This window comes from Sphingomonas aestuarii, assembly GCF_054457155.1.
Genome location: NZ_JBTKVV010000004.1, coordinates 56,184 through 111,280, shown reverse-complemented (window position 1 = coordinate 111,280; position 55,097 = coordinate 56,184). Strand labels below are relative to the sequence as shown.

The window sequence follows — 55,097 nt, the reverse complement described above, 5'->3', positions numbered from 1 at the left end:
GATGCGAGCGCGGACGGATCGGGATCGCTCGGTTGCCAGTCCAGCGTCGGAAATCGCTCGGCGAAATAGGCGATATGCTCCCCCGTGCCGCTCGCGATTTCCAGCACCGTGCCGCTGTTCGGAAGCACATCCGCCAGCACCGCCGCGATCGCATCGCGGTTGCGTTCGGTCGCCGGGGCATGGCGGCGCGCGCCGTTATCGGCTTCCCAATTGGACGACGTCTCGGGTGTGCCAACCGGCGATGTCACCGGCCGCACGCCGAGCGATCACCCGCTTCGCAGGCGACGACGCGCGCCCGCCAGTCTGCCATACGCGCCTGTTCGCGTTCGGCATGATCGGCGTTGATGCGTTCGACCTCGGCGCGGTACTCGGCCAGGCGGCGGGCGTTTTCTGCCTCCACCCGTTCGCGGGCTTCGCGGTTGAGCGTTTCGGCGCGCTGCATTTCCATCCGGTGCCGCTCGGCCTGTTCGGCGTAGAGCCTTGCCGCGACGGCGCGCTGCTCTTCTTCCGATGGCCCCAGCAGCGTTTCCATGATCGCATCGACGCGTCCAGCCGCGCTTTCCTCGGCGTTCGGCACCGTCTCTGCGGCTGCCGCTGCTCGCGTATCGCCCACCGCTGCGGCGCCAGCGGCCAGCGCCGGTGTCACGGACGTCGTCGCTGCCGACACCTCGGCATCGGGATCGGCGGGAGCGTCCAAGGCGTCGGCGGCTGCTTCTGCATCATCGACGCGCGAGAAGGGATCGCTGCTGACCGACACCGACGGCGGCAGGTCGATGGTCTGGATCGGATTGCTGGTTTGGGCCGTCGCGGGCGTTGCGCCCAGCGCCAGCGCCAGCGCCACGCCGCTCATCAACAGGATACGCATCACAAAATCCTCGTCTTTTATCCTCAAAAGCTGTGGTCGACGCGACGCCAGGTCAACCCGTCGCGCGCCGAACGACATCGTTCCCGGTTCAGAACGATCAAAACGGCCTGGGGTTGCCCGGCTTGGGTCGAGACGCATTGTTGCGCAAATATCGCAGTTTGGCGACATATTCACAAATGCGTTACGCTTCGTCGCAACCTTTGTTGCAACGCAACAGCTTTCGTGATTCCTTGATGAACGAGCAAAGACCGGGTTGTTCAGCAGGTTGTTAACCATGCTCTGCAATACTTGGCTTGGTTATCCACGGGGGTGGGAGTGAATGAGATGGGCAGTCGCATGAAACCGGCCGAAGGCGCAATGACGCTGGCGGAAATGAAGGAATTTGCCAGCTTTCCGTCATCGACCCAGCGCTATGTTCGCCGGTCGCTCGACATCGGTCTCGACCGCGACGACGCGCTGACGCGCTGGTCGCGCGACGTGGTCGAGGCGGCGAGCATCCGGGCGCAGGCGCGCATTTACGACCGCCTGCCCGATCTTCGCGCGACGATCCCCGACGACAGCGCGCTGGACGCGATCGAGCCGTTCATGGCGCCGCTGATTACGGTGTCGGCTTTCGATCTGGGTCAGGGTCGGCTGACCAGCTTTTCCGCCTATCGCTTCCTGTACGAGCGACTGGTGGGTGCAGAGGTTCGCCCGTTCCTGCCCGCTGCATTCTGCGCGGCGGCGGCGATGCCGCATCTGCATCCCGACCTGCGCCGCAAGTTGCTCCAGTCGATTTCGGAAGCGGCAGCGACCGCATCCGGCTGGTCCTCGCGCCAACCCGCCTTCTACCCCGCCTGGGTGGAAAAGGTGGGCGCGCAGCCGATGGCGCATTGATCGCGACAAATCTCTAAACCGTTGGTGCTGAGCCTGTCGAAGCACCAACGGTTTTGGGGACAAACGCGGTTACCGACACGCCCCGCCCATGCCGCGCCTCGCATGGTCGAAATGGAAATGGTCGGCGTGCGCCGCGTTGTAATCGGGTGACAGGACCGTGGTAAACAGGTCGCACGCCCCGTCGCGCACCTCGCGCAGGAACGCGCCCTTTTCGGCATCGTCCCAGTCGCGGATCAGCGTGATCCGCTCGCCATTTTCCAGCACGAAGCCAGCCACGTCGAACGCATTGGCGGTCGCATGTTCGCTCCACGCCCCCTCGTCGCGGCCATAGAGGCGACGGCAGCTGTAACTGCCGAAATGCTCGATCCGGGCAACCGGGCTGCCGAAATGCGCCTGTGCGGCGGGCTGGACGACATTCCATTCCCACATGGCCAGCGACGCCGCGACCGGGCAGGATACTCCGACCCCGGCAGGCGAAAAGCCGATGTTGCGCGCCCCGCCAGCGGCAAAGCGCACCGCATTGTCATAGCCGCACTGGGCGCTCGGATTGACGGGATCGAGCGCGTCATATTCCACGCCTGCGCGGTCGAGCAACGCCCGACACTGGCCGAAATCGTCGCCCAGCCCGTTGAGCTTGCCGCGCGTGAACAGCCCCACCGGTTGCGCCAGGTCGAGTTCGGTCCAGGGCAAGTCCTGCGGCCGGTCGCGTGCGAAGGAATAAAGAAACAGCCCCGCCCCCGCGACGACCGACAGCGCCACCAGCCAGCCGATCGTTCGCCTGAACGCCTTCAATCCGCGCGCCTGCCGCCTGCCCCGGCTCATGCCCGGTCGGCGTCTTCCATCGGTATGGCGGTGACTGGGTAACCCAGGTCGTCGGGGATGCAGAGATGATCGGTGCCGCGCCGCGCCTCCACCCAGGGGACGATCTTGCGGACGGGATGGGCATTGGCGTGGGTCATGGCCTCATCGAAACTGCCGAACTGCGCCAGACGTTCCAGATTGCGCCGTGTCGGAAAGATCAGCCGCGCCTCGCCGCGATCGGCGCTCGCCAGCACCTCTGCGGCGCTCGCCCAGAAAATGCGCGTATTCTCGGTCCCGTCCACCTCGGGCGGGGGGTGATCCTCATCCCAGCGTGCGAGATAGAAACGCGTGTCGAACACCCTGACCAGCTTGTGATGCGGGCACCAGCGCGACCAGGGCACCAGCATTTCCGGCGCCAGCGTCGCATCGATCGTCGCCAGCGCCTCAAGGATCGCATCGCCGTCATGCAGACGCGCGCGCACGCGCCCCAGCGCGTATCCGCCCTCCAGTCCGCTCACGCCGACCGCGACGCCAGCCTCCTCGATCGTCTCGCGCACCGCGGCGATCCGCGCCGCCATGTCATCGGGGTCGCCGTCGAACCCCGCCCCGGCCACCCGATCGCCCGGATCGATGCGTCCGCCGGGAAACACCAGCGCACCGCCCGCAAATCGCATCGTGCGTGCGCGTTCGACCATCAGCAACTGCGGCGGCGCCGCGGCACGGTCGCGCATCACGATGACGGTGGCGGCGGGAATCGGATCGGGGGGCGTCTCTGTCATCGCCGATGGGTGTAGCCTAGCCACGGCCTGCGGCAATCAGTCGATCGCGATTTCCGGCCCGTCGTCGATGCCTTGCGCGCGCCGGATCAGCAGATTGCGGATCCAGTCGGTCAGCGGGTTTTCTTCTGCCGGCCTGGCGCCATTGCCCGCGCTGTGCGGCCAGCGGCGCTGCGCCGACAACCGCACCGCCGTTGGCGACACGCCGAACGTCGCCTGAAACGCGCGGGTAAAGCTGGTCGCATTTTCATAACCGCAGCGCAGTGCCACCGCCGCCACTCGGGCACCCGACCCGTCGGCGCGCGACAATTCGAACAACGCCCTGCGCATCCTGACCAGCCGGATATAGGCCGCGACGCCGCCCGACGGTTCGAACAGGCGATACAGTGATGCGCGCGACATGCCACATTCGCGCGCGATCCAATCGGCGTTGAGCGCGGGATCGGCCAGGTTCGCTTCGATTACGCTGCGCGCGCGGCCCAGCACCGAGTCGATCGCAACCCGCTCGCCCTGCTCCGGCGCATGGCGCAAACTGGCGACCAGCAGCGAGAATGCGACATCGGCCGCAGCCTCTCCGTCGGCGACCTGCATCGATCCCACAAGCTGGTCGAGCACGGCCAGATGATTGCCCAGCAACTGGGTAATCGGATTGTCGCGACGAAATACCAGGCCGTGAAGCGGTTCGACATCGATCCCGGCCTGCGCCAGCATCGCGCGCGGCACGATCAGGTTCAAATTATCGAACGCATCCGACGCCACCGTTTCAAAGGTTTCGGCCAGGTCGAGCACACTGATGTCGCCCGGCTCGACCAGGATCTCGCCAGCCGATGTCGCCCCGCGATACCCGCCCGTCACGTAAAGCTGGACCAGCAGGTGATCGACGCCGCTGCGCGCGATAACGCTGTGATCGCGGACGAAATGCTGGGCGACGCTCTCCGATCGCCCGAACAGCAGCGGGCCGATCGCATAGGATCGTATCGCGCCGGTAAAGTTCGGATCGTCGGGCACCACGGGTGCGCTATCGAACAGGGCAGCCGTGGCCGCACACCACGCGGCCAGTTGTTCGCGGGGCGGATGGGCGTCGCGTTCCAGCATGAATATGGCAAGCGGCGCGGCGGCGCCCTCACCCGATCCGACCCCCATCGAGACCTCTCCCCCCTTCAACTCTGCACGACTAACTCACGGATAAAGCGCGCGCAATCGACACGATCCGGACACCCCGCATTATCGTGACGGGAGCAGAACCGAAACTGCTGCGTTTGTGGGCGATGAGAGAGGCATTGCTCGCGGTCGATACGCTGGAAATCACGCTGCGGCTCGACCTTGCCACCTTGGCCGGTGCCGTGCTCAGGACCGATCGCAAACGCTGCAGGCATCAACCCGCCGACAAAATGGATCCCCGATGTTCGGGACGCCTGAGCGAGCGGCCTGGCGGGCTTCTACTCTGATTGACGGTGCTGCGTAATACGAGGAGGCCAGTCGGCGCGACCTAAAGCTCGGCGTTCCCGGTAACAAGCTGACCTTCATCGATCCGCACCGGCCACGGCGTCAGCGCCTGACCCACGCACGGCCCGCCGACGCAGCGCCCGTCCACGATCTCGAACAACGCACCATGCCAGTTGCACGCGATCAGCGATCCGTCCGGGGTCAGATAGTCGTCGAGCGTCTGGGTCAGCGGCACGCCCGCATGCGGGCAACGATCGACATAGCCGAACACCGCGTCCCCGCGCCGCACGACGAAGCCGTGAAAGCGTCCGGCACGCATCTGGAGCACGAAGTTGCGCGCCTTGCCGTCGGCGATCTGATCGAGCGGGCCGAGCGCAATGCCCGGCGGCGTCGCGAAGAGCCGCGTCGTGGCGGGTGGTGCGTCACTCACTCGGGCAGCTTGGCCTTGGCGAACCCCGTCCAGACATCGTCGTAATCGAGTTGCATGGTCGGGCTCTCACTTGCCCACCGGGTCGGGCGGATGACGGCCCGCGTTTCGAACATGAACGCCATCGTGCCGTCGATCTTGACCGGTTTCAGGTCGGCGGCGACCGCCTTGTCATAGCTTGCCTGGTCGGGGCCGTGGCCGTTCATCTGGTTGTGCAGACTCGCGCCGCCGGGGACGAAGCCGCCGCCTTCCTTCGCGTCATACTCGCCGTGGATCAGCCCCATGAATTCGCTCATGACGTTGCGGTGGAACCAGGGCGGCCGGAACGTATCCTCGGCCACCATCCAACGCGGCGGGAAGATCACGAAATCGCAATTTGCAGTGCCGGGCGTATCGCTGGGTGAGGTCAGCACGGTGAAGATCGACGGGTCGGGATGATCGAAGCTGACGCTGTTGATCGTGTTGAACCGCGTCAGATCGTAACGGCAGGGCGCAAGATTGCCGTGCCACGCCACCACATCGAACGGTGAATGGTCGAGTCTGGTCGTCCACAGCCCGCCCTGAAACTTCTGAATCACTTCGCAAGGCGTATCGCGGTCCTCGAACCACGCCACCGGCACTTCGAAATCGCGCGGATTGGCGAGGCCGTTCGACCCAATCGGTCCCAGATCAAGGAGCCGGAACGGCGCGCCGTAATTCTCGCAGACATAGCCGCGCGCCGCGCCGTCCGTCAGCCGCACCCGGAACCGCATCCCGCGCGGGATGAGCGCGATCTGAAGCGGTGCGACCTCTATCCGCCCCAATTCGGTGTCGATCGCGAGCGCCCCCCGTTCGGGCACGATCAGCAATTCGCCATCGGCGGAAAAGAAGGCGCGCTCCATGTCGCGGTTCGCGGCATAGACATGGATGCCGACGCCGCACTGGTCGGCGACGTTGCCGGTCCCGCCATAGGTGGTCAGCCCGTCCACCCAGTCGGTCGGCGCATCCGGCATCGGCAAGGGATCCCAACGCAGCCGGTTGGGGCTGGGCGGTGTTTCATCGAAGGGGGCGCTGCGGATCAGCCTGCCGCCGTCATAAGGCTTGAACGCACCATGCTGTGCGGTGGGGCGCAGGCGATAGAGCCACGAGCGCCGGTTTTCGTGCCGCGGCGCGGTGAAGGCGCTGCCCGAAAGTTGCTCGGCATAGAGGCCGAAGGGGGTTCGTTGCGGAGAATTGCGCCCGATCGGGAGTGCGCCGGGAACCGCCTCGGTCGAGACATGATTGCCGAAGCCGGGGATGTAGTTGGTCATTTTTTGTCCCACCTCGCCATACTCATACCGTGCTCCCGCGAAGGCGGGAGCCCAGGATGGCGGGCGAGCCATTCCTTGTCACCCGCCTCCGCGTCAGACGCGGCAGAGCCGCGCCTTATGCAGCGGCTCGCCGCGCTGGCCGGTCGCGGGGCCTCGCCTTCGCTCGGCATCCGGCCGACGCTTATGCGTCGACCGTAATAACCCCGCGACGGATCTGATCCAGTTCGATCGATTCATACAACGCCTGGAAATTCCCCGCTCCGAACCCTTCATTCCCCTTGCGCTGAATGATCTCGAAAAAGATCGGCCCGAACATATTCTCGGTAAAGATCTGGAGCAAAATACCCTCGTCGCCCACATCGCCGTCGATCAGGATGCGGTTCTTCTTCAGCCGCTCGACATCCTCGCCATGCCCCGGCACGCGCTTGTCGATCAGTTCGTAATAGGTCTCGATCGTGTCCTGCAACTTCACGCCGCGCGCGCGCAGTTTCTCGACCGTGTCGTAGATATCGTCGGTGGTGAAGGCGAGGTGCTGGATGCCTTCGCCATTATATTCGCGGATATATTCCTCGATCTGGCTTTTGTCGTCCTGGCTTTCGTTCAGCGGGATGCGGATCGCCTTGTCGGGCGCGATCATCGCCTGGCTGAACAGCCCCGTCGCCTTGCCCTTGATGTCGAAATATTTCTGTTCCTCGAACCCGAAGATCGAATTGTAGAATTCGCTCCATACCCGCATCTGCCCGCGCCGGACATTGTGGGTCAGGTGGTCGAGCAGATCGAGCCCGACCGAGTTTTCGCGTTCGGCCTCTTCGGCGCCGGGCACCGCGTTCCAGTCGTCGTAAAGGCTGCCCTTCGCGCCGTGCCGATCGACAAGATAGAGCATCGATCCGCCGATCCCCTCCAGCGCATAACCGTCACCCAGCGCGCCCGTCGCCGCGTCTGCGGCCTTGGCCCCGCGCGCGATCGCGGCGTCGAACGCTGCCTTCGCGTCGGCCACCCGGAACGCCATACCCGATGCGGAGGGGCCATGATCGGCGCGGAACTGCGCCGCGTGCCCGTCGGTCATGCGGTTGAGCAGGATGTTGATGCGCCCTTGCTTGTAGCGAACGACATCGCGCGTCGGATGCGTCGAGGCCGCGACAAAGCCCATCTGTTCGAGCTGCGCGGCCATTTTGTCGGGATCGACTGAAGTGAATTCGCAGAATTCGAAGCCATCGAGGCCCATCGGGTTGACGTCCATATGCTCCACGGCGGCGCACTCCATTTTGGTAACAATTGATACCAGTTTGCCGTTTCGACGGTCCTAAGTCAACCAATGCGATCCACCCCCTTGCGCTCGCCGCGCATTTTCGCGAGTGAAGACACGCGCCTCCCCAGGCCCCGATCACGACGCGCCCTTGCGGCGCATGACAACGGAGCACAGGTGGATGACCCTACGCGCAGGCCTCGACATCGCTGATCAGCTCGCCGAGTTTCTGGATGGCGAAGCGCTGCCCGGCACCGGCATCGATCCGACCGCTTTCTGGCAGGGCGTGGCCGACATCTTCGCTGCCTTCACCCCGGAAAATCGAGCGCTGCTCGCCCGCCGCGACGCACTGCAAGCCGCGATCGACGCCCGTTATCAGGCAGGCGAGCCGGTGGACGAGGCGTTTCTGCGCGACATCGGCTATCTCGTCCCCGAACCCGAGCCCTTCGCGGTCGACCCCCATAATGTCGATGCCGAGGTTGCTACCACCGCCGGGCCGCAACTGGTCGTGCCCATCCTCAACGCCCGCTTTCTGCTCAACGCTGCCAACGCACGCTGGGGCAGCCTCTACGACGCGCTCTACGGCACCGATGCGATGGGCGACCTGCCCACGCCCGGCGCTTACGATAAGGCGCGTGGGGCGCGAGTCGTTGCCTGGGCGAAGGAGTTTCTCGACCGAGCCATCCCGCTCGAACGCGGATCATGGGCCGACCTGACAGACCCCGACGCCATCGCCCTGCGCGACCCCGACCAATATGTCGGACAAAGCGAAAACGGTCGCCTCTTCCGCCACAACGGCCTCCACATCGAAATCGCGATCGACCGCGACCACCCGATCGGCCGCGACGATCCTGCGGGCATCGCCGACGTGATCCTCGAATCGGCGATCACCACCATCTGCGACCTCGAGGATTCGGTGGCGGCGGTCGATGCCGAGGACAAGGTCGCGGCCTACGCCAACTGGCTGGGCCTGATGCGCGGCGACCTGTCCGCGCAATTCCAAAAGGGCGGAGAGACGCTGACCCGGAGCCTCGAGTCCAACCGCCATTACACCGCGCCCGACGGCCGCGACATCACCTTGCCCGGACGCGCGTTGCTGTTCGTCCGCAATGTCGGCCACCTGATGACCACCCCTGCGGTGCACCTCTCCGACGGCAGCGAAGCGCCCGAAGGCATATTGGACGCGATCGTCACCAGCCTGATTGCGCTCCACGACCTGCGCGGCGCGCGCTCGAACAGCCGCACGGGCAGCATCTACATCGTCAAACCCAAGATGCACGGCCCCGACGAGTGCGCCTTCACCGACCGGTTGTTCGATGCGGTTGAGGATTTGCTCGGCCTGACGCGCCACACGATCAAGGTCGGGGTGATGGACGAGGAGCGCCGAACCTCCGCCAATCTCGCCGCCTGCATCCATGCGGTGCGCCACCGGATCGTGTTCATCAACACCGGCTTTCTCGACCGCACCGGCGACGAGATGCACACCGCGATGCGCGCCGGTCCGATGATCCGCAAGGGCGAGATGAAAACGTCCGACTGGATCAAGGCCTATGAGGACCGCAACGTCCAGATCGGCCTGGCCTGCGGCCTGTCTGGCAAGGCCCAGATCGGCAAAGGCATGTGGGCCGCGCCCGATCGCATGGCGGACATGATGGACCAGAAGATCGGCCACCCGATGAGCGGCGCGAATACCGCCTGGGTGCCCTCACCCACCGCAGCGACACTCCACGCGACGCATTATCACTCGGTGGATGTGTTCGCGCGCCAGGCGACACGCGCCAGCGAGCCGGTGGCGCCGCTGTCCGCCCTTCTCACCGTCCCCGTCGCGCAGGGGCGCAACTGGCAGCCCGACGAGATCGCTCAGGAACTCGACAACAATGCCCAAGGAATCCTCGGCTATGTCGTCCGCTGGATCGACCAAGGCGTCGGCTGTTCGAAAGTCCCCGACATCCACGACATCGGCCTGATGGAAGACCGCGCGACGCTGCGGATATCGTCGCAGCACATGGCCAACTGGCTGCTGCACGGCGTCGCCACGCGGGAAGAAGCCGATGCCGCGCTTCGCCGCATGGCTGCCAAGGTCGATGCCCAGAATGCGGGCGATCCCGCCTATCGCCCGATGGCGGGCAATGAAGATACCAGTCTGGCCTTTCAGGCCGCCTGCGCGCTGGTGTTCGAGGGCGTCGCCCAACCCAGCGGCTATACCGAACCCCTGCTTCACCGTTTCCGGGCGCAGGCGAAAGCGCGGGGATAGAATACCTAACGCCTTAACATCCGTTCGTTTCGAGCGAAGTCGAGAAACGCGATCTGAGCGCTTCGGTCGCGTTTCTCGACTTCGCTCGAAACGAACGGGATCTGGGGTGAATGCTGACACCGTGTCCCCACGGAGGCGGGAATCCAGGGCGATATAACGCAATGGCCGCCACTCTGGACTCGGCCTTCGCACGAGCACGGGATCGGAAAGCACCTCCTTAACCCGCACCTGCTATCCCGCGCGCAATGCTCCGCGTTCTGACCCTCTCGACGCTATACCCCGACGCCACGCGCCCCAATTTCGGCGTGTTCGTCGAACAGCAGACGCGTGGGCTGGCCGGTAAATCCGATGTCGATCTGACGGTTGTTGCCGGGATCGGCGTTCCGCCCTGGCCATTGTCCCGGCATGCCAATTATCGGCGATTTGACGATGTGCCCGAAACGGAACGCTGGAATGGCGTCGCCATCCATCGCCCGCGCTTCACGGTGCTGCCCGGCACTGGAGGGCGTTTCCATGCCGCCGCCCTGGTTCGCGCAGCCGCCCGCGTGATCGATCCGCTCCACGCGGCCAAGCCCTTCGATGTCATCGACGCGGAATTTTTCTTCCCCGACGGGCCTGCCGCGATCGCGCTCGGCAGGCGCTATGGCATCCCCGTTTCGATCAAGGCGCGCGGAGCCGACATCCATCACTGGGGCCGAAGCGCTGCAACCGCGAGCCGGGTTCGCGATGCCGCGCGGCAAGCGGACGGCATCCTCGCCGTATCCGAAGCATTGGCCGACGATATCGCCGCGCTCGGCGTCGATCGGGGCAAGGTGACGGTCCACCGCACCGGCATCGACCGCGATCTGTTCGTTGTTCGCGACCGGGCGGCGGCGAAGGCGGCGCTCGGCATCGCCGGGCCGCTGGTGGTCTCGCTCGGCGCGCTGATCCCGCGCAAGGGACACGCGATCGTCATCGATGCGGTCGCGCGGCTGCCCGGCGTGACGCTGGCCGTCATCGGACAGGGACCGGAACAGGCCGCGCTCGCGACGCGGATCGCGGCGTCGGGGGTGGCGAACCGCATCCGGTTGATCGGCAGCGTCCCGCACGCGCAGCTCCCGGACTGGATGAACGCCGCCGATGTCATGGCGCTTGCCTCGTGGAGCGAAGGGCTCGCCAATGCCTGGGTCGAAGCGCTCGCCAGCGGCACGCCGATCGTCATCCCGGACGCAGGCGGCGCGCGCGAGATCGTCCGATCGTCTGCGGGGGGCCGGATCGTGGCGCGGGATGCAGACGCCTTTGCGAGCGCGATCGGCGAACTGCTTGCCGATCCCCCTGCCCCAGCGGACACCGCCGCGACCGTCGCGGCCTATTCATGGGACGCGAACCGCGATCAACTCCACGCGCATCTTTCCCGGTTGGTGGGGAGATGATGGTTCGCGCGAAGACGCGAAGGCGCAAAGAAGAGCGGGTTCACGCGGAGGCGCGGAGACGCGGAGGAATTGCGCTCGCCGCGACAGCGGCTCTCAACCTCCGATGCTCAGCACGAAGCGAGCAAATCCCCTACGCGGCAAGATAAAATCTTTACGTTCTCTTCGCCTCTGTGCGAAAAACCTTCTTCTCCGCGCCTCCGCGTGAAAAACCTTCTTTGCGTCTTTGCGCGAACCCATTTCCGCACCCGCCAAATCGCTTCAGTCGAGCGGATAAAGCGCCCCGGCGATCGCCCGCAGTTCAGCGCGCAGCACGCCCCAGGCCCGCGCGGCTGCGCGGCTGTCCATTATCTCAACGCCCACGCCCTTGGCCTCGAGCGCGACGATGAAGGATTGCGGCGGTCGCACCAGCCGCGATCCGGTGCCCAGCAAAATGAATTCGGGCAACGGTGCGGAAGTCAGCAGCGGCGCGACATCGCCCTCTGCCAGCCTGTCGATCGGCGGCGGGCTCCACGCGTCCGCGCGGGTGGCGGAGATCAACAGTCCTTCATACACCCCGTCATCGACGCGAAAGCCGCGCCCGACGATGCCGGAAATCACCGGCCCCTCGCCGCGCGCATCGCGTTCGATCTTCATGGAACGATCCCCGTCAGACCTCGGCGTCGCGCGCCCGCACCCGCTCGGCGCCAGCCGCCGCCGCGCCTTCGCGCGGGGCGAAAGTGCCGGGTCCGACCTTGAACTGAATGAGGATGCCGTTGCCGACGAACATCGACGAATAGGTGCCGATCGCGATCCCCAGCAGCATCGCGAGCGAGAATCCGAAGATCACGTCCGGCCCCAGGAACACCAGCGCCGACAGCGCCAGCACTAGCGTCAGCGACGTCATCACGGTCCGCGCGAGCGTTTCGTTGATCGACAGGTTGAGCAACGGGATAATTTCCATCTTGCGGTATTTCCGCAGATTCTCGCGGACCCGGTCGAAAATGACGATCTTGTCGTTCAGCGAATAGCCGATGATCGTCAGCAGCGCGGCGATGGTGTTCAGGTTGAACTCCAATTGCGTCGCGGCAAAGAATCCCAGCGTGACGATGATGTCCTGCGCCAGCGCGAGCAACGCGCCCACCCCGAACTGCCATTCGAACCGGAACCAGATATAGATGGAAATCGCGATCATCGCGAAGAACAACGCCAGAGATCCCTTCTGGAACAGCTCGCCCGAGACCTTGCCCGACACCGCCTCGACCGACCCGACCTGAGCGCCGGGGTAGCTGGTTTCGATCAACTGACGGATTTCGGTCGCGCTTTCGCTGGCGGCCGCTTCGCTGCCCTCGGGCACCGGCAGGCGGATCGCGATGTCCTGTGCGCTGCCGAATTGCTGGATGGTCGATTCGCCCATCCCCAGCGTATCCACGCGGCTGCGCAATTCATCGAGCTGCACCGGCTGGGCGAAGCTGACGCGCACCACCTGGCCACCGACGAAATCGATGCCGAAATTGAGGCCGCGGACGCCCAGCAGGACGATCGAGGCGATGACCATCAGGATCGAAAAGACGGTCGCCACCCGCCGCCACGCCATCCAGTCGATGTTGGTGTTGTCGGGAACGAGCTTCAAGGGACGCATCATATTATCCTCAGATCACCAGCTGCTTGGGCCGGGTCTTGAGCCAACCCGCCACCATCAGGCGGGTAAAGGTAACCGCGGTGAACACCGAGGTGACGATGCCGATGGTCAGAACCACCGCAAAGCCGCGCACCGGCCCCGCGCCGAAAATGAACATGATGGCAGCCGCGATGACGTTGGTGATGTTCGCGTCGAAGATCGCCCGGCTCGCTTCCTTGTAGCCGAATTCGATCGCGGTGTTGATCGTGCGCCCTTTTCGCTGTTCCTCGCGGATGCGTTCGTTGATGAGCACGTTGGCGTCGACCGCCGCACCGATCGTCAGCACGAAACCCGCAATCCCCGGCAAGGTCAGCGTCGCGTTGAAGATCGCCATCACGCCGATGATCATCACCACGTTCACGACCAGCGCCAGATTGGCGTACACGCCGAAACGGACATAGGCGAACAGCATCAGCAACAGAATCGCGACCGTACCGACGACGCCGGCGATGATCCCGCTTTCGATCGAATCGGCGCCGAGCTCGGGGCTGATCGTCGATTCCTCGATCACCGTCAGCGCGACGGGCAGCTTGCCCGAGCGCAGGGCGATCGCCAGTTCATTGGCGCTTTCGACGGTGAAACCGCCCGAAATCTGGGCGCGACCGCCCAGAATCGGTTCGTTGATGTTTGGGGCGGAAATCACCTGATCGTCGACGATGATCGCGAAAGGACGTCCGGCATTTTCCTGCGTCGTGCGCGCAAAGCGGCGACCGCCCTCGGCATTGAAGGTGATCGACACGACCGGAGCGCCGGTCTGCGGATCGAATTCCTGCCGCGCATCAGACAATTGATCGCCCGAGATGATCGTCGACCGGTTGACCGCGATCACCGGCACGCCGCCGGGATTGGTCGGATAGGGCAGGATTTCGCTGCCGATCGGCGCGCGTCCGGCGGTGATTTCCGCCGGATCGGCGTTGAAATCGACCAGCTTGAATTCGAGGACGGCGGTGCGGCCGAGCAAGTCCTTCAACTGTTCGGGATCGGCGAGGCCCGGCACCTGCACGACGATGCGGTTCGAACCCTGACGGATGATGGTCGGTTCGCGCGTGCCCAGTTCGTCGATACGGCGGCGCACGACTTCGGTCGCATCGACCATCGCCCGGTCGAGCGCCTGGCTCAGCCCGGCTTCGGTCTGGGTCAGGACGAAGCGCGTTGAATCGACGACTTCGATGTTCCAGTCGCGCTGGCCGGTCAGCCCGGCACCCTGCGTCATCGGCAACAGCCGCTCGCGTACCGCATCGACCTGGCTCGCGTCGCGCACCATGAACGTCAGGCGACCGTCACGCGTCGAAATGTCGCCGATCTGGATGCGCGGATTGGTCCGCATCGCTTGCTCGACGCTGTCGCGCATCGACTCCAGCCGTGTGGTGCGGACATCCTCGGGCTGCGCTTCGAGCAGGATATAGCTCCCGCCCGCGAGATCGAGGCCGAGGTTGACCGTCGGCTTCGCCCAGCCGGGAAGCTGATCGCGGACGCTGCCCGGCAGGAAGCTGGGGACGGCGCACAGGCACAGGACGACGATGGTGATCCACGTCGCCCAGACCTTCCAGCGCGGAAAGTCGAGCATCAGTCGTTCGCCGGCTTACCGGAGCCGAGCGGCATGATCTCGGCCAGCGTCGCCTTGACCGCGCGAACCTTGACGCCCTGACCCAGTTCCAGCTCGACGAACTTGTCCTCGACCTTGGTCACCTTGCCCAGCAGACCGCCGGCGGTAACGACCTGATCGCCCTTCTTCACCGCCTCGATCGACTTTTGCAGCGTCTTCATGCGGCGTTGCTGGGGGCGAATCAGCAGAAAGTAGAATGCGACGAAGATCAGCAGCAGCGGCAGGAACGAAACCAGCGCACCGGCGGTCCCCCCGGATGCCGCGCCGTCGGCGGTCTGTGCGAATGCAGGGCTGATGAACATGATGTCCCGATACGTTCGTGAATGGGTGTTGCGGAGACGCAAGCCGCCGCACAAGCGCCGCGCGCTATCACGCACGAAGGTTCCGGGCAAGGATATGCCGCAGCCAACGCACGCCTCGCCGTTTGCCTGCGCGCGAACACCGTCTTGCCAGACCGTCCCCGAGCGCCTAGAGGCACGCGCTCGGTCGGGACGTAGCGCAGCCTGGTAGCGCATCACACTGGGGGTGTGGGGGTCGCAGGTTCGAATCCTGTCGTCCCGACCAATTTCACCAAGTCTCTCTCATACCGCCGGTTGCGACCCGCTACGCGTCGTTTCCGCGCGCGGGTTCATCCGGCCAGGAGGGCAGGCTTGCCCCGCCTCCTCTGGATTTAGCGATTGGGAAAAGTTCCCGGTGCCCGCCCTACGCCCGGGTCGCAAAGGCTGGGGCTGAGGCACCGGGTTGTCAGCGGCGTGCGCCATCCGACAAATTTGGCTTTGGATTGTAAGGCTTCACGGTCTCGACCGAACGGTCGCTTCGCCTCCGCGTTTCCCCCAAAGCATTGACCTGTTCGCCGGACGCAATCGAGTCTGGCGATGCCCGGAACCTGCACTGGTGACGCCGAAAAGGCGATGTCGCAAATTGTTGCATTCTGTTGCATATGATCGGATCAGGAAATGGAATCGTTCGCCATTTCGCGTGTTTGCGTTGGAAACAGCCACTTTCCCGTCGCCGCATAGGTCGCGACCCGATGTAAATGCATGGAAGAACCAACTTCGATGCCCGATGCACCTGCCGACAAGCGACTCGATGGATGGAAGGCCATCGCGCATTATTTTCGGCGGGATCGAACCACCGTCATGCGCTGGGCACGCGACCGCGCGCTGCCCGTTCACCGGATGCCGGGCGGGGTGCAAGGTTCGGTATTCGCGTTCGAACATGAACTGGCGAGCTGGGCGCTTCGCCAGGTCGATGTCGAGGATCCCTCTTCGGACATGCCCGATGCAGCCCCTCCGCCGACGGATACCGCTGCGCCGCCACCACCCACAGACGCACCACCCGATGCCGAGCCCGGATCGGCATTGCCAACATCTGCGGCGCATGCGCGCATATGGGGTGCGCGCTGGGCCTTGTTTGGCCTGGTTCCGCTCATCGGTATCGGCGCCATCGCCCTGCACGGTCGCGAACCGGTCGCACCCTCCGTCGATGGAGTCCGCGCTCCTTCGCCGCTCCCCACCGACCCCGTCGCCGCCGCGGACTATGCCGCGGCGCGCGACCTGTGGGCGCAGCGCACCGCCGAGTCCCTGCGCCAGTCGATCGCACTTTACGCACGCGTCATTGCTCGCGATCCCGAATTCGCCCCCGCGCATGTCGGATTGGCGGAAGCCTGGCTGATCAGCCGGGAGTATGGCGATGCGACCGAAGCGCAAGCCTATGGTCAGGCGCAGGATGCGGTCGATCGCGCATTGCGTCTGGATTCCGGCCTGGCCAGCGCGCACCGCGCGCGCGGTTTCATCCAATATTGGTGGCACGACCGCGCTCAGGAAGCAGACGCATCGTTCCGCCGCGCATTGTCGATCGATCCGAAAGACGGGCTGACGCACTTCTGGTATGCCAACATGCTCGCCGATCGCGGCGACCATGCCAATGCCGCGCGCGCCTATGACCGGGCACGCGTGCTCTTGCCCGGAACCCCCGCGATCGAAGTCGAACGCGCCTGCGCCGACTGGCAGGCCGGACGCGACGCCCGCGCGATCAACCGGCTGAACGCACTGAAGGATCGCTATCCCGACGATGCGACGATCCGCAACTGCCTGGCCTGGGCCTATATTTCGGGCGGCGACATTGCGGGATATGCGCGCGAGTTTCGCGAAGCCGCCCGACTGCGTGGCGAACGACGGATGCTGGCGCTGGCCGACCGGCTGGACCGGGCGGTCGCCCGCGATCCATCGACCGCGCACCGCATATTGATTGCCGATGCCCGCCGCGAATTCGCCGAGGGTGCGCGCCAGACCCGGATTTCGCCGGCCTTCTACGCCTCGGCGATGGGCGACCGGGAAGCGATGGAGCAATTGATGCGCGAAGCCGCCATCCTCGGCGAACGCTGGCATTCGATGAACCTGGTGCGCCGGATGGCGACGCGGTGGCGCGGCGATGCGGAGGTCATGGCCTTGCTCGCCCGGCTCGATGCGAGCGGCAGCACGCGCGCTTCGGAAGGGGTCGCCGATTCCGTGCGGAGCGATTAGGGTCCGGCCCGATGGATAAGGCAGACAGCGACGACACACGCAAACCGGGCCGATCGGCGCGGCTGATCTGGTCGCTCAGGGCCGCGGGCGTAATCGCCGCCTTGCTCGTCTGGCTGGTGAGCGGCGGCGGTTCGATGCCCGAGGATGCGCGGATCGTCGCGGCGATCGCCGTGCTGATGGCGGTATGGTGGATGAGCGAAGCGGTGCCGCTTGCCGCGACGTCGCTGCTTCCGATCGTTCTGGTCCCCGCGCTGACCGAGCGGTCGGTGGCGGAGACCACCGCACCCTATGCCAGTTCGATCGTGTTCCTGTTCCTCGGCGGCTTCCTGATCGCGATCGCGATGGAGAAATGGAATCTCCATCGCCGTATCGCGCTTCTGACGCTGCGACGGGTCGGCGTGTCGCCGCACCGGATCGTGCTGGGCATGATGCTGGCGACGGGGTTCCTGTCGATGTGGGTATCGAACACCGCGACCACGTTGATGATGCTGCCGATCGGCTTTTCGCTGCTGGCGCTGGTTGCCGAGCGCCGCGACGGCGGCATTGCCCCGGCGACCGCGCAGCCGCATCGCAAGGGACAGGTCGATTTCCTCGACGGCGACGAGAATGTCCGCCGGTTCGGCGTCTGCCTGATGCTGGCCATCGCCTGGGCGGCGAGCATCGGTGGTCTCGGCACCCTGCTCGGCAGTCCGCCCAATGCGATCGTCGCGGGTTATGCCGCTGACGAACTGGGGCGTCAGATCGGGTTTCTCGAATGGATGATGCTGGGGGTGCCGCTGGCGCTCGGCTTCATCCTGATCGCCTGGGTGCTGATGACGCAGCTGCTCTACCGGTTCGACCTTCCGGCGCTTCCCGGCGGTCGCGCGATGATCGATGAAGAGATCGCGAAACTCGGACCCGCGAGCCAGGGCGAGAAGATGGTCGCGCTGGTCTTTGCAGGCGCGGCATTCCTGTGGGTCGTGCCCGGCCTGCTCGCGACGATTCCCGGCGTCGCCGACCGGTTGGGCGGGTTCGGGCGGATGGACGATACCGCGATCGCGATCGGCGCGGGGCTTGCCATGTTCCTGATCCCCGGTCGCGGTCGGCGCGAAATGCTGCTCGACTGGAAGGACGCCGAGGAAGGACTGCCCTGGGGCGTGCTGCTGCTGTTCGGCGGCGGATTGAGCCTGGCGAGCGCCGTGGCGGGCACCGGGCTCGACCGCTGGCTGGGCGATCAGCTGGGCGGACTGGGCGTGCTGCCGATCCTGCTGCTGATCGCGGTCGTCGTCGCGCTGGTCATCTTCCTGACCGAGGTGACCAGCAACACCGCGACCGCCGCGACGTTCGTGCCATTGCTGGGCGGTGTCGCGCTCGGCATCGGCGCCGATCCGATGACGCTGCTGATCCCGGTGGCCTTTGCCGCGACCTGCGCGTTCATGCTGCCGGTCGGCACGCCGCCCAACGCAATCGTATTCAGCACCGGCGCGGTCACCATCGCCCAGATGGCGCGCGGTGGCGTCGTGCTGAACATCGTCGGCATCGTGCTGATTACCGGGATTTGCTATCTGCTCGGCGGCTTTGCTCTCGGACTGCGCTTTTAGGGTCGGGCAGTCGAGGGTTCTGCGATCGGCTCGATCTCCCCTTCCCAATGCGCGACCGTGGTGGCGACCGCCAGATCGCCGGTCACGTTGACGACCGTGCGCCACATGTCGAGGATGCGGTCGAATGGCAGCAGGAACCCGATGATCAGCGCCGCCTGCCCCGGCGAAATGCCGATCACGTCCAACACCACCGCCATCAGGAACAGCGACGCCGACGGCACCGACGCGGTCCCGATCGACACCAGCGTCGTCGTCACCGCGATCATCGCATAATCGAACAGGCTCAATTCCACGCCGAAGATCTGCGCCCCGAAGACGGCAACCGCCGCGACATATAGGGCGGTCCCGTCCATATTGATCGTCGCGCCCAGCGGCAGCACCGATCCCGCCACCGGCGGCTTGATCCCCATCTTGATTTCGGCGGCGCGCAGCGTCGCAGGCAAGGTCGCCGCACTCGAACTGGTGGAATAGGCCAGCAATTGCGGCTCGCGCGCACCCAGAAAGAATTTGCCGATCGGCATTCCGGCCAGCACCCGCACCATCGTTCCGTGCGTGACCAGCATATGGATCAGCCCGCCGACATAGACCACCATCGCCAGAAGGAACACGTTGACGAACGCCCCCGGCCCTTCGGTGCCCATCACCCAGGCGACCAGCGCGAATACGCCGATCGGTGCCACTTCCATGACGATGTTGGTCACCTTCAGCATCACGTCGGCGCCCGCGTCGAACAGCCGCGTGACGGGGGCCGCGCGTTCGCCTGCGACCAGGATGCCGGCGCCCAGCAGCATCGCGAAAAAGATGATCGCCAGCACATCGCCCGCCGCAAAGGCGGCAAAGACGTTTTCCGGCACGATCGCCAGCAGGCGGTCGGCCATCGGCACCGGCTCGCCCAGTGTCAGCGCCTCCGCTCCGCTCAGATCGACCGTCGATCCCGGTCGCAGGACCACGGCCAGCACGATGCCGATCAGGATCGCGGCAAATGTCGTGGCCAGATACAGGCCGACCGCCTTTATGCCGATCGACCCCAGCCGCGCCGGCTCCTTCATCGACGCGACGCCCGATACCAATGTCACGAACACCAATGGCACGATCAGCATTCGGATCATGCGAATGAACAGATCGCCGATCCATTTGATATCGACCGCCGCTTCGCCCACGAACCAGCCGACGATCGCCCCCAAAACCAGGGCACCCAGGATGCGTTTCCACAAGGCGATGGCGAACCAGCGCCCGAATATAGCTTTCATCCGATTCTATCGCCCCACTTTGTGCGGTCGCGTCTGCCGCCTGTCGTTCATTCATCGCAACCCTCGCGGTCACAGCCACTCAGGTCAACCTTCGGTTGCGACGCACCCCCAGCGTGCCCGCTCCCTGCCGCCGACGCTAGGACGGCTTTCGCGTCCCCAGCAGCAGCCGCAGCTGCGTGCCCCAGCCGCCGACGAACACGTCGTCGATGCCGTCGCCATTCACGTCGCCCACGGCCATCGACCAGTGCCGCCCGGTGGTGACGGCGGGCACGACCCGATCGGTCGCGTCGTGGAAATGGCCCTGCCCGTCGTTCAGATAGGCGCGCAGCCGCGACGGTTTGAACCCCGGCACCTCGATCGCGCCGACGATCAGGTCGGGGTGTCCGTCACCGTTGACGTCCATCACCGTCCCGCCCCAGCTCGAAAAGCCGTTCTTGGGCAGGCGCCGGTCGGTTTCATCGACGAACCGGCCGTCGCCATCCTGGATCAGCAGCCGGTTCTGCGGGTCCATTTCATAGTCGCCCGCATTGCTCGTCAGGTTGAAGAACAGGATGTCCATGCGCCCGTCATTATTGGCGTCGAACACATGCGCCTCTCGCGTGTGGAGATCGGTGACGAGTTGCAACCGATCCGACCCTTCGGCGAACGTGCCGTGGCCGTCGTTCAGCAGCAGCCGGTTCCTGGGCACCTCGTTGCCGATCACCAGATCGGGGTGCCCGTCGCCATCGACATCGGCTAGCGCGAGCCCCTGCGTATCGTCGCGCCATTCGGGCAGATGGGTGCGCGTTGCGTCGATGAAATGGCCGGGCCGCGCGGGGTCGTTCAGCAGCAGAAAATTCTGCCCGTCGCCGTCATCGCCCTTGGCCCCAGACGTGCCGATGACGATGTCCGGCAGCCCGTCGCCATTCACGTCGCCGACCGCCAGCCCGTTCGCCTCGCCCTGCACCATGATCCGGTCGCTGGCATCGACGAAACTGCCGTCGCCGCGCCCCAGATAGAGTTGGTGTACGCGGTCGTCCTCGGTCACGAACACGAAATCGGCATGGCCGTCGCGGTTGAAATCGGCGGTGCGGACATGCTCGGTGTCCCGCTTTACGTTCGCGAACGCGCCCTGTTTCCAGGTAAATCGTCCCTGCCCGTCGTTCAGGTAGAGCCGGTTCGCCTCCCCCTCTACCGCCAGCACCGCGTCGAGATCGCCGTCGCCATCGACATCGGCGAGCGCGATGTCGAGCGCGTGGAGCGTCGGCGCAGACGGAACATGGGTCGCGGTCACGTCGCGGAGCAGCGTCGGGCTGACAGGCTCCTGCGCTTCGACTCCGCACCCCGCGACGCCCATCATCAAAGCCGCGCGGATCGTTGCGGAGCGAACTGTCGGTCGTCTGCTCATGGGATCGAACCTAACGGCCCGGTGACCAAACCGCAAAACTCACCCCAGCCGCACCGGCGCATCGCCCGCGCGCCACGGCGGCACGCGCAGCATCGCGCGCGCGAATCGGTCGGAGCCGACATGCTGGTCCAGCCAGGCCCGCACGCGCGGCAATTCCTGCGCCTCCCACCAGTTCCGGTCGGTCGCGGCGAACTGGCGCACGAACGGAAAGATCGCGATGTCGGCCAGTCCCGCCGCATCGCCGCACAGATTTTCGGCGCCCGCCATCCGCGCCTCCAGCCCGCCCAGCCACGCCAGCCCGCCGCCACGATGTTCGACCGGATCGCTGCCATGCCGGTCGGGATATTTATAGCGGTCGAGATGGTGTTTGAACGTCGCGTCGCAATCGGCGACCAACTCCCCGTCATCGCGCGCCAGCCAGTCGAAAGGGTCGTTCCGACCCAAGGCCCACCGCATGATCGAAAGGCTTTCATCGATCACCCGACCATCGGGCAGCACCAGCACCGGAACCGTTCCCTTGGGCGAGGCCGCCAGCATCGCCGCGGGCTTGTCGCGCAACACCACCTCGCGCAGTTCGACCTCGGTCCCGCTTTCCAGCAAGGCCATCCGCGCGCGCATGGCATAGGGACAGCGGCGGAAGCTGTAGAGGGCGGGCAAGCCGCTCACGACGCCGCGACCGCGCCCGCCGCCTCCGTCGGGTCGTCCATCCCCAGCGCCGAAAATGCTGCAACGGCATCGCCCAGCCCGGCGCCGCAATAGGTCGGCACGCCTGCGGCTTCGATGTCGGCAAGCAACACAGCTTTCGCCCCTTCGCGACAAGACCCGTCCACATCGCGGATGAACACCGCCGCCACCCGCCCCGGAAAATCCGCGACCGCCTGAGCATAGATCGCGACATCGGCCTGGCCATTGTCGCCGATCAGCACGAAACGGAAATCGGGATAGAAGGCGAGCACCCCCTCGATCGCTTCCAGCTTGTGCGCGGCGTGCCCGGTCGAGATGAACTTGGTCCGGTCGATTCCGTAATCTTTCAGGAACATCGGTCCGTGGGGAATATGGTTCAACGCCATGAACTCGGTTAGAAAGCCGTAGAGGTTCCACGGCGAGGACGAAACATAGAAGAATGGCCGCTTGGGCGCCGCATGATCGACTGCGATCGTGCGATAGAGCGTCGATGCACCCGGCACCGCCAGCCGGTCGCCGGGCTGTTCGACCAGCACGCGCCGCCAGTTCTTCAGGAAATTGGTCGCGCCGGTTTCGATCACCGTGTCGTCGATGTCGGAGATGATGCCATAAGGGTGATCCTCCCCCGGTGCCAGAATCGGCACCTCGACGGCGGGTTTCTGCATCTCGCGCTCGGGTGTGGACAGCATTGCCGATTCCCATGCGCTATGCGGCGGCAGCGGCGTGTCGATTGTCAGGTCGAAGTCGAAATAGCCCTCGCCATCGGTGCGGACGGTCACGTCATGCCCGTATCCCACCAGCCGCACCGCGACATCCGGTAGCTCGCGGCTGTTGTAGATCGCCAGCATCGCCCGGAACCGCGCCCATTTCCGCGCGGCGTCGAGCGGTTCCTGATACCGCACGATGCGCCCCTTGACCCGCAAGCGCGTCGCGTTGCGATACCCGGCATAGGCCAGCATCCGCACCTTGCCGTCATAGCCTGACGGCCCGGACACCCGATGCGCCGCGCGCTCCCCCCAGCGATCGAGCGCGGCGACGATGCGGTGCAGGCGGCGGGGGGCGGGCGTATCGGTCAATTCGGCTCCTCAAGATGGTCGCCCTTCACAGCACGCTCTCGGCTCCACATCCACCCCCTTCCCCATTCGAAATGTTTTTCTTTTGTTCTTTTTACTTTCCTACATCGAACCCTTCTGGTTAGTCTTTACTTTTCGGGGAGCATCCTATGTCAGCCATCGACCGACTCATCGACGAGGTCATCGACCGCGAGGGCGGTTATGTGAACCACCCGGCCGACCGTGGCGGCCCGACCCGTTGGGGCATCACTCAAGCGGTCGCCCGACAGCATGGCTACACTGGCGACTTGCGCACATTTCCGCGCCAGGAGGCCGTCGCCATCTATCGGCGGCTCTATTGGCTACGCCCGGCGTTCGACCGCATCGCGCAGCGTGCGCCCGCACTCGCGGCGGAGATGTTCGACACCGGCGTCAACATGGGTCCGGCGGTCGCCGCGACCTTTCTCCAGCGCGCCCTGAACGCGCTCAACCGGGGTGCGACCGATTATCCCGACCTGCGCGTTGACGGCGCGATCGGTCCGATCACGCTCGCCGCGCTCGACGCCTTCCTCGCCACCCGCGGCGCGAGTGGAGAAACCGTATTGGTTAAGGCAGTCGATGCACTTCAGGGCGAACGCTATGTCCGCCTCGCCGAACAGCGCCCCGCGAACGAGGCCTTTCTCTACGGCTGGCTGGCCCACCGGATCGGCTGAAAATCCCGCGAGAGTGTCAACCTTGCCAATTGTTGAGGAATGGAGCCTGCGAACATGAGCATCGTCACCGGCCTGATCGGTCCCCTCGCCCAGTTGATCGACAAGATCATCCCCGATCCCAAGGCGCGCGACGCCGCCAAGCTCGAATTGCTGAAGCTGGAGGGCAGCCAGGAAATGGAGGCCACCCGCACCCAACTGACCGCGATCGTCGCGGAAGCCAATTCGACCGATCCCTGGACCAGCCGTGCGCGGCCGAGTTTTCTCTATGTCATGTATGCACTGGTGCTGTGGTCGATCCCGATGGGCCTGATCGGCGCGGTCCAGCCCAGCATGGCGGAGGGGATCGCGCGGTTCATGACCGCCTATCTCCGCGGATTGCCGGAGGAACTATACGCGCTCTTCGGCACCGGCTATCTGGGCTACACCGCCGCGCGCACCTGGGGGAAGGTCAAAGGCGTAGAGAAATAAGCAAACACCCCCTCCCGCTCGCGGGAGGGGAGTGACCCTTGCCTCTCCCCCCGCCCCGCCCCCATATGGCGGCGATGAGCGAGAAACCTCCCGTGTGGCACGGCACCACCATCCTTTCCGTCCGCCGCAATGGCCGCGTCGTCATCGCAGGCGACGGCCAGGTGTCGATGGGCCAGACCGTGATGAAGCCCAACGCAAAGAAGGTCCGCCCGCTGGCGGGTGGCGACGTAATCGCAGGCTTTGCGGGCGCGACGGCCGACGCCTTCACCCTGTTCGAACGGCTGGAGGCAAAGCTGGAACGCCATCAGGGTCAGTTGCTGCGCGCCTGCGTCGAACTCGCCAAGGACTGGCGCACCGACAAATATCTCCGCAACCTGGAAGCGATGCTGATCGTCGCGGACAAGAATGTGACGTTGGTGGTGACCGGAAACGGCGACGTGCTAGAACCCGATAACGGCATCGCGGCGATTGGATCGGGCGGCAATTATGCGCTGGCGGCGGCTCGCGCGCTGGTCGAATATGAAGCCGATGCCGAGACGATCTGCCGCAAGGCGATGAAGATTGCGGCCGACGTCTGCGTCTATACCAACGAGAACCTCACCGTCGAAACGCTGGAGAGCGCCGCCTGATCTCACCCCCGCCTGCGCTTTACCAGCCGTCACCCCGGACCTGTTCCGGGGTCCACCGAGCGGCACGCGCACCGGTTCAAACTCAATCGTTGCTCAATCGGCGTGGTGGACCCCGGAACAAGTTCGGGGTGATGGAGCACAAACGGAGAGCGGCTGCCCAATGCTAGAACGCCGCGCCCTGCTGCGCACCGCACCGCTCGCCGCGACCAGCCTGCTCCTCCCCGGCTGCGCGACCACCCTCGCCACCCCGCCGCGCACCAGCGCCGCGCCCTGCCCCCCGCGGGTCAACGTCGCCGCCAACCGCGTCATCCGCACCGTTGCCGGCCTGCGTCCCTATCGCGCCTCGGGCTTCGTCGTCCGTGCCGAAGCGCTCGGCGCCAAACGCCTGATCCATAATTACGGCCATGGTGGTGCAGGCATCACGCTCAGTTGGGGGACCAGCCGCCTTGCCACCAATCTCGGCGTGCCCGGCATGACCGGACCTGTCGCGGTCATCGGTGCGGGCGCGGTCGGCCTCGCCACCGCCCGGCTGGCGCAGGAAGCGGGTTTTGCGGTCACCCTCTACGCAAAGGCGCTCCCGCCACACACCACCTCGGACATCGCGGGCGGCCAGATCGTGCCGACCGGTCATTATGACGAGGATCGGGTAAGCCCCGAATGGCAGCGCCAGTACCGCGCGGCGATGGACTATAGCTGGCGGCGCTTCCAGATCATGATCGGCGACGATTACGGCATCCATTGGGTGCCGACGTGGCAAACCGGCCCCATCCGCACCGATGACAACGAGGCCTGGTTGCTTGCCTATCAACCGGCGCTTGCTCAGTTTGCCCGGGGCCAGCATTCGTTCGGCGAAGGCATGATGCGCCGGTTCGACACCATGTATGTGGAGACCGGGCGTTACCTTTCCCGGATGATCGCCGATTTCCAGCGCGCAGGCGGACGCATCGTCGTGCGCGATTTCGCGAGTCCCGCCGATCTTGCCGCGCTTCCCGAAAACACGATCTTCAACTGCACCGGCCTGGGCAGCCATCAATTGTTCGGCGACACCGAACTTACGCCCGTCCGCGGCCAGCTTGCCGTGCTGCTGCCCCAGCCCGAAGTCGATTACGCGTACGGGGTCAGCGAAGGATATATGTTCCCGCGCGCCGATGGCATCGTCCTCGGCGGCACCTGGGAACGAGAGCAATGGGACGCGACCCCGCAAGCATCCGACATCGACGGCATCGTCCGCAGCCATGCCCGCGTCGCCGCGAACTGGACCTGCCCGGCTTGAACCGCGCCATCGCGGGGCCATCTTGTGCAGCAACGAACCAGAACAGACGGACCCCATCTCCCATCATGAACGAAGCCCTTACCCCCAAGGCGATCGTCGCCGCATTGGACGCGCACATCATCGGTCAGAAGGAAGCCAAGCGCGCGGTCGCCGTCGCGATGCGCAACCGCTGGCGCCGCCAGAAACTGTCGCCCGATCTGCGCGACGAGGTGTCGCCGAAGAACATCCTGATGATCGGCCCGACGGGGTGCGGCAAGACCGAGATCAGCCGCCGCCTGGCGAAGCTGGCGGACGCCCCCTTCATCAAGATCGAGGCGACCAAGTTCACCGAGGTCGGCTATGTCGGGCGCGACGTCGAACAGATCGCCCGCGATCTGGTCGAGGAAGCCGTGCGGCTGGAGAAGGAACGCCGCCGCGTCGCAGTAAAGGACAAGGCAGAGGCCGCGGCGATGACGCGCCTGCTCGACGCGCTGACCGGCAAGGATGCCAGCCAGGCGACGCGCGAAGCGTTCCGCCAGCGTCTGAACGACGGTCATCTCGACAATACCGAAATCGAAATCGAGCTGGAGGCCGCACCCTCGATGCCATTCGAACTGCCCGGTGCGGGCGCGCAGATGATCAATCTGGGCGAGATGATGAAAGGTCTGGGCGGCCCCCGCCTCCAGCGCCGCAAGCTGAACGTCCATGCCGCCTGGGCCAAGCTGGTCGAGGAGGAAGCCGACAAGCGGCTCGACCAGGACGAGGTCAGCCGTTCCGCGCTCGCCGATGCAGAGGCCAACGGCATCGTGTTCCTCGACGAGATCGACAAGATCGCGGTCAGCGATGTGCGCGGCGGCAGCGTCAGCCGTGAGGGTGTGCAGCGCGACCTGTTGCCGCTGATCGAGGGCACCACGGTTTCGACCAAATACGGTCCGATGAAGACCGACCATATCCTGTTCATCGCCAGCGGCGCGTTCCACGTCGCCAAGCCCAGCGACCTGCTCCCCGAGCTTCAGGGTCGCCTGCCGATCCGCGTCGAGCTGAAGGCGCTGACCGAAGAGGATTTCATCGCCATCCTGTCGGACACCAAGGCGTCATTGCCCCAGCAGTACAAGGCGCTGATCGAAACCGAAGGCGTCACCATCGACTTCACCGAAGACGGCATCAAGGCGATCGCCCGCATCGCCGCCGAGGTGAATGCGGAGGTCGAGAATATCGGCGCGCGGCGGTTGCAGACGGTGATGGAAAAGCTGCTCGAGGAAGTCAGCTTCGACGCCGAGGATCGCGGCGGCGAGACGCTGACGGTGGACGCGGCCTATGTCGACAAGCAGTTGAGCGAAGTCGCGCGGAACACCGATCTCAGCCGGTATGTGTTGTAATCGCGAATAACCCTACGCCGTTCGTGCCGAGCTTGTCGAAGCACGAACGGTTTTGACGCTACTGGCAATCAATTCCGCTCGTACGGCGTAAAACTGCCGAACCGGCAATGGCCCGACGGAATGCTGCTCCCGCGATCGACCACCCGGAACCGGTCGGTGCGGCACAACTGAGTGCCGAACACCTCCGTCACCATCACCCCGTCGCGGCGCAGCCACGGGCATTCGCCCTCGGTCCGTGCCAGCCAGATGCGCCGCCCGCTTTCCCGGTACAGCACCACCCCGCCGCCGATGATCTGCGGACCGTTGGTGCGATCGATCGGCATGCAGTCCTGGGCCACGCCGGGCGAATATCCGTCGAGCGCATCGGCCAGTTCGGCCGCGCGCGCGGACTCCGCCTCGGCCATCTGTTCGGGCGTGGCCGCGCATCCCGCGATCACCAACGCTGCCGCAGCTACCGCAATTGCGCTAGCGCGCATCGCGCTTCAGTTCGGTGAACTCGCCCAGGCTGCATGTGCCCGAGAAGAACCCGCCCGACCGCGACCGAAGCTGGACGATATCGCCGGCGCAATAGGAGGATCCGTTGACGCTCTTGAACACCAGAATGTCGTCGCGATTGCGCCCGCAACCCGGACCGACATCGCTGCGATAGACATGGTCGCGCGACCGTTCGAACAGGATCGCACCGTCGTAGAGCTTGGTCTGACGCACCTCGAACCGGGGCACGCAGCTGCTGGTGCGTCCGGTCGATTCAAACCCTTCGAGCGCTTCCGCCAGTCGCGCTTCCTCGCGCGCCGCAACGCTATCCTGCCGCGCCTGTTCGGCGGGAGACATGGCGCAACTCGCCAGCATGGCGGCGGCGCTGGCGGCAATCATCGAACGTAACATGGCGACCTCCTTCGGGTGGCTCGCCCCCTGGTGACAAGACGATGCTACACCGGTTTACCCGGAAAAACCATCTTTCGCTGCGCGCAGTTCCGCCAGTTTTTCGGCGCTTTCGGCGCGCAGGAACGGGTTGGTCGCGCGTTCGGCCCCGATGGTCGTCGGCACAGTCGGCTCGCCTGCGGCACGCGCCGCATCGACCTTTGCCATCCGGCGACGGATCGCGTCATTGTCCGGCTCGGCTACCAGCGCGAAGCGTCCGTTCGACTGGGTATATTCGTGCGCGCAATAGATGACGGTTTCGTCCGGCAGGCCTGCGAACCGCTGCATGTTCGCGAACATCTGGCCCGCCGTCCCCTCGAACAGCCTACCGCAGCCCATGGCGAACAGCGTGTCGCCCACGAACGCCACGGCGTCGCCCTCGAAATGATAGGCGATGTGCCCCGCCGTATGCGCTGGTACCTCCATCACCACGGCCTCATGCGCCCCCAGCGACACGCGGTCGCCCTCCGCCACCAGCCGGTCGGCGGTGGGAATGCGCGCCGCTTCCGCAGCAGGCGCGATCACGGTCGCGCCATGCGCTTCCTTGATGGCCGCGTTGCCGCCGGTGTGGTCGGGATGCCAGTGCGTGTTCCAGATCGCCCCGATCCGCCAGCCGCGCGCGTCGGCCGCCGCAAGCACCGGCACGGCCTCGGCGGGATCGACCACCATCGTCTCGCGGCTGGCGTCATCATGCACCAGCCAGACATAATTGTCGCTGAGCGCCGGAATGCGGACGATCTGGAGCGCGCTCACCTTACCATGTTCCCGTGTTGGGCATCGACTTCCACGGCTCGGCAGGGGCCAGGGCGCCGTCGAGCTGGAGCAATTCGATCGAGATATCGTCGGGCGTTTTCACGAACGCCATATAGCCGTCGCGCGGCGGGCGGTTGATCGTAACGCCGGCGTCCATAAGCCGCTGGCAGGTGTCGTAGATATTGTCGACGCGATAGGCGAGATGCCCGAAATTGCGCCCGCCGCTGTAGGTTTCGGGCGCGCTGCCATCCTCGGGCGGCCAGTTATAGGTCAGCTCGACCTCGGCGTCGGCGCGCTTGCCCTCGCCGTTCATCTCGCTCGGCGTCGCAAGGAAGATCAGCGTGAAGCGCCCCGCTTCGCTGTCCATCCGCCGGACTTCCTTCAATCCCAACAGCTCGAAGAATGCGACGGTCGCGTCCGGGTCCGATACGCGGATCATGGTGTGGAGATATTTCATGGCGGCACCTTTCGTTTCGTCGTATGTCAGCAACGGTTCATCGAGCAAATGTCAATCGAGTCGCGAACACTATCGGGAAGGGGAACGCGCGTGGAAAGGCGGATTTCCGACAAATCGACGATGACGCTGCTGATATCAGCGGCGATCGTCGCGCTGGGGCTGATCGTCGGCGGCTATCTACTCGGCAACGGGCTGGTCCGCGCCAAGCATGCCGACCGGTCGGTGACGGTGCGCGGGCTGGCGGAGCAGAATGTCACGGCGGATCTGGCGGTCTGGACGCTCAACTATTCGTCGCAGGGGTTGGACCTGGCCGCCGTGCAGGCCGATATCGACCGCGACACCCAGGCGATCCGGCAGTTCTTCGCGTCGCTCGGCTTCCCCGCCGATGCGCTGAGCCCGGCAGGGGCCAGCGTCAACCAGTTCTACAACAACGGCGTCCAGACGGTGACGATCAATCAGCGGCTGCAACTGCGCACCACCGACATCGCCCGCGCGCGGCAGGCGGTCGCGCGCCAGTTCGACCTCGTGCGGCAGGGCGTGGTGCTGCAAGAGGGGTCGGGGATCGTCTACAGCTTCACGCGGCTGAACGACATCAAGCCGACAATGGTCGCGGCGGCCACCAGGGATGCGCGTGCGGCGGCCGAACAATTCGCCAGCGACAGCGGCGCCGGCGTGGGCGGGATCAAGAGCGCGACCCAGGGCTATTTCTCGATCGAGGCGCGCGATGGCGAGCAAGGCGGTTACGGCGTCGCGGACACCCCGTTCAAGAAGGTCCGGGTGGTGACGACGGTCGATTTCTACCTGAAGTAGCTTGCATCCACCTCAAATCGTCATGCCTGCGAAGGCAGGGATCTCAAGCGGCTCCCGCGCAGCCTGATATCCGAGCTTTCGCTGGGATGACGTAACTTGATGCGCTACTTCCTCCGTTCGTGGGCAACGCCTACTCGCCCGGATTCGCCGCCAGCGCCGCCTTGGCCGACGTCGCCTGCGGGCTCTCCGGCGCAAGCTCGATCACCCGCTGCCACGCGCCCCGCGCACCGACATCCTCGCCCAGCCCGGCGGCGATGTTGCCGACCTCCAGCTGCACCGCCGGATTGTCGCCGTCACGCTCCGCCGCCTCGACGATATCGTCGCGCGCGCGTTCCAGATCGCCCATCCGCCGCGCAAGCGTCGCCGACAATAGCCAGCCGAGCGGGTCTTCGGGCGCTTCGCGAACGGCAATGTCCAGATCGGCGCGCGCCGACGGCAGTTCGCCCATACCGACGAACGCCCGCGCGCGGTCGATATGCGCCTGACCCAGTTGTAGGTCGCGCAGCAGCCCCGGATTGATCGCATTGTCGAGCGCCGCCTTCGCCCGCGTCGGCTCGCCCGCCGCCAGCCAGGCATTCCCGGCCTGCGCCCAGGTCGGATAGGCGACCGAATGCCGCGCACCTTGCGCCGCCTGTGCGGAAAATTCGAACATCGCCGCTGCCTGTGCCCATTGCCCGCCGGTCGCAAGTGCCAGTCCCTTGCAGCGATCGGCCAGAAACCCGCCACCTTCCTTCGCCCACGCATCCGCCGCCGCGACGCCCTTCGCGCCATCGGCCTCTGCAATGGCGGCACAGGCCCGATAACGCTGGGGATCGGCAGGCGCAGGCGCGGCTTGCGCGAGCAACATCAGGGCGGCGATCATTCGACTTCTCCGGAAACGTCCTCAATCGCTCGCAGGATCGTGTGAATATCCTGCGGGCGCGACAGCCGATGATCGCCATCCTTGATGAGCCAGGTCTGAACATCATCGCCTTCGATCAGCCCCGCGAGACGAACCGTGCGTTCCCACGGCACGTCCGGGTCGCGCTGCCCCTGCACCAGCCGCGTCGGAACATCGATCGGAATGGCGCCATGCATCAACCGGTTCGCCTCTCCCGATTGCCAGAAGGTCCGCGTGGTGACGGTCGGCTGGTCCGAATAGTCGGAAGGCTCCTCGATCCGCCCGTCCGCCAGCAGCGCCATTTTCTGCGCGTCGCTGAATCCCCAGTCGGTGAAGTCCGGCGCAGGCGCGATACCCACCATGCCGACGGTTTGTGCAGGCCGCGCCAGTGCCGCCAGCAGCATGATCCACCCGCCCATTGAGGATCCCACCAGCACCACCGGCCCGCCGACCCGATCGATCATCGCCAGCGCGTCGTCGCGCCAGTCGGCCAGTGCCTGATCCGCGAACGCGCCGTCGCTTTCCCCGCATCCGGCATAGTCGAACCGCAACGCCGCCCGCCCGTTCGTTCGCGCCCATTCCTCGACCGCCAGCGCCTTGGACCCGCTCATGTCGGACGCATAGCCGGGCAGGAAAAGGACGATAGGACCGCGTCCCTCGGTCAGGTGATAGGCGATACGGGGACGGTCGGCGCGTTCGTGATAGTGCATGGCCGCGCTTCTACGCAGGGCGGCCACTTGTTGAAAGGGCGCTGGCTTCAGTCGCGCGCCGGGTTGATGAAGATCGCCTCGATCGGCTGGCCGAATAGGTCGGCGATCCTGAACGCCAGCGGCAAGGACGGATCATATCGCCCCGTTTCGATGGCGTTGACGCTCTGGCGCGATACTTCGAGCCGCTCGGCCAGATCCTGCTGGCTCCAGTCGCGTTCGGCACGCAGAATTTTCAGCCGGTTCTTCATGCCGCATCCGCACGCTTGTCGCGCAATGCCAGCAAGGACTGGGCGATCCCCCATGCGCCGCACCAGATCGGAAAGGCCAGGAAAACGGGCAACTCGCCCACCAGCCCTTCGAACTGCAACATCCCGAGAATGCTCGACAACGACAACAGCACGCCCAGCCCGATCAGCATCGACAACACGATACGATCGCGAACGAATTCGTCGCTTTCCTCCCGCAAATAGATGCCGAGCACGATCAGCATCCCGACGATCGGCAGAGCGGCCACGATCGCCATCAGCCCGAGCACCGTCTGGGAGGGATCGAAAGCTCGACTGACCCCGACATTGGCGGCGATCAGCAGGATGTAGGCGGCGGTAACGACAGTGAAGCGACGCAGATAACGCTGTGCAGCGGGCGTTCGGTTCATGACAAGCTCCCTTTCAAGTTGGTAAAGGTAGCTTTACGTCAAGGTCGCTTTCCATGTCAAGCTAACCTGACAATTCGTCCAGTATCCTTTTCGCAAGCAGCGACAGCGTGTCGTCGCGGGCACCCATCAGGACGATGCGGTCGCCGGCCCGCGCCATCGCGATCAGCGTCGCCGCCGCATCGTCGCGCGCCGGGACATGGCGGGCGTCGCGACCGCTTGCCTGCACGTCGGCGACGATGTCCGCGCTGGTCACTTCGCGCGTCGTCGTTCCGCCCTGATAGACGGGATCGGGCAGGACCAGCACATCGTCCTCGCCGAGTTTCGCCGCGAACATCTCGACCAGTTCGCGGCGCATCACTTTCAGCGGGCCGTAACCGTGCGGCTGGAACATCAGCAGCAACCGGCCCGGATGGGCGTGCAGCGTGTCGAGCGTCGCCGCGATCTTTTCCGGGTTGTGGCCGAAATCGTCGATCACCGCGACGCCGTTTGCCTCGCCCACCAGTTCGAACCGGCGTTTCAGCCCCCCGAATCCCTCGATGGCTTTCGCCGCATCTTCACGCGGCACCCCTGCCGCGATCGCCGCGCCGATCGCGGCGAGCGCGTTTTCGACATTGTGGCGCCCCGGCACGCCAAGCCGCACCCGTAGCCGCTCGCCGCGCGACACCAGATCGAAAGCAATCGCATAGCGTTCGGGCACCAGATTCTCGGCGCGCAGGTCGGCGGACGCGTCGATCGCGACCGTCATCAGCTTGGCGCGGTCCATCGTGTCGGCCAGCGCCTCGGCTTCCGGATCGCCGACATTGACCACCGTCACGCGCGCCTTGGCGGCGAAATCGCCGAACAGCGCGCGCAATTCCTCCAGCGATTTGTGGTCGAGGCTGACATTGTTGAGCACTGCGACCTCGGGCGAATAGAGCGCGATCGACCCGTCGCTCTCATCCACCTCGGACACGAATGTCGCACCCTCGCCCACCAGCGCGCTGGCGAAGGGCGCTTCCGGGCTCGCGAAATTCTTCATCACCGCGCCGTTCATGACGGTCGGATCACGGCCCAGCGTATGCAGGATCCAGCCGATCATGCCGGTCACGGTCGATTTGCCGCTCGTCCCCGCCACCCCGATCCGGCTGACCGACGCGTTGAACAACGACGCCAGCAGTTCCGCGCGCGTCATTCGCTGCGCGCCCACCGCTTCGGCCGCGACCATGTCGGGCACGGTCGCCTCGACCGCGGCGGAGGCGACGACGATCTGGTCTGCCGACAAGATGCCGCTGCCGTCTTGGCGGTGGAGCGCGATGCCGCGTGCGGCGAGATCGCCGAACTTCGCAGGCAAGCGCCCCGAATCGAGGCTGCGGTCCGACCCCGCGACGGTCGCGCCGCGCCCGGCTAGGATCATCGCCAGCGGCATCATACCCGAACCGCCGATGCCGACGAAGAAGAAGGATTTGCCCGTTTCCATGCCAGCGCGCTATCGGCGGTCGGTGCGCGGGGCAAGGGCGGTTGCGATCGATCCATCCCATCACCGTTCGTGTCGAGCAGGGTTCGAGCTTGTCGAGAACCCGTGTCGAGACAGGCGCGAGCGTTCTCGATACACCGTCTCGACACGCTCGACGGTTACTCGAACCGAACGGAGGTTATGGGATATGCGGATCGGAATAGTCGCCCCCGGCAGGTCGATCGACGAAAGCGTCGCCCCGCGCGTGCAGGCGCTGGCCGCGATCATCGACCCGTCGGTGGAGGTCGTGTTCCACCCGCAATGCTTCGCCGAGGACGGCCATTTCGCCGGCGACGACGGCGTTCGCGCAGGCACCTTCCTCGAATTTGCCAATGACTCGGGCTTCGACGCCATCTGGTTCGCGCGCGGCGGCTATGGCTCCAACCGCATCCTCGACGCCGTCATGGGCCAGCTCAATTCGTCGGCCAGGGCCAAGAAATATCTCGGCTATTCGGACATGGGCTTCTTGCTCGGCGCGCTCTATGCCCGGCGCATCGGTCGCCCGGCGCACGGGCCGATGCCGACCGAGATCGGCCGCAAGGACGCAGGCGCCAGCGTCGCGCGCGCCTTGTCCTGGCTGATCAACGACGATCCCCGCTCGCTCGAACCCTCGACCGCAGGCGGCGTGCCTGCGGTCGCGTTCAACCTGTCGATCCTGACGATCATGATCGGCACGCCCTGGCTGCCCGACCTGACCGATCATGTGTTGATGATCGAGGACGTGTCCGAACCGCTCTATCGAATCGACCGGATGCTGTTCCAGCTTGCCAACGCGACGCAGTTGAAGGGGGTGGCGGGGGTGCGACTTGGCACTTTCAACGCCATTCCCGACAATGACGTGGACTTCGGCGAGACGCTGGAGGGAATGATCCTGCGCTGGTGCGGCGACATGGGCGTGCCCTATCTCGGCCCGGCCAAGATCGGACATATCTCCGAGAATTACGTGGTACCGTTCGGGGTGGCGTGACGCGCACCGCCGCCTTGCCTATAGGGCCCGGTGCGGCATAAGCGCGTGTCGCTCAAACCAACCGAAAAGGCGAAACTCCCCATGTCCCAGATGTTCCGCATCACGCTACCCGACGGCTCCGTCCGCGAAGTAGCGCCGGGGACTACCCCCGCGGACATCGCCGCCGCGATCGGGCCGGGGCTGGCCAAGGCGGCGCTCGCCGCGCGCGTCGACGGCGAACTGCGCGACATCGGCCGGGCGTTCGAGGGCGACGCGCAACTGGCGCTGGTGACGTCGAAGGACGAAGCCGACGCGCTCGAACTCGCGCGCCACGATTTCGCGCATGTGCTGGCGGAAGCGGTGCAGAACCTGTTTCCGGGCACGCAGATCACCTTCGGTCCGGCGACCGACGACGGCTTCTATTACGACTTCGCGCCGAAGGACCGCCCGTTCACCGAGGAAGACCTGCCCGCGATCGAAGCCGAAATGCGCGCGATCATCGCCCGCGACGAAAAGCTGATCCGCGAAGTCTGGACCCGCGCCGACCTGATCGCCCGCTGGCAGCAACAGGGTGAGACGTTCAAGGCCGAATGGGCCGCCGAACTGCCCGAGGGCGAGGAACTGACCGTCTATCGCTCGGGCGAGCGCGAGGACGCGTGGCTCGACATGTGCCGCGGGCCGCATCTCGCCTCGACCGGGAAACTCGACCCGCAGGCGTTCAAACTGACGCGCGTGTCGGGCGCCTATTGGCGCGGCGACCAGAAGAACGCGATGCTCAGCCGCATCTATGGCACCGGCTGGCTCAACAAGAAGCAGCTCGATGCGCACCTCCACAAGCTGGAGGAAGCCGCCAAGCGCGACCACCGCAAGCTGGGCCAGGAAATGGACCTGTTCCATTTGCAGGCGGAAGCGCACGGATCGGTCTTCTGGCATCCGAACGGCTACATCATCTGGCGCGAGCTGGAGGCCTATATGCGCCGCGCGATCGACGCGGCAGGCTATCGCGAGGTCAAGACGCCGCAGGTGATGGACGCCCGCCAGTGGGAGGCGTCCGGCCACTGGGGCAAGTATCGCGAGAATATGTTCGTCATCCCAGACGAGGTGCCGAACACCGAGGATGAAGGCCCGATCGTCAGCGACGATGCCGACTGGATGGCGCTGAAGCCGATGAACTGCCCCGCGCACGTCCTGATCTTTCGCCAGGGGATCAAGTCGTATCGCGACCTGCCCTTGCGCTTCTACGAAAATGGCTGCTGCCACCGTAACGAGCCGCACGGCGCGCTCCACGGCCTGATGCGCGTGCGTCAGTTCACCCAGGACGACGCCCACATTTTCTGCCGCGAGGACCAGATCGTCGCGGAGGTGCGCGCCTTTTGCGAACTCGCCGACCGCATCTATAAGGATTTCGGCTTCACCTACGCGATCAAGCTCGCGCTGCGCCCCGAAAAGCGGTTCGGCAGCGAGGAAATGTGGGACCTGTCCGAGGACGAACTGCGCAACGCGGTCGTCGAAGCCGGCCTCGCGACCCAGGACTATGGCTGGGAAGAACTCCCCGGCGAAGGCGCTTTCTACGCGCCAAAGCTCGAATGGCATCTGACCGACGCGATCGGCCGGACGTGGCAGGTCGGCACGATCCAGTCCGACCGCGTGCTGCCCGACCGATTGGACGCCAGCTATGTCGGCGAGGACGGCGAACGTCACCGTCCGATCATGCTCCACCGCGCGATTTTCGGCTCTTACGAGCGGTTCATCGGTATTTTGATCGAGCATTTCGCCGGGCGTCTGCCGACCTGGCTCGCGCCGGTGCAGGCGGTGGTCGCGACGATCGTCTCCGATGCCGATGATTACGCCAATCAGGCCGTCGAAAAACTGAAGGCTGCGGGCATCCGCGTCGAGGCCGACCTGCGCAACGAAAAGATCAACTACAAGGTACGCGAACACTCGCTGGCCAAGGTCCCGTATCTGCTCGTCGTCGGCAAGCGCGAAGCGGACGAAGGCACCGTTGCGATCCGCCGCCTGGGCAGCCAGGGTCAGGAAGTGATCTCGCTCGACGCCGCGATCGCGATGCTGCGCGACGACGCGACTCCGCCCGACCTCAAACCCGCATGACTCCGAAACGCTCGCAATCTACGCCGCTGCCGCAGTGGCGGAGATTGCGGGCTGTTTCGCCTTCTGGGCCGTGGTGCGATCGGGCAAGCCGGTCTGGTGGCTGATTCCGGGCATGGCGGCGCTCGCGCTGTTCGCCTGGCTGCTGACGCTTAGCCCGGCGGATGCGGCGGGGCGCGCCTATGCGGCCTATGGCGGCATCTATATCGCCGCGTCGCTCGGCTGGCTGTTGCTGGTGGAAGGGCACGCGCCGACGCGCTGGGATCTGATCGGCGTCATGCTGGCACTGGCAGGCTGTATCGTCATCCTCGCCCAGCCGCGTTGAATTCGACGTCAACCCCGCTTCCAAAATGCGCGCATCGCCCCTATATGAAGCGCTCGAACTGACGACAGGAGAAGCCAAGATACGTCCCCCCATGTCCCGGCGTGGCAACACGCCGCCGCCGATGAACGGCCCGCGCTACAACGAATTCATCCAGTCGCCCAAGGTCCGCGTGATCGATCACGAAGGCGAGAATCTGGGCGTCCTTTACACGCGCGAGGCGATCGAGCAGGCCGCCGAGGTTGGCCTGGACCTGGTTGAGGTATCGCCGAACGCCGATCCGCCCGTCGCCAAGTTCCTGGACGTCGGCAAATTCAAATACGAGGCGCAGAAAAAGGCGAACCTCGCACGCAAGACGCAAAAGACGCAGGAAATCAAAGAGATCAAGATGCGTCCGAACATCGACGATCACGATTACGATGTGAAGATGCGCAACGTGCACAAATTCATCGGCGAAGGCGACAAGGTGAAGATCACCCTGCGCTTCCGCGGTCGCGAACTCAGCCACGGCCAGCTCGGCATGGCGCTGCTTCAGCGCGTCGCCGAGGATTGCAGCGAAGACGCCAAGGTCGAAGCCTATCCCCGCATGGAAGGCCGCCAGATGCTGATGGTGCTGTCGCCGAAATAAATCGCGTTGCGGGGCGTGCAGTGTTCAGTCGCTGCCGCCCCTGGACCCGCAATCGTCTCCGTCCGTGTCGGGGTGGCAGCGTTATGGATCGCTAACTTCGCCAGCGCCATCGTCGCGTTATCTTATGTTCGCGCGCGATTTAAGCATTCGTGCAAGCACCGAACCAGTGCTTGCCAGAACCAACCGTTTCATGACTGCGGTTCTTCCCACAATTCGATCGCGTTGCCCTCAGGATCGTGGATGCGCGCAAAGCGACCCACTTCGGGCGAATCCCTTTTGTCGCGGGTTTCGATGGCGATGCCCGCGGCGTTTAGCTGTTCGAGCATTTCGTCGAGACCGGTGACGCGGAAATTGACCATGAATTGCTTGTCGGCAGCGAAATAGTCGGTGTCCGCCCTGAACGGCGCGAACACCACCGGGCCGCCCACCGTCTTCCACGCCCATTCGTTGGTGTCGTTGCCGGTCCCTTCGGCATTGCACCCCGCGCCGATGCCCAGATGTTCGCGATACCAGGCGTTGAGCGCATCGGGATCGCGCGCGCGAAAGAAGATACCGCCGATGCCGAGGACTGCCATATGGGGCTCCCGTGGTTGGACGCGGGCGAAGATACACGGGTTCGCGCTGATCGTCATGCCAGCGAAGGGTGGCGGACCGGGCGATGCTGAGGGCAGGCCGTCATTGCGAGCGTAGCGAAGCAATCCAGCGGTGCGGGTCACGCCCTGGATTGCTTCGCTACGCTCGCAATGACGAGTGGTTCAAGCCGCCTGCGCCGCTTCTCCCTCACCCGCCGCTTCGACCAGCCGTCGTTCGATGCCCTTCAGACGCCCGGCATTGTCGATCTTCTCGCCCAGCAGGTCGGTGACGTAGAAGGTATCCACCGCGCGCTCGCCATAGGTCGCGACATGCGCCGAATGGATCGTCACCTTCGACTGGAACAGCGCGTTGGCGAGGTCATAAAGCAGCGCCGGGCGGTCGCGGGCATTGACTTCGATCACGGTGAAGCGGTTCGATGCCTTGTTGTCGATCAGCGCGGCGGGCTGGATCGCGAACGCATCGGCCCGCGCGCGCGCCAGCGGTTTGCGGCGCAGTTTTTCGGTCATCTTGGCGCGGTTCGACAGCGCCTCGGTAATCGCGTCCTGCAATCGCGCCAACCGCGCGGGATCGTCGAACGGCTGGCCAAGCGGGTCCTGCACCAGGAAATTGTCGAGCGCGCGCCCGTCGCGGGTCGTATGGATGCGCGCGTCGATGATGTTGCCGCCCGCCGCATGGATCGCGCCCGCGATGCGGTAGAACAGCCCCGGATGATCGGCGGCATAGACCGTCACCAGCGTCGCATCCTGATCGGGATAGACCTGGGCGCGGATCGACAATGGTTCGTCGCCCGCCGCCATCATCTGGCGGGCATTGGCCTCCTGCACGTCGACCGGCTCGGCGATCCAATAGGGCTCGGCCAGTCGCCGCACGAACGTGGCGCGGGTGTCGGCATCCCAGCCCAGCGTCTCGGCCAGCGCATCCTGCTTCGCCGCGATGCGCTCGCTGCGGCCCTTTTGCTTGTGGCCCAGCCGCAGCACTTCCTCGGCGGAGTCGAACAAAGTGGACAGCAATTGCCGTTTCCAGCCGTTCCACACCCCCGGCCCCACCGCGCGGATATCGACGACGGTCAGCACCAGCAGCAGGCGGAGGCGCTGGACCGACTGCACATGGTTGGCGAAATCGAGGATCGTCTTGAAATCCGACAGGTCGCGCTTGAACGCGGTCGCCGACATCAGCAGGTGCCATCGCACCAGCCACGCCACCGTCTCGGTCTCGGCAGGGGTGAGGCCGAAACGCGGGCACAGCCGTTCGGCCACCCCTGCCCCCAATATTGAATGGTCGCCGCCGCGCCCCTTGGCGATGTCGTGGAGTAGCACCGCGACATAGAGCACGCGACGCGACGCGATCTGCTGGACGATGGTGGAGGACAGGGGATGATCCTCCTTCAGCACGCCGCGTTCGATCTGGCTCAATAGCCCGATGGCGCGGATCGTGTGTTCGTCGACGGTATAGTGATGATACATGTCGAACTGCATCTGCGCGACGACGCGGCCGAAATCGGGCACAAAGCGCCCGAACACCCCCGCCTCGTTCATCCAGCGCAGCACGGTTTCGGGATCGCGCGGGGAGGTCAGCACGTCGAGGAACAGCGCGTTGGCGCGGGCATCGTCGCGCCAGTCGTCGATCAGCTTGGCATCGCGCGCGGCGGCCCGCATCGCCAGCGGGTGAATTTCCAGCGCGTGCAGGTCGGCGAGCTGAAACAGCTCGATCAGCCGCACCGGATCGCGCTGGAAAAACTCGTCACCCGGCAGCGCCAGCCGCCCGCGATCGAGCACGAACCCCTTCAGCTTGCGCGGGGCACGCCGCAGCATCGGCAGCCCGAATCGCCTACCGCGCGCGGCGAATTTCTCGTCGAGATGCGCAAGGAACACGCCGGTCAGGTCGCCGACGCGTTTGGCCTGCAAGAAGTAGAATTGCATGAAGCGTTCGACCGCGGATTTCCCCGGCCGGTCCGAATAGCGCATCCGGTCGGCAATCTCGCGCTGGAAGTCGAAGGTCAGCCGCTCCTCGGCCCGCCCCGCGATCAGATGCAGGTGACAGCGCACCGCCCACAGGAAGTTTTCCGCGCGGTTGAACTGGCGGTATTCGTGCGCCGACAATACCCCCTTGTCGACCAGCTCGGCGGCGCGGCGGACGCCATATGCATATTTGCCGATCCAGAACAGCGTGTGGAGATCGCGAAGGCCACCTTTGCCTTCCTTCACATTGGGTTCGACGACATAGCGGCTGTCGCCCATCCGCCGGTGGCGCGCATCTCGTTCGGAGAGCTTGTCGGCGATGAAGGCGCGCGCGCCATCCGCCTGCACTTCGGCGCGGAAGCGCGCGGCGGCTTCGTCATAGAGCCCCATATCGCCCCACACGAAGCGCGCCTCGACCAACGCCGTGCGGATCGTCCCGTCCGATTTCGCCTGACGCACCATATCGTCTAGCGACCGCGACGAATGCCCGACCTTCAGCCCCATGTCCCACAGGGCATAGAGCATCGATTCGATGACCTGTTCGGACCAGCTGGTCTGCTTCCACGGCGTCAGGAAACCGATGTCGATATCCGAAAACGGCGCCATCTCGCCGCGCCCGTATCCGCCGACCGCAATCAGCGTCATGCGTTCGGCACTGGTCGGATTGTTGTTGGGATAGAGCCGCTGGACGGTGAAATCCCATAACAGCCGCAGGATCTGGTCGGTCAGGAACGCGCCCGACGCGGCCATTTCCAGGCCGCGGGTCGGATGCTCCATGAACCGCCGCTCGATCTCGGCGCGCCCCTTGTCCATCGCCGCGCGCAGCAGCTTGGTCGCCGCCTGACGCAGCGGCTGGCCGGGTTCGGGCTCAAGGCTCGCGAGTGCGTCGGCAAGAACCCGCCGATCGATGATCGCACGGCGGTTGGGCAGGGAATCCATGCGGGCTGGCATGGGAGCAGAGATAGGGGGTTGGCGAGCGCGAGGCCAGCACAACAAAAAATCCTCCCCCACCGGGGGAGGGGGACCAGCGAAGCTGGTGGAGGGGGTGCCACAGGCGTTGCCCTGCGTGGCAAGCCCCCTCCGTCAGCACTTGGTGCTGCCATCTCCCCCGGTGGGAGAGAAGTTTACTCCGCCGCCTTTGCTACCCCCACCAATGCAGGCCGCAGCAGACGGTCGCCGATCCGATACCCTGCCTGGATTTCCTGAACGATCGTACCCGGCGCGGCATCCTTGGTCGGCACTTCGAACATCGCCTGATGCCAGTTGGGGTCGAGCGTCTCGCCCGCGGTCTCGATCTTCTTGATGTTATGCCGCGCGAATACGCTTTCGATCTCCCGGCCCGTCGCCTCCAGCCCGGTGACGAGCCCCTTCATCTTCTCATCCTCGCGCAATTCCTGCGGAATCGCCGACAGGGCACGGCTGAGATTGTCGGCCACCGACAGGATATCGCGTGCGAAACCGGTCGCGGCATAGGCACGCGCGTCCTGCGCTTCCTTTTCCGCACGGCGTCGGACATTCTGCGTCTCGGCCTTCGAATAAAGGAGCGCCGCATCGGCCTCGGCCAGCTTTGCCTCAAGCTCGGCGACGCGGTCGGCCTCCGCCACTTCGGGGGCTTCGGCTGCGGTTTCCTCGCGCAGGTCGGTCTCTACCGGAGCCTGATCCACGCCGTTCTTCGTTTCGTCGGTCATCATATCCTGTTCTTGCAAGTTCGAACGATCAAACCAGCAGACGCGCGAGCGTCGCTGCGGTGAAGTCAACCATTGGTACGACGCGCGCATAGTTCAACCGGGTGGGACCGATCACGCCAACCACGCCGACGACGCGCCCGTCAAGCGCACGCACCGGTTTGGCGATCACCGAAGACCCGGACAATGCGAATAATTTATTCTCCGATCCGATGAAGATGCGGGTCGCGTCGCCATCCTTGGCGCTGTCGAGCAGCCGGGCGATCTCTTCCTTGCCCTCCAGTTCGTCGAGCAATTGCCGCACGCGCTCCAGATCCTCGGTCGCGGTCGCATCGACCAGCCGCGCCTGACCGCGCACGATCAGCACCGGACGGTCGTCACCATCCGCCGACCATACCGCCAGACCGCGCTCGACCAGGGTACGCGCCGCCGAATCGAGCGCGGCCCGCTCGCGCCGGATTTCCTGTGCGATCCGCGCCCGCGCCGCGCTCAGCGTCTGCCCGGCCATCGTCGCCGACAGATAGTTCGCCGCTTCGGTCAGCGCCGACGGCGTCATGCCGGGCGGCAGATCGACGACGCGATTCTCGACCGATCCGTCCGCGCCGACCAGCACCGCAATCGCCTTGTCGTCGGGCAACGCCACGAAACCGACCTGACGCAGCACCGGCTCGCGCTTGGCGACCAGCACCAGCCCCGCACAGGCCGACAGACCCGACAGCGCGGCGGTGGTGTTGGCGATCGCCTCCTCCACCGGGCCATGTTCGCCCGCCCCAGCCGCGATCGCCGCGCGTTCCTCCGCGGTCGGCTCCATCGAATGCATCATGCCATCGACGAACAGCCGCAACCCCGATTCGGTCGGCATCCGTCCGGCGCTGGTATGGGGCGCGGCGAGCAGCCCCAGTTCCTCCAGATCCTGCATGACGTTTCGGATCGACGCGGGCGACAGGTTGACGCCCGCGACCTTCGAGATGGTGCGCGACCCCACCGGCATGCCGCTGTCGAGATAGGATTCGACCACCACCCGGAACACGTCGCGCGCGCGGTCGGTCATTTCGGTGATCGGCTGGCTCATGAACAGGGATTTAGGGTGTTCCGCCCGCCACGCAAATCCTCTTCCAGCAGAGGGACTGGCGTTGCCGCGCGCCACCGCCTAACGAACGGGCGTCATCCAAGGAGATTTTCATGCGCCCATCCGGCCGCGCGCCCGACCAAATGCGAGAGATCACGATCCAGCCTGCCTTCACGCGCCATGCCGAAGGATCGGTGCTGATCGGGTTCGGCGATACCAAGGTGCTGGTCACCGCCAGCGTCGAGGAACGCCTGCCGCCCTGGCTGCGCGGCAAGGGCGAAGGCTGGGTGACGGCGGAATACGGGATGCTGCCGCGCGCCACCCACACGCGCGGCAACCGCGAGGCGGCGAAGGGGAAACAGTCGGGCCGGACGCAGGAAATCCAGCGCCTGATCGGGCGATCGTTGCGCGCCGTCACTGACCTCAAGCTGCTCGGCGAGCGCCAGATTACGCTCGATTGCGACGTGATCCAGGCCGATGGCGGCACCCGCACCGCCGCGATTTCGGGCGCCTGGGTCGCGCTGCGCCTCGCCGTCGATACATTGATGGCCGAGGGCAAGCTGACCGCCGATCCCATTCTCGGCAAGGTCGCCGCCGTGTCCTGCGGCATCTATAACGGCACGCCGGTCCTCGACCTCGATTACCCAGAGGATTCGAACGCCGATGCCGACGCCAATTTCGTCCTGATCGAAGGCGGCAAGATCGCCGAATTGCAGGCCACCGCAGAGGGCGCCTGCTATGACGAGGAGGAATTGCTCCGCCTGCTCCGCCTCGCGCGCATCGGCTGCGACCGCATTTTCGCGGCACAAGCCAAGGCAGCGGGCAAATGAGCGGCCCCGACGAAGGGATCGGCGGCGAAGCCCCGCAGGCGATCCGCAAGCTCGCCCCCGGCAAGCTGGTGATCGCCAGCCACAATCCCGGCAAGGTCCGCGAAATCCGCGACCTGCTCGGCCCCTACGGCATCGAACCGGTCTCGGCCGCCGATCTCGATCTGCCCGAGCCCGAGGAAACCGGCACCACCTTCGTCGCGAATGCCGAGCTAAAGGCGATGCAGGCCGCCGACCTGTCCGGCCTCCCCGCGCTGGCCGACGACAGCGGGCTGGCGGTGGAAGCGCTGGGGGGCGAACCCGGTATCTTCTCCGCGCGCTGGGCAGGCGAAGCCAAGGATTTCGGCCTCGCCATGCAACTGGTTCAGGACAATCTTGCGGCGAAAGGCCCGGACGCATCGCGCGACGCGCATTTCGTCTGCGCCCTCTCGCTCGCCTGGCCCGACGGCCACACCGAAAGTTTCGAAGGCCGCGTCGACGGCACCCTCGTTTGGCCCCCGCGCGGTCAGAACGGCTTCGGCTACGACGCGATGTTCCTGCCGCTCAATGGCGCGCAGACCTTCGGCGAGATGGACCCGGCGGCGAAGCACGCGATCAGCCACCGCGCGGACGCGTTCCGGCAATTGGTGGATGCGGTGTTCTGACCCGATGCCTGACGATTGTTTAGCCCGTACTGCTGCGAAAACAGGAGCGCTGACGGCAAGGTGCCAAGGCTCCTGCTTTCGCAAGAGCACCAAGGGTTTTTCGGTCAATTAAAGCTTGATGCAATCATCCTAACCCTTTTTCGTCATTGGTACACACCGTCGGTCCAGCGCCATGTCACATGCTCTAGCCGGACCGGTCAGGACGCCGATGGCTCAGGGCAACGCCCGCTGTCCCACCACATTGCCCGTCGGCAGATACCGGCACACCAGGAAATCGTCGCGCCGGTTGCTCGCCATCGCGCAGCCGACCTCGCGCGTGCCGCTCCACACGATCTGCGTGTAATGCCCGACATCGCGGTAATCGCCGGTGGTGCTGGCGTTCGGCATCGGGCGGTTCACGAAGACGCGCTTCTCGTCGATCCAGTGCCCGGCCATCTCGTCATATCGGTATGCGCCGCGCGTCCCCATCCATAGGTTCTCGCCCTGATCGGGGTTGCCTCGCGGCTGCGGTGCGTGTTCGAAGCGCCCGGTGCGCGCCAGTTCGCGCGCGTAGGCCAGCGCATCGGCGGCAAGCGCATCGCTCCACACCAGCACCGGCTGGCGCACTTCCGCACGGGTCGCATTGTGCATCGTCAGCATGGTGCGCTTCAGCCGCGACTCGCCGCGCGGCGCGGTGCCCGCAAAGGGTCGCTCCTCGACCACGCGCGGCGGCGGTGACGGCGCCGCCTGTCCGCACCCCGCCAGCAGCAACAGACACAGCAACATGGACGCTCGCTTTTGCATGGACCTCTGCCCTGCCCTATGGCGCGCGCGATGAACAGCGCACGAACGCCCCTGGCCCTCTATATCCACTGGCCGTTCTGCGTGTCCAAATGCCCCTATTGCGATTTCAACAGCCATGTCCGCGACGGCGTGGATCAGGCGGCGTGGCGAACCGCGATGCTCGCCGACCTGAACTACGAAGCCGATCTGCTGCCGAGACGCGAAGTCACCTCGATCTTCTTCGGCGGCGGCACCCCGTCGCTGATGCCGCCCGCGACGGTCGCCGCACTGATCGAGACGGCGGACGCGCGCTGGGGGTTGAGCGAGGGGTGCGAGATCACGCTGGAGGCCAATCCCTCGTCGGTCGAGGCCGCACGCTTCGGCGACATCGCACAGGCGGGCGTGAATCGCGTGTCGCTGGGGTTGCAGGCGCTGGATAACGACGCGCTCGCCTTTCTGGGCCGCGCGCATGACGTGGCCGAGGGGCTGGCCGCGCTCGACACCGCGCAAGCCGCGTTCGACCGGGTATCGTTCGACCTGATCTATGCGCGCCCCGGCCAGAGCCTTGCGGAGTGGGACGCCGAATTGGCCCGCGCGCTGCGCTTCGGGACCGAGCATCTGTCGCTCTATCAGCTCACCATCGAACCCGGCACGCGCTTTGCGACGCTGGCGGCCAAGGGCGAACTGTCGCTCCCCGATGAGGATACCGCGGCCGAACTCTACGAACATACTCGCACGGTGGCGGCGTCTGCCGGATTGCCCGCTTACGAAGTGTCGAACCACGCGCGGCCCGGCGCGGAGAGCCGCCACAATCTGACCTATTGGCGGTATCAGGACTATGCCGGGATCGGCCCCGGCGCGCATGGACGGCGCACGGGGCATGAGACGGCGCGCCACAAAAAGCCGGAAAACTGGCTGAACGCGGTCGCGCGCAACGGCCACGGCGCACAGATCGACCAGCCATTATCGCCGCGCGACCGCGCGACCGAGGCCCTGGTGATGGGCCTCAGGCTGGACGAGGGGATCGACCTCGCCCGCGTGGCGGCGTTGGGGGAAACGGAGATCGGCGCCCTGATCGATCAGGGTCAGCTGGCGATGCTGGAGCGCGAGGGGCTGGCGGTGCGCGACGGCACGCGACTGACGATCACCGAACGCGGGATGCCCGTGCTGGAAGCAATATTGCGGGCGCTGGTGCGCGGTGAGGAACCGGAACTCGCCTAAACCATACCCGTCACCCCGGACTTGTTCCGGGGTCCACCGGGCGACAGCCGATCAGGCGCTAGGCTCCAGCCTCTGCGCAAGCGGCTTGGTGGACCCCGGAACAAGTCCGGGGTGACGAGCGGAGGCGATTACTCGAACCCGCGCGGCGCTGGCGACACCGTCACCGTGCTCCCGCCGCGAATCTCCTGCACTTCCAGCGCGCGCTCGGCGATGCCGTTCCGACCGAAGCGGAACGCGCCGTCCAGCCCGACGAACCCGTCATTCGCACGCAACCGGCTTTCGGGGAAGGTCGTGCCCACGCGCCAGTCCTGCGCGATCCGCACCGTCAGCAGCACCGAATCATAGCCCATGCTCGACAAACGGAACGGCGCGCGACCGAACCGCGCGCGGTATTTGGTCGCGTACTGGCGGTAGAAATTGTTGGGCACGCTGGCGAACCACGCGCCGTTCAGTGCCGCATTGCCGCCCACAGACGAATCGGTGTTCCAGAGTTCGGTCCCCAAAATCTTGGCATTGGCCCCGCCGCCGCGTCGCACCGCGGGCACGGCGATCGTCGCCGTGCCCGAACTGTCGGCGATCAGCAGCGCCTGATAGGAACTCGACGATTTCAACCGAGCGACCGCGCTGGTGATCGACGCGTTGCTGCGGTCGAAGGTCTGGATGCCGGTAACCTGACCGCCCGCCTGCTTGACCGCACCCAGGAACGCAGACGACGCGCGGTCGCCATATACGCCGCGCGGGACGAGGCCCGCAAAGCTGCGCATCCCGTTGCGCGCGGCATGTTGGACGACGCGTTCGATCGACTGGTCGGGCTGATAACCGAGCAGATAGATGCCATTGCCCGCCACGGACGAATCGTTGGAAAAGCTGATAACCGGCACGTTCGCACGCCGCGCGATCGGCCCGACCGCGCGGGCGTCGTCGGCGAGCAACGGCCCCAGGATCAACTGGTTGCCGTCGGCAATGGCGCGGTTTGCCGCCGCTGCCGCACCCTGCGCGGTATCGTAATTGGTGATGCGGATGCGCTCCGACTTGGTGTCGAGCAGCGCCAGCATCGTCGCATTGGCGATCGATTGACCCACGCCCGCATTCTGGCCCGACATCGGCACCAGCAATGCAACGCGGTGCCGTTCCCTGTCCTGCGGGATGCCGGGCGCGATCGGGCCGGGGCGATCGACGGGGCGTTCGGGCGGACGCTCGGTCGGCGCAGGGCCGCGCGGGACCAGGGTGGCGCACCCGCTCATCAGCAGCGCGAGCATCGCGGCAGTGCCGATCCGCCCCCAGCCACGCTTCGTTTGCGGTTCCGCTCGAACTTCTGCCATGACTGCTCCCGTGAATAACGCCCAACTCGAACCCGGTCTCTACATCGTCGCGACGCCGATCGGCAATCTCGGTGATCTGTCGCGCCGCGCATCAGACATTCTGGCCAATGCCGATGTCATCGCGGTGGAGGACAGCCGCGTCACCGCGAAGCTGCTGCACCATATCGGCGTGAAGCGCCCGATGGTCCCCTATCACGATCACTCGACCGAATCGGTGCGTGCCGGATTGATCGCGCGCATGGCGAACGAAGCGGTGGCTCTGGTGTCCGACGCGGGCACGCCGCTTATTTCCGACCCCGGTTACAAGCTGGTCCGCGACGCCCGCGCGGCGGGTCATGCGGTGGTGACCATTCCCGGCCCCAGCGCGGCAATTTCCGCGCTGACGCTGGCGGGGCTGCCCACCGACCGCTTCCTGTTCATGGGCTTCCTGCCGTCAAAGGCTCAGGCGCGCAGCAGCACGATCGCCGAGGTCGCAGGCGTCCGCGCCACGCTCGTCTTCTACGAATCCGGCCCGCGCCTGTCGGCATCGCTCGCCGCACTGTCCGAAGGGCTGGGCGATCGCGAGGCAGCGGTCGCGCGCGAATTGACCAAGAAATTCGAGGAATGCGTGACCGGCACGCTGTCGGCGCTATCGATCCGGTACGCCGACGCCCCGCCCAGGGGCGAGATCGTCGTCGTCGTCGCCCCCCCTGGGGAGGCCCCGCCCCCCAGCGAGGAGGATGCCGATGCCGCGCTGGCCGACGCCCTCACCCGGTTGCCTGCCTCCAAGGCCGCAGGCGAAGTCGCGAAGAGATTCGGCCTCGACCGCAAGGCGCTTTATACGCGCGCGATGGCCATGAAGCGCGAATGAGAAACCGCCGCGCCGCCGAAACCTCCGGTCGCACGGGCGAGACGATCGCCGCCTGGTATCTGCGCATCAAGGGCTGGCGCATCCTCGCCACCCGCGTTCGCACGCCCGCAGGCGAAGTCGACCTGGTGGCGAAGCGCGGCAATCTGGTCGCGTTCGTCGAGGTGAAGACGCGCGCGACCGGCAGCGACCTCGACCACGCCATCGACGAGCGGCGTTTGGTCCGCGTGGCGGCGGCCGCTGAAATTCTCAGCGCGCGCTATGCGACCGCTGGCGAGGATGTTCGCATCGACGTCATCCTGATCTCCCGCGATCTGCGTCCACGCCATATCGAGAATGCGTGGATCGGGTGACTTTGGGCGGATCAGTGCCTAAATGCGGCGCTTCACAGGAGCGCCAAGCCACATGACCCTGACCGTCGCCGTCCAGATGGACCCGCTCGCCAGCATCAACATCGCCGGCGATTCGAGCTTCGCGCTGATGCTGTCGGCGCAGGAGCGCGGCCACCGGCTGTTCCATTACGCGCCCGAGGATCTGAACTACGCCAACGGTCGCGTCTGGGCGAAGGCGCATCCGGTGACCGTCCAGCGAGTCGAGGGCGATCATTTCAGCTTCGGCACCCCGGTCGCGCTCGACCTGGGCAACGAAGCCGATGTCGTGCTGATGCGTCAGGACCCCCCCTTCGACCTCGGCTACATCACCGCAACGCACCTGCTCGAGCGGATCGCCGACCGCACGCTGATCGTCAACGATCCCCGCGAAGTCCGCAACGCGCCCGAGAAAGTCTGGGTGCTCGATTATGCCCGCTACATGCCCCCCACCCTCGTCACCCGTTCGGTCGACGAAGCGCGCGCGTTCCTCGCCGAGCACGGCTCGATCGTCGTCAAACCGCTCCACGGCAATGGCGGCAAGGCGATCTTCAAGATCGACGCGTCGGCTCAGAACCTGTCCTCGCTGATCGAGGTGTTCAACACCGCCTATCGCGAGCCGCACATGGTTCAGGCGTTCCTCCCCGAAATCGCAGAAGGCGACAAGCGCATCGTGCTGGTCGACGGCGAGGTTGCAGGCGCGATCAACCGCTTGCCGGGCGAAGGCGAAATCCGCTCCAACCTCGCCGTCGGCGGCCGCGCGGAAAAGACCGACCTTACGGCGCGCGAGCAGGAAATCTGCGCCGCGCTCGCCCCCGAACTCAAGCGGCGCGGGCTGATCTTCGTCGGGATCGACGTGATCGGCGGCAAGTGGCTGACGGAGATCAACGTTACTTCCCCGACCGGAATCGTCGCCATCGATCGGCTGAACGGCACCGACACCGCGGCGAAAATCTGGGACGCGATCGACGCGCGGCTTGCCGCCCGCGCCGCACACGCGTAACCGCAGCGGCCAATCATGACCGAATTCATCCTCGATCTCATCGAAGCCTGGGGCTACCTCGGCATCGCCATCCTCATGTTTCTGGAAAACGTGTTCCCGCCGATTCCGTCGGAAGTCATCATGGGACTGGGCGGTATCGCCGTGTCGCAGGGCCGCTTCGATTTCTGGCCGCTGGTGTTCTGGGCAGTCGTCGGCACCACGCTCGGCAACTGGGTCTGGTACGGCATCGGACGCTGGGTCGGGTACAAAAGGCTGAAACCGCTGATCGACCGTTATGGCCGCTGGCTGACGCTCGACTGGGACGAGGTGGAAAAGCTCCACCGCTGGTTCGTCAAATACGGCTCGGGCATCGTGTTCTTCATGCGCTTCATGCCGATCGCGCGGACGATGGTGTCGCTGCCCGCCGGCATGGTCCAGATGTCGCAGATCAAATTCCTGATCTGGACGGCGGCAGGCTCGACCATCTGGATTACCGCGCTCGCCGGGGCGGGAAACTGGTTCGGCCAGCAATTCACCCAGGTCGAACGCTTTATCGGCCCGCTGGCGCTGGTCGCGATCGGGTCGATCATCCTCCTCTATTTCTACCGCGTGTTCACCTGGAAGCCGAAACCGACCGAAGATAACTAGGGTCAGGACCCTAAGCCCGCGGATGGGCGTTGCGATAGACGTCCATCAGGTGCGCGGCATCGACCTGGGTATAGACCTGGGTCGATGACAGGCTGGCGTGGCCGAGCAATTCCTGAAGCGAGCGCAGGTCCGCGCCGCGCCCCAGCAGATGCGTCGCGAAACTGTGCCGCAGCGCGTGCGGCGTGGTGCGGTCGCCCAACCCAAGCACGCGGCGGGCCTTGCGCACATTGGCGCGCACGACCGATGCCGATAGCGGCCCGCCCTTTGCGCCGCGGAACAGCGGTTCGGCGCGCGACACCCCCCAGGGGTTGAGCGCCGCATAGGCCTCGATCGCGTCGCGCACCGGTGGCAGCAGTGGCACGATCCGCGTCCTGTCGCGCTTGCCGGTAACGACCAGCGTGTCCCCCAGCGGCAGGATTGCGCCCGTCAGTCCGACCGCCTCGCCGATGCGCAGCCCCGCGCCATAGAGCAGCAGCAGCACCGCCCAGTCGCGCGCGCCGATCCACGGCTCGCGCGCTTCCTCTGCAACCTCCTCGGCCAATGCGATCGCTTCGTCGGGGGCGATCGGGCGCGGCACGCCCTTCTTGACGCGCGGCCCCTTCATGCGCGGCACTTTCATCCCCTCACCGCCTGCCCATGATAGGAACGAGCGCACCGCCGACAATTCGCGCGCGGTGGACGCGTTCGACAATCCGTCGCCCCGCCGGTCGGCGAGATAGGCGCGCAGGTCGGTCGTCGACACATCGGCAAGCGCCGTCCGCTCGACCGCACCGCCCCAGTGCCGCTGGAGAAACGCGATCAGCCGCTCCGCGGTCGCCTGATAGGCGCGCACGGTATGCGCCGACCGCCGCCGGTCGCGCGCCAGATGCCGGGCGTATGACAGGGGCAGGGGTTGCGACATCGCGACGGAGTTTAATGGGTTCGACAAGATCTCAAAGCCGTTCGTTGGCGAGGTCAAATACAGGCCGACAGGATCGCAACCGGAAATCCGGTCCACAGGGTCGATATGAACCCGACGATCGCGATGACGCCCGCCGTCCAGTCGACCAGCGCCTCGCCCCGCCTTGGCCACCAGCGCCACGCAAGCCACCCGAGCCCTGCAAGGCTCGCACCCCAGATCGCCACCAGCACGGCGCGCAACGTGCCCGTGTTCCAGCCCTGCGCGCAACCCAGCCCTTCGACCGCATAGAGCAGGCTGAACACCGCCGCCCAGACGATCAGGCCGGTGCAGGCGCGCAGCAGGCCGATCATGCGACCCATCCCGGCAGTTCGATCGCCAGCACCGCCGCCCCTGCCACCAGCGCGGCATAATCGGTCCACAGCCGCACGATCCGCCGCTCGCTCCTCAGCCCGCTTTCCGGGCGACCCGCTTTCGCGCGCATCCAGACGAAAGCGATCATCACCACGGCGATGAACAGGTGCAGCAGCGCATAGCTCGCCAATACCGCCAGCACCGCGCCATAAGCGTGGATGGTCGGCGACGGCGCGCGGATCAGGGCGAAGATCAACACCGCCGCCGCCATCGTCAGCCCGACTGCGGTTACTGCCAACGCCTTGCTGCCGACGAAACGCGGCCCCCGCATCATCGCTGCGAGCGCTGCGGCACCCAGCCCCAATACCAGCGCAACCAATGACGGATCGATCCGCGCGGGCGGCGGCCAGTTGGGGGCGATCGTCCACAGAAACGCATATCCGAACAGCAGCGAGGCAAAGAACGTGCCGTCGGCGGCGAGCAGGAAGACGCTGCCCCACCAGCCGGGACGGTCGTCGCATTCGGGATGGGTCAGCGCGCGCTGGCAGTGCCCGATATCGACTTCGCCGACGGTGTCGCGGTGCCCCAGCACCCATGCCCAGCGCCAGGCGAGGATGGCGATGCCGACGGCTGCGATCGGCACGATCCAGTAGAGTTTGATAAGGATGGCGAGGAAGAACACCCCCGTCACCAACCCGGTCCACAGCGGCAGACGGGTGTTGCCGGGCAACAGGATGACGTGATCGACCCTGGCGCTCGCGGTGTCGATCGACAGCGTTTCGCGCCAATTGTTGCGCGGGGTCGCCAGATACCCCTCGCCGCGCGCCAGTCTGAGCGCCAGGTCGGGCTGCTTTTCCAGCGGGTCGCGGTCTTCGACGGTCGGGATCGCCGCGATGTTGTAGGTCGGCGACGGCTGCATCATCGCCCATTCGAGCGTGGTCGCCCCCCACGGATTGCGCTTCGACCGATGCGCCAGCCAGAGTTGCAGCACGATATCGACCACGAACAGCGCGATGCCGATCGCCAGCACGAAACTGCCGACGGAGGAGATCAGGTTGATCCACGTCCAGCCGACTTCGGCGGGATAGGTCTCGATCCGTCGCGGCTGGCCGAGCAGCCCGACCAGATGCATCAGGAAGAACGTCGCGTGGAAGCCGACGAAGATCAGCCAGAAGGCGACTTCGCCCAGCTTGAACCAGCGCGCCCGACCGGTGATCTGCGGCATCCAGTAATAGACGGCGGCGAACATCGGGAACACGAACCCGCCGAACAGGACGTAATGAAGGTGCGCGGTGATGAACGCGCTGTCATGCGCCTGCCAGTCGAACGGCACCACCGCGACCATGACGCCGGTCAGCCCACCCATCACGAAGGTCACGAAAAACCCGACCAGATGCAGCATCGGCAGCTTCAATTGCGGTCGCCCCGCCCATAATGTCCCCAGCCACGCGAAAATCTGAACCCCCGTCGGGATCGCCACCAGCGTCGATGCAGCGGAGAAGAACGCCAGCGCCATGTGCGGAATGCCGACCGTGAACATATGGTGGACCCAAAGCCCGAAGCTCAGGAAGCCCAGCGCGATGATCGCGGCGACGATCGCGCCGTATCCGACGATCTTGGTGCGCGCCATGACCGGGAGGATCATCGAGATCGCGCCGGCGGCGGGCAGAAAGATGATGTACACCTCCGGGTGCCCGAACAGCCAGAACAGGTGCTGCCACAGAAGGGAGTCGCCCCCGCGCGCTGCATCGAAGAACGGCCAGCCGAACGCGCGTTCGAGTTCGAGCAGGATCGAGCCGAGGATCAGCGGCGGGAAGCCGATCAGCATCATCACGGCGGTGACGAGCAGATACCAGGCGAACAGCGGCATCTTCGCCAGCGTCATGCCCGGCGCGCGCATTTTCAGGATCGATACGGTGATATCGACCGCGGCGGCGATCGCCGACACCTCGACGAAGGTGATGCCGATCAGCCAGAAATCGCTGTTGATGCCGGGCGAATAGGGCTTGGACGACAGCGGCGTGTACATGAACCAGCCGCTGTCGGGGGCCAGGCCCAGCAGCATCGACACGCACAGCATCGACGCCCCGAACAGGTAGCACCACCAGCCATAGGCGGAGACACGCGGGAAGGCGAGATCGCGCGCGCCCAGCATCTTGGGCAGCATGTAGATTGCGAACCCTTCGAACATCGGGATCGCGAACAGGAACATCATGATGCTGCCGTGCATCGTGAAGATCTGGTTATAGACTTCCGGCCCCGCGAACGCGCTGTCGGGCGTCGCGAGTTGCGCGCGGATCAGCATCGACAGCACGCCGCCGACGAGGAAGAAGAAGAAGGCGGCGAGCATCAGCCTCTTGCCGACGTCGCTGTGATTGACGCTCTCGATCGACCCGCGCCAGCCGCCCTGCGTGCCCCAGATCTTCGAAAATTCGCGGTGAAGCCTCAGCGCCTTCATTGCGCGCTCCCCCAATCATGCGCGATCACGCGGAAATTATGGCCCGAATGGCCGATGCCGCAATATTCGGCGCATTGCGCTTCGTACACGCCGGGAGCGCTCGCCTCGATCCGCAGGACGTTGGTGCGACCGGGGATGGCGTCGAGCTTGCCCGCCAGACGCGGAACCCAGAAACTGTGGATCACGTCGCGGGTGGTGATCGACAC

General features: G+C 65.6%; 57 protein-coding genes and 1 tRNA gene (2 of these 58 cut by a window edge). 23 read left to right on the top strand and 35 right to left on the bottom strand.

Annotated elements, in window-relative coordinates:
• Positions 1-248, bottom strand: partial view of a DUF938 domain-containing protein gene (locus ACX0GZ_RS08830; RefSeq protein WP_458815500.1) — the start only. It extends 421 nt beyond the left edge of the window; the window shows 248 of its 669 coding nt (coding positions 1-248); its start codon is at positions 246-248; its stop codon lies beyond the left edge, outside the window.
• Positions 245-865: a hypothetical protein gene (locus ACX0GZ_RS08825; protein ID WP_458815498.1), complete on the bottom strand. Its 621-nt coding sequence runs from the start codon at positions 863-865 to the stop codon at positions 245-247. Before ACX0GZ_RS08825 ends, ACX0GZ_RS08830 begins: the two co-directional genes overlap by 4 nt.
• A gap of 324 nt (positions 866-1,189) precedes the next feature.
• On the opposite strand from ACX0GZ_RS08825, the gene ACX0GZ_RS08820 reads away from it, so the two are divergent.
• A complete protein-coding gene (locus ACX0GZ_RS08820; RefSeq protein ID WP_458815496.1) occupies positions 1,190-1,741 on the top strand; it encodes a hypothetical protein in 552 nt (183 codons plus the stop codon).
• A gap of 69 nt (positions 1,742-1,810) precedes the next feature.
• Here the strand turns inward: ACX0GZ_RS08820 and ACX0GZ_RS08815 are convergent, their stop codons facing one another.
• From ACX0GZ_RS08815 to hppD, 6 genes are all read right to left on the bottom strand, one after another.
• Entirely contained in the window at positions 1,811-2,563 is a 753-nt protein-coding gene (locus tag ACX0GZ_RS08815) for an extensin-like domain-containing protein (RefSeq protein ID WP_458815494.1), read from the bottom strand.
• Complete coding sequence (locus tag ACX0GZ_RS08810; RefSeq protein WP_458815492.1) at positions 2,560-3,321, bottom strand: NUDIX hydrolase; 762 nt, start codon at positions 3,319-3,321, stop codon at positions 2,560-2,562. Before ACX0GZ_RS08810 ends, ACX0GZ_RS08815 begins: the two co-directional genes overlap by 4 nt.
• 36 nt (positions 3,322-3,357) lie before the next feature.
• Positions 3,358-4,482 carry a helix-turn-helix domain-containing protein gene (locus ACX0GZ_RS08805; protein WP_458815490.1) on the bottom strand — a complete coding sequence of 375 codons (1,125 nt, stop codon included), beginning with the start codon at positions 4,480-4,482 and terminating at the stop codon, positions 3,358-3,360.
• A 325-nt stretch (positions 4,483-4,807) separates the two neighbouring features.
• Positions 4,808-5,194 carry a Rieske (2Fe-2S) protein gene (locus ACX0GZ_RS08800; RefSeq protein ID WP_458815488.1) on the bottom strand — a complete coding sequence of 129 codons (387 nt, stop codon included), beginning with the start codon at positions 5,192-5,194 and terminating at the stop codon, positions 4,808-4,810.
• Positions 5,191-6,480, bottom strand: a complete 1,290-nt coding sequence (gene hmgA, locus ACX0GZ_RS08795) for a homogentisate 1,2-dioxygenase (protein WP_458815486.1) — start codon at positions 6,478-6,480, stop codon at positions 5,191-5,193. Before hmgA ends, ACX0GZ_RS08800 begins: the two co-directional genes overlap by 4 nt.
• Positions 6,481-6,661: 181 nt before the next feature.
• Positions 6,662-7,720: a 4-hydroxyphenylpyruvate dioxygenase gene (gene hppD, locus ACX0GZ_RS08790; RefSeq protein WP_458816179.1), complete on the bottom strand. Its 1,059-nt coding sequence runs from the start codon at positions 7,718-7,720 to the stop codon at positions 6,662-6,664.
• 187 nt (positions 7,721-7,907) lie between these two features.
• Here hppD and ACX0GZ_RS08785 point away from each other — a divergent pair, with 187 nt between their 5' ends.
• Together ACX0GZ_RS08785 and ACX0GZ_RS08780 are read left to right on the top strand one after the other, a co-directional pair.
• Positions 7,908-9,980: a malate synthase G gene (locus ACX0GZ_RS08785; RefSeq protein ID WP_458815484.1), complete on the top strand. Its 2,073-nt coding sequence runs from the start codon at positions 7,908-7,910 to the stop codon at positions 9,978-9,980.
• 245 nt (positions 9,981-10,225) lie between these two features.
• Complete coding sequence (locus ACX0GZ_RS08780; RefSeq protein ID WP_458815482.1) at positions 10,226-11,392, top strand: glycosyltransferase; 1,167 nt, start codon at positions 10,226-10,228, stop codon at positions 11,390-11,392.
• 258 nt (positions 11,393-11,650) lie between these two features.
• Here ACX0GZ_RS08780 and ACX0GZ_RS08775 read toward each other — a convergent pair whose 3' ends face one another.
• The 4 genes from ACX0GZ_RS08775 to yajC are packed head-to-tail and all read right to left on the bottom strand — an operon-like array spanning position 11,651 to position 14,957.
• Entirely contained in the window at positions 11,651-12,025 is a 375-nt protein-coding gene (locus ACX0GZ_RS08775; RefSeq protein WP_458815480.1) for an MTH938/NDUFAF3 family protein, read from the bottom strand.
• Positions 12,026-12,038: 13 nt separating this feature from the next.
• On the bottom strand, positions 12,039-13,010 hold the full coding sequence (secF, locus tag ACX0GZ_RS08770; protein ID WP_458815478.1) for a protein translocase subunit SecF: 972 nt from the start codon (positions 13,008-13,010) through the stop codon (positions 12,039-12,041).
• A gap of 10 nt (positions 13,011-13,020) precedes the next feature.
• A complete protein-coding gene (gene secD / locus ACX0GZ_RS08765) occupies positions 13,021-14,616 on the bottom strand; it encodes a protein translocase subunit SecD (protein WP_458815476.1) in 1,596 nt (531 codons plus the stop codon).
• On the bottom strand, positions 14,616-14,957 hold the full coding sequence (gene yajC, locus ACX0GZ_RS08760) for a preprotein translocase subunit YajC (RefSeq protein ID WP_458815474.1): 342 nt from the start codon (positions 14,955-14,957) through the stop codon (positions 14,616-14,618). Before yajC ends, secD begins: the two co-directional genes overlap by 1 nt.
• A 185-nt stretch (positions 14,958-15,142) precedes the next feature.
• Between yajC and ACX0GZ_RS08755 the strand changes: the two genes are divergently transcribed.
• The 3 genes from ACX0GZ_RS08755 (at position 15,143) to ACX0GZ_RS08745 (ending at position 18,760) form a co-directional block, all read left to right on the top strand.
• A tRNA-Pro gene (locus ACX0GZ_RS08755) sits at positions 15,143-15,219 on the top strand.
• A gap of 494 nt (positions 15,220-15,713) precedes the next feature.
• A complete protein-coding gene (locus tag ACX0GZ_RS08750; protein WP_458815472.1) occupies positions 15,714-17,180 on the top strand; it encodes a tetratricopeptide repeat protein in 1,467 nt (488 codons plus the stop codon).
• Between the two features lie 11 nt (positions 17,181-17,191).
• A complete protein-coding gene (locus tag ACX0GZ_RS08745) occupies positions 17,192-18,760 on the top strand; it encodes an SLC13 family permease (RefSeq protein WP_458815470.1) in 1,569 nt (522 codons plus the stop codon).
• Here the strand turns inward: ACX0GZ_RS08745 and ACX0GZ_RS08740 are convergent.
• The 4 genes from ACX0GZ_RS08740 to ACX0GZ_RS08725 all read right to left on the bottom strand — a co-directional run bounded on the left by ACX0GZ_RS08740 (position 18,757) and on the right by ACX0GZ_RS08725 (position 23,157).
• Complete coding sequence (locus tag ACX0GZ_RS08740; protein ID WP_458815468.1) at positions 18,757-20,010, bottom strand: dicarboxylate/amino acid:cation symporter; 1,254 nt, start codon at positions 20,008-20,010, stop codon at positions 18,757-18,759. The two genes, ACX0GZ_RS08745 and ACX0GZ_RS08740, sit on opposite strands and share 4 nt — an antisense overlap.
• Positions 20,011-20,146: 136 nt before the next feature.
• Complete coding sequence (locus ACX0GZ_RS08735) at positions 20,147-21,397, bottom strand: FG-GAP repeat domain-containing protein (protein ID WP_458815466.1); 1,251 nt, start codon at positions 21,395-21,397, stop codon at positions 20,147-20,149.
• A gap of 39 nt (positions 21,398-21,436) precedes the next feature.
• The gene (locus ACX0GZ_RS08730; RefSeq protein ID WP_458815464.1) at positions 21,437-22,063 is read right to left on the bottom strand and encodes a glutathione S-transferase; all 627 of its coding nucleotides are present in this window, start codon (positions 22,061-22,063) and stop codon (positions 21,437-21,439) included.
• Positions 22,060-23,157, bottom strand: a complete 1,098-nt coding sequence (locus ACX0GZ_RS08725; RefSeq protein WP_458815462.1) for an App1 family protein — start codon at positions 23,155-23,157, stop codon at positions 22,060-22,062. The genes ACX0GZ_RS08730 and ACX0GZ_RS08725 overlap by 4 nt, the downstream gene beginning before the upstream one ends.
• 146 nt (positions 23,158-23,303) lie before the next feature.
• Here ACX0GZ_RS08725 and ACX0GZ_RS08720 point away from each other — a divergent pair, with 146 nt between their 5' ends.
• From ACX0GZ_RS08720 to hslU, 5 genes are all read left to right on the top strand, one after another.
• Positions 23,304-23,846 (top strand): glycoside hydrolase family 108 protein, encoded by a 543-nt coding sequence (locus tag ACX0GZ_RS08720; protein ID WP_458815460.1) that lies wholly within the window; start codon positions 23,304-23,306, stop codon positions 23,844-23,846.
• A gap of 54 nt (positions 23,847-23,900) precedes the next feature.
• A complete protein-coding gene (locus ACX0GZ_RS08715; protein WP_458815458.1) occupies positions 23,901-24,314 on the top strand; it encodes a holin family protein in 414 nt (137 codons plus the stop codon).
• 74 nt (positions 24,315-24,388) lie between these two features.
• On the top strand, positions 24,389-24,943 hold the full coding sequence (gene hslV, locus ACX0GZ_RS08710) for an ATP-dependent protease subunit HslV (protein ID WP_458815456.1): 555 nt from the start codon (positions 24,389-24,391) through the stop codon (positions 24,941-24,943).
• A 160-nt stretch (positions 24,944-25,103) separates the two neighbouring features.
• Positions 25,104-26,216: an FAD-dependent oxidoreductase gene (locus tag ACX0GZ_RS08705; protein ID WP_458815454.1), complete on the top strand. Its 1,113-nt coding sequence runs from the start codon at positions 25,104-25,106 to the stop codon at positions 26,214-26,216.
• Positions 26,217-26,281: 65 nt separating this feature from the next.
• Positions 26,282-27,574 carry an ATP-dependent protease ATPase subunit HslU gene (hslU, locus tag ACX0GZ_RS08700; RefSeq protein WP_458815452.1) on the top strand — a complete coding sequence of 431 codons (1,293 nt, stop codon included), beginning with the start codon at positions 26,282-26,284 and terminating at the stop codon, positions 27,572-27,574.
• Positions 27,575-27,642: 68 nt separating this feature from the next.
• On the opposite strand, the gene ACX0GZ_RS08695 is transcribed toward hslU, so the two are convergent.
• The 4 genes from ACX0GZ_RS08695 to ACX0GZ_RS08680 are packed head-to-tail and all read right to left on the bottom strand — an operon-like array spanning position 27,643 to position 29,705.
• Positions 27,643-28,050 carry a DUF6491 family protein gene (locus tag ACX0GZ_RS08695; RefSeq protein WP_458815450.1) on the bottom strand — a complete coding sequence of 136 codons (408 nt, stop codon included), beginning with the start codon at positions 28,048-28,050 and terminating at the stop codon, positions 27,643-27,645.
• The gene (locus tag ACX0GZ_RS08690) at positions 28,040-28,459 is read right to left on the bottom strand and encodes a hypothetical protein (RefSeq protein ID WP_458815448.1); all 420 of its coding nucleotides are present in this window, start codon (positions 28,457-28,459) and stop codon (positions 28,040-28,042) included. The genes ACX0GZ_RS08695 and ACX0GZ_RS08690 overlap by 11 nt, the downstream gene beginning before the upstream one ends.
• 54 nt (positions 28,460-28,513) lie before the next feature.
• A complete protein-coding gene (gloB, locus tag ACX0GZ_RS08685) occupies positions 28,514-29,248 on the bottom strand; it encodes a hydroxyacylglutathione hydrolase (protein ID WP_458815446.1) in 735 nt (244 codons plus the stop codon).
• Position 29,249: 1 nt separating this feature from the next.
• On the bottom strand, positions 29,250-29,705 hold the full coding sequence (locus tag ACX0GZ_RS08680; protein WP_458815444.1) for a VOC family protein: 456 nt from the start codon (positions 29,703-29,705) through the stop codon (positions 29,250-29,252).
• 120 nt (positions 29,706-29,825) lie between these two features.
• On the opposite strand from ACX0GZ_RS08680, the gene ACX0GZ_RS08675 reads away from it, so the two are divergent.
• Entirely contained in the window at positions 29,826-30,515 is a 690-nt protein-coding gene (locus ACX0GZ_RS08675) for an SIMPL domain-containing protein (RefSeq protein ID WP_458816177.1), read from the top strand.
• 130 nt (positions 30,516-30,645) lie between these two features.
• Here ACX0GZ_RS08675 and ACX0GZ_RS08670 read toward each other — a convergent pair whose 3' ends face one another.
• From ACX0GZ_RS08670 to ACX0GZ_RS08650, 5 genes are all read right to left on the bottom strand, one after another.
• Entirely contained in the window at positions 30,646-31,377 is a 732-nt protein-coding gene (locus ACX0GZ_RS08670) for a tetratricopeptide repeat protein (RefSeq protein WP_458815442.1), read from the bottom strand.
• Positions 31,374-32,105, bottom strand: a complete 732-nt coding sequence (locus ACX0GZ_RS08665) for an alpha/beta hydrolase (protein WP_458815440.1) — start codon at positions 32,103-32,105, stop codon at positions 31,374-31,376. The genes ACX0GZ_RS08670 and ACX0GZ_RS08665 overlap by 4 nt, the downstream gene beginning before the upstream one ends.
• Before the next feature lie 47 nt (positions 32,106-32,152).
• A complete protein-coding gene (locus tag ACX0GZ_RS08660; RefSeq protein ID WP_458815438.1) occupies positions 32,153-32,353 on the bottom strand; it encodes a helix-turn-helix transcriptional regulator in 201 nt (66 codons plus the stop codon).
• A complete protein-coding gene (locus ACX0GZ_RS08655; RefSeq protein ID WP_458815436.1) occupies positions 32,350-32,760 on the bottom strand; it encodes a hypothetical protein in 411 nt (136 codons plus the stop codon). Before ACX0GZ_RS08655 ends, ACX0GZ_RS08660 begins: the two co-directional genes overlap by 4 nt.
• Positions 32,761-32,821: 61 nt before the next feature.
• Positions 32,822-34,216, bottom strand: coding sequence for a UDP-N-acetylmuramate--L-alanine ligase (locus ACX0GZ_RS08650; RefSeq protein WP_458815434.1), 1,395 nt, complete (start codon positions 34,214-34,216; stop codon positions 32,822-32,824).
• A 184-nt stretch (positions 34,217-34,400) separates the two neighbouring features.
• Here ACX0GZ_RS08650 and ACX0GZ_RS08645 point away from each other — a divergent pair, with 184 nt between their 5' ends.
• The 4 genes from ACX0GZ_RS08645 (at position 34,401) to infC (ending at position 38,254) form a co-directional block, all read left to right on the top strand.
• Positions 34,401-35,219: an LD-carboxypeptidase gene (locus ACX0GZ_RS08645; RefSeq protein ID WP_458815432.1), complete on the top strand. Its 819-nt coding sequence runs from the start codon at positions 34,401-34,403 to the stop codon at positions 35,217-35,219.
• 81 nt (positions 35,220-35,300) lie between these two features.
• Entirely contained in the window at positions 35,301-37,307 is a 2,007-nt protein-coding gene (gene thrS / locus ACX0GZ_RS08640) for a threonine--tRNA ligase (protein ID WP_458815430.1), read from the top strand.
• A gap of 16 nt (positions 37,308-37,323) precedes the next feature.
• A complete protein-coding gene (locus ACX0GZ_RS08635) occupies positions 37,324-37,629 on the top strand; it encodes a YnfA family protein (protein WP_458816175.1) in 306 nt (101 codons plus the stop codon).
• 91 nt (positions 37,630-37,720) lie between these two features.
• Positions 37,721-38,254 carry a translation initiation factor IF-3 gene (gene infC, locus ACX0GZ_RS08630; protein WP_458815428.1) on the top strand — a complete coding sequence of 178 codons (534 nt, stop codon included), beginning with the start codon at positions 37,721-37,723 and terminating at the stop codon, positions 38,252-38,254.
• A gap of 188 nt (positions 38,255-38,442) precedes the next feature.
• Here infC and ACX0GZ_RS08625 read toward each other — a convergent pair whose 3' ends face one another.
• The 4 genes from ACX0GZ_RS08625 to hrcA all read right to left on the bottom strand — a co-directional run bounded on the left by ACX0GZ_RS08625 (position 38,443) and on the right by hrcA (position 43,563).
• On the bottom strand, positions 38,443-38,829 hold the full coding sequence (locus ACX0GZ_RS08625; protein WP_458815426.1) for a VOC family protein: 387 nt from the start codon (positions 38,827-38,829) through the stop codon (positions 38,443-38,445).
• A 180-nt stretch (positions 38,830-39,009) separates the two neighbouring features.
• On the bottom strand, positions 39,010-41,757 hold the full coding sequence (locus tag ACX0GZ_RS08620; RefSeq protein WP_458815424.1) for a [protein-PII] uridylyltransferase: 2,748 nt from the start codon (positions 41,755-41,757) through the stop codon (positions 39,010-39,012).
• Between the two features lie 173 nt (positions 41,758-41,930).
• Positions 41,931-42,497, bottom strand: a complete 567-nt coding sequence (gene grpE / locus ACX0GZ_RS08615; protein WP_458815422.1) for a nucleotide exchange factor GrpE — start codon at positions 42,495-42,497, stop codon at positions 41,931-41,933.
• Positions 42,498-42,522: 25 nt separating this feature from the next.
• Positions 42,523-43,563, bottom strand: coding sequence for a heat-inducible transcriptional repressor HrcA (gene hrcA, locus ACX0GZ_RS08610; protein WP_458815420.1), 1,041 nt, complete (start codon positions 43,561-43,563; stop codon positions 42,523-42,525).
• 110 nt (positions 43,564-43,673) lie between these two features.
• On the opposite strand from hrcA, the gene rph reads away from it, so the two are divergent.
• The gene (rph, locus tag ACX0GZ_RS08605; RefSeq protein ID WP_458815418.1) at positions 43,674-44,390 is read left to right on the top strand and encodes a ribonuclease PH; all 717 of its coding nucleotides are present in this window, start codon (positions 43,674-43,676) and stop codon (positions 44,388-44,390) included.
• Positions 44,387-45,031, top strand: a complete 645-nt coding sequence (gene rdgB / locus ACX0GZ_RS08600; protein ID WP_458815416.1) for an RdgB/HAM1 family non-canonical purine NTP pyrophosphatase — start codon at positions 44,387-44,389, stop codon at positions 45,029-45,031. Before rph ends, rdgB begins: the two co-directional genes overlap by 4 nt.
• 213 nt (positions 45,032-45,244) lie before the next feature.
• Here rdgB and ACX0GZ_RS08595 read toward each other — a convergent pair whose 3' ends face one another.
• Positions 45,245-45,796 (bottom strand): CAP domain-containing protein, encoded by a 552-nt coding sequence (locus ACX0GZ_RS08595; RefSeq protein WP_458815414.1) that lies wholly within the window; start codon positions 45,794-45,796, stop codon positions 45,245-45,247.
• 48 nt (positions 45,797-45,844) lie between these two features.
• On the opposite strand from ACX0GZ_RS08595, the gene hemW reads away from it, so the two are divergent.
• Positions 45,845-47,014, top strand: coding sequence for a radical SAM family heme chaperone HemW (gene hemW, locus ACX0GZ_RS08590; protein ID WP_458815412.1), 1,170 nt, complete (start codon positions 45,845-45,847; stop codon positions 47,012-47,014).
• A gap of 128 nt (positions 47,015-47,142) precedes the next feature.
• Here the strand turns inward: hemW and ACX0GZ_RS08585 are convergent, their stop codons facing one another.
• A complete protein-coding gene (locus tag ACX0GZ_RS08585; RefSeq protein WP_458815410.1) occupies positions 47,143-48,336 on the bottom strand; it encodes a penicillin-binding protein activator in 1,194 nt (397 codons plus the stop codon).
• Here ACX0GZ_RS08585 and rsmI point away from each other — a divergent pair.
• Genes rsmI through ACX0GZ_RS08565 form a run of 4 tightly spaced genes read left to right on the top strand, consistent with a single transcriptional unit; the run spans position 48,335 to position 51,181 of the window.
• Positions 48,335-49,186 (top strand): 16S rRNA (cytidine(1402)-2'-O)-methyltransferase, encoded by an 852-nt coding sequence (gene rsmI, locus ACX0GZ_RS08580; RefSeq protein WP_458815408.1) that lies wholly within the window; start codon positions 48,335-48,337, stop codon positions 49,184-49,186. The two genes, ACX0GZ_RS08585 and rsmI, sit on opposite strands and share 2 nt — an antisense overlap.
• Positions 49,183-49,536, top strand: a complete 354-nt coding sequence (locus ACX0GZ_RS08575) for a YraN family protein (protein ID WP_458815406.1) — start codon at positions 49,183-49,185, stop codon at positions 49,534-49,536. The genes rsmI and ACX0GZ_RS08575 overlap by 4 nt, the downstream gene beginning before the upstream one ends.
• Positions 49,537-49,588: 52 nt before the next feature.
• Complete coding sequence (gene gshB, locus ACX0GZ_RS08570; RefSeq protein ID WP_458815404.1) at positions 49,589-50,554, top strand: glutathione synthase; 966 nt, start codon at positions 49,589-49,591, stop codon at positions 50,552-50,554.
• Positions 50,555-50,569: 15 nt separating this feature from the next.
• Positions 50,570-51,181, top strand: a complete 612-nt coding sequence (locus ACX0GZ_RS08565) for a DedA family protein (RefSeq protein ID WP_458815402.1) — start codon at positions 50,570-50,572, stop codon at positions 51,179-51,181.
• 10 nt (positions 51,182-51,191) lie between these two features.
• Here ACX0GZ_RS08565 and ACX0GZ_RS08560 read toward each other — a convergent pair whose 3' ends face one another.
• The 4 genes in view from ACX0GZ_RS08560 to ACX0GZ_RS08545 are tightly spaced (at most 53 nt apart) and all read right to left on the bottom strand, a layout consistent with a single transcriptional unit that may run on beyond the window.
• Positions 51,192-52,082, bottom strand: coding sequence for a tyrosine recombinase XerC (locus tag ACX0GZ_RS08560; RefSeq protein WP_458815400.1), 891 nt, complete (start codon positions 52,080-52,082; stop codon positions 51,192-51,194).
• Between the two features lie 53 nt (positions 52,083-52,135).
• Positions 52,136-52,432, bottom strand: a complete 297-nt coding sequence (locus ACX0GZ_RS08555; protein WP_458815398.1) for a hypothetical protein — start codon at positions 52,430-52,432, stop codon at positions 52,136-52,138.
• Positions 52,429-54,891, bottom strand: coding sequence for a cytochrome c oxidase subunit I (gene ctaD, locus ACX0GZ_RS08550; protein WP_458815396.1), 2,463 nt, complete (start codon positions 54,889-54,891; stop codon positions 52,429-52,431). Before ctaD ends, ACX0GZ_RS08555 begins: the two co-directional genes overlap by 4 nt.
• A protein-coding gene (locus tag ACX0GZ_RS08545; protein WP_458815394.1) for a cytochrome c oxidase subunit II crosses the window boundary here: on the bottom strand, positions 54,888-55,097 show its end. 483 nt of this gene lie beyond the right edge of the window; 210 of the gene's 693 nt are visible here — the last part of the coding sequence; its start codon lies beyond the right edge, outside the window; its stop codon occupies positions 54,888-54,890. The genes ctaD and ACX0GZ_RS08545 overlap by 4 nt, the downstream gene beginning before the upstream one ends.

Bases quoted from the DNA above. Each gene is read 5' to 3' on its own strand.
- ACX0GZ_RS08645 (WP_458815432.1), top strand. From the start codon at position 34,401: ATGCGGATCGGAATAGTCGCCCCCGGCAGGTCGATCGACGAAAGCGTC.
- ACX0GZ_RS08655 (WP_458815436.1), bottom strand. From the start codon at position 32,760: ATGAACCGAACGCCCGCTGCACAGCGTTATCTGCGTCGCTTCACTGTC.
- ACX0GZ_RS08555 (WP_458815398.1), bottom strand. From the start codon at position 52,432: ATGATCGGCCTGCTGCGCGCCTGCACCGGCCTGATCGTCTGGGCGGCG.
- hrcA (WP_458815420.1), bottom strand. From the start codon at position 43,563: ATGAGCCAGCCGATCACCGAAATGACCGACCGCGCGCGCGACGTGTTC.
- ACX0GZ_RS08745 (WP_458815470.1), top strand. From the start codon at position 17,192: ATGGATAAGGCAGACAGCGACGACACACGCAAACCGGGCCGATCGGCG.
- ACX0GZ_RS08750 (WP_458815472.1), top strand. From the start codon at position 15,714: ATGCCCGATGCACCTGCCGACAAGCGACTCGATGGATGGAAGGCCATC.
- ACX0GZ_RS08680 (WP_458815444.1), bottom strand. From the start codon at position 29,705: ATGAAATATCTCCACACCATGATCCGCGTATCGGACCCGGACGCGACC.
- ACX0GZ_RS08665 (WP_458815440.1), bottom strand. From the start codon at position 32,105: ATGCACTATCACGAACGCGCCGACCGTCCCCGTATCGCCTATCACCTG.
- rdgB (WP_458815416.1), top strand. From the start codon at position 44,387: ATGAGCGGCCCCGACGAAGGGATCGGCGGCGAAGCCCCGCAGGCGATC.
- ACX0GZ_RS08735 (WP_458815466.1), bottom strand. From the start codon at position 21,397: ATGAGCAGACGACCGACAGTTCGCTCCGCAACGATCCGCGCGGCTTTG.
- ACX0GZ_RS08560 (WP_458815400.1), bottom strand. From the start codon at position 52,082: ATGTCGCAACCCCTGCCCCTGTCATACGCCCGGCATCTGGCGCGCGAC.
- ACX0GZ_RS08620 (WP_458815424.1), bottom strand. From the start codon at position 41,757: ATGCCAGCCCGCATGGATTCCCTGCCCAACCGCCGTGCGATCATCGAT.
- ACX0GZ_RS08575 (WP_458815406.1), top strand. From the start codon at position 49,183: ATGAGAAACCGCCGCGCCGCCGAAACCTCCGGTCGCACGGGCGAGACG.
- secD (WP_458815476.1), bottom strand. From the start codon at position 14,616: ATGCTCGACTTTCCGCGCTGGAAGGTCTGGGCGACGTGGATCACCATC.
- ACX0GZ_RS08660 (WP_458815438.1), bottom strand. From the start codon at position 32,353: ATGAAGAACCGGCTGAAAATTCTGCGTGCCGAACGCGACTGGAGCCAG.
- ACX0GZ_RS08595 (WP_458815414.1), bottom strand. From the start codon at position 45,796: ATGTTGCTGTGTCTGTTGCTGCTGGCGGGGTGCGGACAGGCGGCGCCG.
- ACX0GZ_RS08705 (WP_458815454.1), top strand. From the start codon at position 25,104: ATGCTAGAACGCCGCGCCCTGCTGCGCACCGCACCGCTCGCCGCGACC.
- infC (WP_458815428.1), top strand. From the start codon at position 37,721: ATGTCCCGGCGTGGCAACACGCCGCCGCCGATGAACGGCCCGCGCTAC.
- ACX0GZ_RS08650 (WP_458815434.1), bottom strand. From the start codon at position 34,216: ATGGAAACGGGCAAATCCTTCTTCTTCGTCGGCATCGGCGGTTCGGGT.
- ACX0GZ_RS08815 (WP_458815494.1), bottom strand. From the start codon at position 2,563: ATGAGCCGGGGCAGGCGGCAGGCGCGCGGATTGAAGGCGTTCAGGCGA.
- ACX0GZ_RS08740 (WP_458815468.1), bottom strand. From the start codon at position 20,010: ATGAAAGCTATATTCGGGCGCTGGTTCGCCATCGCCTTGTGGAAACGC.
- hemW (WP_458815412.1), top strand. From the start codon at position 45,845: ATGAACAGCGCACGAACGCCCCTGGCCCTCTATATCCACTGGCCGTTC.
- secF (WP_458815478.1), bottom strand. From the start codon at position 13,010: ATGCGTCCCTTGAAGCTCGTTCCCGACAACACCAACATCGACTGGATG.
- hppD (WP_458816179.1), bottom strand. From the start codon at position 7,720: ATGGACGTCAACCCGATGGGCCTCGATGGCTTCGAATTCTGCGAATTC.
- grpE (WP_458815422.1), bottom strand. From the start codon at position 42,497: ATGATGACCGACGAAACGAAGAACGGCGTGGATCAGGCTCCGGTAGAG.
- ACX0GZ_RS08675 (WP_458816177.1), top strand. From the start codon at position 29,826: ATGACGCTGCTGATATCAGCGGCGATCGTCGCGCTGGGGCTGATCGTC.
- ctaD (WP_458815396.1), bottom strand. From the start codon at position 54,891: ATGAAGGCGCTGAGGCTTCACCGCGAATTTTCGAAGATCTGGGGCACG.
- ACX0GZ_RS08820 (WP_458815496.1), top strand. From the start codon at position 1,190: ATGGGCAGTCGCATGAAACCGGCCGAAGGCGCAATGACGCTGGCGGAA.
- ACX0GZ_RS08825 (WP_458815498.1), bottom strand. From the start codon at position 865: ATGCGTATCCTGTTGATGAGCGGCGTGGCGCTGGCGCTGGCGCTGGGC.
- ACX0GZ_RS08585 (WP_458815410.1), bottom strand. From the start codon at position 48,336: ATGGCAGAAGTTCGAGCGGAACCGCAAACGAAGCGTGGCTGGGGGCGG.
- ACX0GZ_RS08810 (WP_458815492.1), bottom strand. From the start codon at position 3,321: ATGACAGAGACGCCCCCCGATCCGATTCCCGCCGCCACCGTCATCGTG.
- ACX0GZ_RS08670 (WP_458815442.1), bottom strand. From the start codon at position 31,377: ATGATCGCCGCCCTGATGTTGCTCGCGCAAGCCGCGCCTGCGCCTGCC.
- ACX0GZ_RS08625 (WP_458815426.1), bottom strand. From the start codon at position 38,829: ATGGCAGTCCTCGGCATCGGCGGTATCTTCTTTCGCGCGCGCGATCCC.
- hmgA (WP_458815486.1), bottom strand. From the start codon at position 6,480: ATGACCAACTACATCCCCGGCTTCGGCAATCATGTCTCGACCGAGGCG.
- ACX0GZ_RS08785 (WP_458815484.1), top strand. From the start codon at position 7,908: ATGACCCTACGCGCAGGCCTCGACATCGCTGATCAGCTCGCCGAGTTT.
- ACX0GZ_RS08775 (WP_458815480.1), bottom strand. From the start codon at position 12,025: ATGAAGATCGAACGCGATGCGCGCGGCGAGGGGCCGGTGATTTCCGGC.
- hslV (WP_458815456.1), top strand. From the start codon at position 24,389: ATGAGCGAGAAACCTCCCGTGTGGCACGGCACCACCATCCTTTCCGTC.
- ACX0GZ_RS08565 (WP_458815402.1), top strand. From the start codon at position 50,570: ATGACCGAATTCATCCTCGATCTCATCGAAGCCTGGGGCTACCTCGGC.
- yajC (WP_458815474.1), bottom strand. From the start codon at position 14,957: ATGTTCATCAGCCCTGCATTCGCACAGACCGCCGACGGCGCGGCATCC.
- ACX0GZ_RS08780 (WP_458815482.1), top strand. From the start codon at position 10,226: ATGCTCCGCGTTCTGACCCTCTCGACGCTATACCCCGACGCCACGCGC.
- rph (WP_458815418.1), top strand. From the start codon at position 43,674: ATGCGCCCATCCGGCCGCGCGCCCGACCAAATGCGAGAGATCACGATC.
- rsmI (WP_458815408.1), top strand. From the start codon at position 48,335: ATGACTGCTCCCGTGAATAACGCCCAACTCGAACCCGGTCTCTACATC.
- thrS (WP_458815430.1), top strand. From the start codon at position 35,301: ATGTCCCAGATGTTCCGCATCACGCTACCCGACGGCTCCGTCCGCGAA.
- ACX0GZ_RS08715 (WP_458815458.1), top strand. From the start codon at position 23,901: ATGAGCATCGTCACCGGCCTGATCGGTCCCCTCGCCCAGTTGATCGAC.
- ACX0GZ_RS08695 (WP_458815450.1), bottom strand. From the start codon at position 28,050: ATGCGCGCTAGCGCAATTGCGGTAGCTGCGGCAGCGTTGGTGATCGCG.
- hslU (WP_458815452.1), top strand. From the start codon at position 26,282: ATGAACGAAGCCCTTACCCCCAAGGCGATCGTCGCCGCATTGGACGCG.
- ACX0GZ_RS08720 (WP_458815460.1), top strand. From the start codon at position 23,304: ATGTCAGCCATCGACCGACTCATCGACGAGGTCATCGACCGCGAGGGC.
- ACX0GZ_RS08690 (WP_458815448.1), bottom strand. From the start codon at position 28,459: ATGTTACGTTCGATGATTGCCGCCAGCGCCGCCGCCATGCTGGCGAGT.
- gshB (WP_458815404.1), top strand. From the start codon at position 49,589: ATGACCCTGACCGTCGCCGTCCAGATGGACCCGCTCGCCAGCATCAAC.